Annotated in this window: 45 protein-coding genes (1 of these 45 only partly in view); 16 read left to right on the top strand and 29 right to left on the bottom strand. The window is 40.0% G+C overall.

The genetic code is table 11. The annotated features are described in order from the left end of the window. Positions 1-439 precede the first annotated feature (439 nt). On the top strand, positions 440-2,344 hold the full coding sequence (locus tag PL9631_RS10530) for an iron uptake porin (protein ID WP_083619971.1): 1,905 nt from the start codon (positions 440-442) through the stop codon (positions 2,342-2,344). 59 nt (positions 2,345-2,403) lie between these two features. Here PL9631_RS10530 and PL9631_RS10525 read toward each other — a convergent pair whose 3' ends face one another. Further along, positions 2,404-3,387, bottom strand: a complete 984-nt coding sequence (locus tag PL9631_RS10525) for a hypothetical protein (RefSeq protein WP_083619968.1) — start codon at positions 3,385-3,387, stop codon at positions 2,404-2,406. Positions 3,388-3,502: 115 nt separating this feature from the next. Between PL9631_RS10525 and pdxA the strand changes: the two genes are divergently transcribed. The 4 genes from pdxA (at position 3,503) to moeB (ending at position 7,517) form a co-directional block, all read left to right on the top strand. Next, positions 3,503-4,540, top strand: a complete 1,038-nt coding sequence (gene pdxA, locus PL9631_RS10520) for a 4-hydroxythreonine-4-phosphate dehydrogenase PdxA (RefSeq protein ID WP_083619965.1) — start codon at positions 3,503-3,505, stop codon at positions 4,538-4,540. A gap of 5 nt (positions 4,541-4,545) precedes the next feature. Next, entirely contained in the window at positions 4,546-5,745 is a 1,200-nt protein-coding gene (locus PL9631_RS10515) for a hypothetical protein (RefSeq protein WP_083619962.1), read from the top strand. A gap of 38 nt (positions 5,746-5,783) precedes the next feature. After that, positions 5,784-6,257 (top strand): Mov34/MPN/PAD-1 family protein, encoded by a 474-nt coding sequence (locus tag PL9631_RS10510; protein ID WP_083619959.1) that lies wholly within the window; start codon positions 5,784-5,786, stop codon positions 6,255-6,257. 87 nt (positions 6,258-6,344) lie between these two features. Further along, positions 6,345-7,517: a molybdopterin-synthase adenylyltransferase MoeB gene (gene moeB, locus PL9631_RS10505; RefSeq protein ID WP_083619956.1), complete on the top strand. Its 1,173-nt coding sequence runs from the start codon at positions 6,345-6,347 to the stop codon at positions 7,515-7,517. A gap of 176 nt (positions 7,518-7,693) precedes the next feature. Here the strand turns inward: moeB and PL9631_RS10500 are convergent, their stop codons facing one another. The 4 genes from PL9631_RS10500 to PL9631_RS10485 all read right to left on the bottom strand — a co-directional run bounded on the left by PL9631_RS10500 (position 7,694) and on the right by PL9631_RS10485 (position 13,512). Further along, a complete protein-coding gene (locus tag PL9631_RS10500; protein WP_083619952.1) occupies positions 7,694-8,557 on the bottom strand; it encodes a PEP-CTERM sorting domain-containing protein in 864 nt (287 codons plus the stop codon). A 596-nt stretch (positions 8,558-9,153) separates the two neighbouring features. Continuing rightward, on the bottom strand, positions 9,154-11,835 hold the full coding sequence (locus PL9631_RS10495) for a PAS domain S-box protein (RefSeq protein WP_083619949.1): 2,682 nt from the start codon (positions 11,833-11,835) through the stop codon (positions 9,154-9,156). A 6-nt stretch (positions 11,836-11,841) separates the two neighbouring features. Next, the gene (locus PL9631_RS10490; protein WP_083619946.1) at positions 11,842-12,966 is read right to left on the bottom strand and encodes a response regulator; all 1,125 of its coding nucleotides are present in this window, start codon (positions 12,964-12,966) and stop codon (positions 11,842-11,844) included. 207 nt (positions 12,967-13,173) lie between these two features. Then, positions 13,174-13,512, bottom strand: coding sequence for a ribbon-helix-helix domain-containing protein (locus PL9631_RS10485; protein WP_083619943.1), 339 nt, complete (start codon positions 13,510-13,512; stop codon positions 13,174-13,176). 370 nt (positions 13,513-13,882) lie between these two features. Between PL9631_RS10485 and PL9631_RS10480 the strand changes: the two genes are divergently transcribed. Beyond that, positions 13,883-14,275 carry an alr0857 family protein gene (locus PL9631_RS10480; RefSeq protein WP_083619940.1) on the top strand — a complete coding sequence of 131 codons (393 nt, stop codon included), beginning with the start codon at positions 13,883-13,885 and terminating at the stop codon, positions 14,273-14,275. 114 nt (positions 14,276-14,389) lie between these two features. On the opposite strand, the gene gloA2 is transcribed toward PL9631_RS10480, so the two are convergent. Further along, on the bottom strand, positions 14,390-14,776 hold the full coding sequence (gene gloA2 / locus PL9631_RS10475; RefSeq protein ID WP_083619937.1) for an SMU1112c/YaeR family gloxylase I-like metalloprotein: 387 nt from the start codon (positions 14,774-14,776) through the stop codon (positions 14,390-14,392). Between the two features lie 281 nt (positions 14,777-15,057). Between gloA2 and PL9631_RS10470 the strand changes: the two genes are divergently transcribed. Both PL9631_RS10470 and PL9631_RS10465 read left to right on the top strand, forming a co-directional pair. Then, positions 15,058-15,669, top strand: coding sequence for a hypothetical protein (locus PL9631_RS10470; protein ID WP_083619934.1), 612 nt, complete (start codon positions 15,058-15,060; stop codon positions 15,667-15,669). A 252-nt stretch (positions 15,670-15,921) separates the two neighbouring features. Continuing rightward, positions 15,922-16,335 (top strand): DUF1824 family protein, encoded by a 414-nt coding sequence (locus PL9631_RS10465; RefSeq protein ID WP_083619931.1) that lies wholly within the window; start codon positions 15,922-15,924, stop codon positions 16,333-16,335. Between the two features lie 86 nt (positions 16,336-16,421). Here the strand turns inward: PL9631_RS10465 and glgA are convergent, their stop codons facing one another. Next, on the bottom strand, positions 16,422-17,882 hold the full coding sequence (gene glgA / locus PL9631_RS10460) for a glycogen synthase GlgA (protein WP_083619928.1): 1,461 nt from the start codon (positions 17,880-17,882) through the stop codon (positions 16,422-16,424). 247 nt (positions 17,883-18,129) lie between these two features. On the opposite strand from glgA, the gene PL9631_RS10455 reads away from it, so the two are divergent. Next, complete coding sequence (locus PL9631_RS10455; protein WP_083619925.1) at positions 18,130-18,684, top strand: hypothetical protein; 555 nt, start codon at positions 18,130-18,132, stop codon at positions 18,682-18,684. Positions 18,685-18,701: 17 nt separating this feature from the next. On the opposite strand, the gene PL9631_RS10450 is transcribed toward PL9631_RS10455, so the two are convergent. From PL9631_RS10450 to PL9631_RS10430, 5 genes are all read right to left on the bottom strand, one after another. Further along, positions 18,702-19,646, bottom strand: coding sequence for an XdhC family protein (locus tag PL9631_RS10450; RefSeq protein ID WP_083619922.1), 945 nt, complete (start codon positions 19,644-19,646; stop codon positions 18,702-18,704). Positions 19,647-19,703: 57 nt separating this feature from the next. After that, the gene (gene xdhB, locus PL9631_RS10445) at positions 19,704-22,013 is read right to left on the bottom strand and encodes a xanthine dehydrogenase molybdopterin binding subunit (RefSeq protein WP_083619919.1); all 2,310 of its coding nucleotides are present in this window, start codon (positions 22,011-22,013) and stop codon (positions 19,704-19,706) included. A 117-nt stretch (positions 22,014-22,130) separates the two neighbouring features. Further along, positions 22,131-23,531 (bottom strand): xanthine dehydrogenase small subunit, encoded by a 1,401-nt coding sequence (gene xdhA / locus PL9631_RS10440; protein ID WP_083619916.1) that lies wholly within the window; start codon positions 23,529-23,531, stop codon positions 22,131-22,133. 81 nt (positions 23,532-23,612) lie between these two features. Next, positions 23,613-24,713 carry a tetratricopeptide repeat protein gene (locus tag PL9631_RS10435; protein WP_083619913.1) on the bottom strand — a complete coding sequence of 367 codons (1,101 nt, stop codon included), beginning with the start codon at positions 24,711-24,713 and terminating at the stop codon, positions 23,613-23,615. Between the two features lie 106 nt (positions 24,714-24,819). Beyond that, complete coding sequence (locus PL9631_RS10430) at positions 24,820-25,338, bottom strand: hypothetical protein (protein WP_083619910.1); 519 nt, start codon at positions 25,336-25,338, stop codon at positions 24,820-24,822. Between the two features lie 283 nt (positions 25,339-25,621). On the opposite strand from PL9631_RS10430, the gene era reads away from it, so the two are divergent. Further along, positions 25,622-26,551 (top strand): GTPase Era, encoded by a 930-nt coding sequence (gene era / locus PL9631_RS10425; protein ID WP_083619907.1) that lies wholly within the window; start codon positions 25,622-25,624, stop codon positions 26,549-26,551. 99 nt (positions 26,552-26,650) lie between these two features. Here the strand turns inward: era and PL9631_RS10420 are convergent, their stop codons facing one another. Beyond that, the gene (locus PL9631_RS10420) at positions 26,651-26,986 is read right to left on the bottom strand and encodes a cupin domain-containing protein (protein WP_083619904.1); all 336 of its coding nucleotides are present in this window, start codon (positions 26,984-26,986) and stop codon (positions 26,651-26,653) included. 48 nt (positions 26,987-27,034) lie between these two features. After that, positions 27,035-27,535 carry an SLOG cluster 4 domain-containing protein gene (locus PL9631_RS10415; RefSeq protein WP_083619901.1) on the bottom strand — a complete coding sequence of 167 codons (501 nt, stop codon included), beginning with the start codon at positions 27,533-27,535 and terminating at the stop codon, positions 27,035-27,037. 88 nt (positions 27,536-27,623) lie between these two features. On the opposite strand from PL9631_RS10415, the gene PL9631_RS10410 reads away from it, so the two are divergent. Further along, positions 27,624-28,589, top strand: a complete 966-nt coding sequence (locus tag PL9631_RS10410) for a TIGR00341 family protein (RefSeq protein WP_083619898.1) — start codon at positions 27,624-27,626, stop codon at positions 28,587-28,589. Positions 28,590-28,637: 48 nt separating this feature from the next. On the opposite strand, the gene PL9631_RS10405 is transcribed toward PL9631_RS10410, so the two are convergent. The 4 genes from PL9631_RS10405 to PL9631_RS10390 form a co-directional block, all read right to left on the bottom strand. Further along, entirely contained in the window at positions 28,638-29,099 is a 462-nt protein-coding gene (locus PL9631_RS10405) for a YidH family protein (protein ID WP_331281260.1), read from the bottom strand. A gap of 98 nt (positions 29,100-29,197) precedes the next feature. Beyond that, on the bottom strand, positions 29,198-29,905 hold the full coding sequence (locus PL9631_RS10400) for a cadmium resistance transporter (RefSeq protein WP_083619895.1): 708 nt from the start codon (positions 29,903-29,905) through the stop codon (positions 29,198-29,200). Positions 29,906-29,926: 21 nt separating this feature from the next. Then, entirely contained in the window at positions 29,927-30,487 is a 561-nt protein-coding gene (locus PL9631_RS10395) for an MgtC/SapB family protein (RefSeq protein ID WP_331281259.1), read from the bottom strand. Between the two features lie 101 nt (positions 30,488-30,588). Next, complete coding sequence (locus tag PL9631_RS10390) at positions 30,589-31,176, bottom strand: Crp/Fnr family transcriptional regulator (RefSeq protein WP_083619889.1); 588 nt, start codon at positions 31,174-31,176, stop codon at positions 30,589-30,591. 138 nt (positions 31,177-31,314) lie between these two features. Here PL9631_RS10390 and PL9631_RS10385 point away from each other — a divergent pair, with 138 nt between their 5' ends. Beyond that, entirely contained in the window at positions 31,315-32,283 is a 969-nt protein-coding gene (locus PL9631_RS10385; protein ID WP_231516701.1) for a LysR substrate-binding domain-containing protein, read from the top strand. Between the two features lie 236 nt (positions 32,284-32,519). Here the strand turns inward: PL9631_RS10385 and PL9631_RS10380 are convergent, their stop codons facing one another. The 4 genes from PL9631_RS10380 to PL9631_RS10365 all read right to left on the bottom strand — a co-directional run bounded on the left by PL9631_RS10380 (position 32,520) and on the right by PL9631_RS10365 (position 36,543). Beyond that, entirely contained in the window at positions 32,520-33,320 is an 801-nt protein-coding gene (locus PL9631_RS10380) for a prohibitin family protein (protein WP_083619883.1), read from the bottom strand. Positions 33,321-33,334: 14 nt separating this feature from the next. After that, on the bottom strand, positions 33,335-34,054 hold the full coding sequence (locus tag PL9631_RS10375) for a phosphatase PAP2 family protein (protein WP_083619881.1): 720 nt from the start codon (positions 34,052-34,054) through the stop codon (positions 33,335-33,337). 24 nt (positions 34,055-34,078) lie between these two features. Then, positions 34,079-34,435, bottom strand: a complete 357-nt coding sequence (locus PL9631_RS10370; protein ID WP_083619878.1) for a hypothetical protein — start codon at positions 34,433-34,435, stop codon at positions 34,079-34,081. Between the two features lie 167 nt (positions 34,436-34,602). Then, the gene (locus PL9631_RS10365; RefSeq protein WP_156090508.1) at positions 34,603-36,543 is read right to left on the bottom strand and encodes a hypothetical protein; all 1,941 of its coding nucleotides are present in this window, start codon (positions 36,541-36,543) and stop codon (positions 34,603-34,605) included. Between the two features lie 109 nt (positions 36,544-36,652). On the opposite strand from PL9631_RS10365, the gene PL9631_RS10360 reads away from it, so the two are divergent. From PL9631_RS10360 to PL9631_RS10350, 3 genes are all read left to right on the top strand, one after another. Next, positions 36,653-37,471 (top strand): tetratricopeptide repeat protein, encoded by an 819-nt coding sequence (locus PL9631_RS10360; protein ID WP_083619875.1) that lies wholly within the window; start codon positions 36,653-36,655, stop codon positions 37,469-37,471. A 107-nt stretch (positions 37,472-37,578) separates the two neighbouring features. Then, a complete protein-coding gene (locus tag PL9631_RS10355; protein WP_083619872.1) occupies positions 37,579-38,097 on the top strand; it encodes a cyclic nucleotide-binding domain-containing protein in 519 nt (172 codons plus the stop codon). Positions 38,098-38,157: 60 nt separating this feature from the next. Continuing rightward, on the top strand, positions 38,158-39,048 hold the full coding sequence (locus PL9631_RS10350) for a type IV pilin-like G/H family protein (RefSeq protein ID WP_083619870.1): 891 nt from the start codon (positions 38,158-38,160) through the stop codon (positions 39,046-39,048). 239 nt (positions 39,049-39,287) lie between these two features. Here PL9631_RS10350 and PL9631_RS10345 read toward each other — a convergent pair whose 3' ends face one another. Beyond that, complete coding sequence (locus tag PL9631_RS10345) at positions 39,288-40,292, bottom strand: 2-hydroxyacid dehydrogenase (protein WP_083619868.1); 1,005 nt, start codon at positions 40,290-40,292, stop codon at positions 39,288-39,290. An 87-nt stretch (positions 40,293-40,379) separates the two neighbouring features. Continuing rightward, complete coding sequence (locus tag PL9631_RS10340) at positions 40,380-42,122, bottom strand: L-lactate permease (protein ID WP_231516700.1); 1,743 nt, start codon at positions 42,120-42,122, stop codon at positions 40,380-40,382. Positions 42,123-42,225: 103 nt separating this feature from the next. Here PL9631_RS10340 and dprA point away from each other — a divergent pair, with 103 nt between their 5' ends. Next, positions 42,226-43,359 (top strand): DNA-processing protein DprA, encoded by a 1,134-nt coding sequence (gene dprA / locus PL9631_RS10335; protein WP_083619866.1) that lies wholly within the window; start codon positions 42,226-42,228, stop codon positions 43,357-43,359. 44 nt (positions 43,360-43,403) lie between these two features. On the opposite strand, the gene PL9631_RS10330 is transcribed toward dprA, so the two are convergent. From PL9631_RS10330 to rpmE, 5 genes are all read right to left on the bottom strand, one after another. Further along, a complete protein-coding gene (locus tag PL9631_RS10330; RefSeq protein ID WP_083619864.1) occupies positions 43,404-44,051 on the bottom strand; it encodes a Uma2 family endonuclease in 648 nt (215 codons plus the stop codon). A gap of 81 nt (positions 44,052-44,132) precedes the next feature. Beyond that, positions 44,133-45,833, bottom strand: coding sequence for an ABC-F family ATP-binding cassette domain-containing protein (locus PL9631_RS10325; protein WP_083619861.1), 1,701 nt, complete (start codon positions 45,831-45,833; stop codon positions 44,133-44,135). 132 nt (positions 45,834-45,965) lie between these two features. Continuing rightward, a complete protein-coding gene (locus PL9631_RS10320; RefSeq protein WP_083619857.1) occupies positions 45,966-46,367 on the bottom strand; it encodes a response regulator in 402 nt (133 codons plus the stop codon). A gap of 237 nt (positions 46,368-46,604) precedes the next feature. Further along, a complete protein-coding gene (gene prfA / locus PL9631_RS10315; protein ID WP_083619854.1) occupies positions 46,605-47,714 on the bottom strand; it encodes a peptide chain release factor 1 in 1,110 nt (369 codons plus the stop codon). A 209-nt stretch (positions 47,715-47,923) separates the two neighbouring features. Further along, a protein-coding gene (rpmE, locus tag PL9631_RS10310) for a 50S ribosomal protein L31 (protein ID WP_026786878.1) crosses the window boundary here: on the bottom strand, positions 47,924-47,927 show its final stretch. 224 nt of this gene lie beyond the right edge of the window; only the last 4 of its 228 coding nucleotides appear in the window; the start codon falls outside the window, past its right edge — the gene reads right to left on this strand; its stop codon occupies positions 47,924-47,926.

Here is a 47,927-nt window from a genome sequence, read left to right as displayed (position 1 = left end):
CATTACCCATTACCCATTACCCATTACCCATTACCCATTACCCATTACCCATTACCCATTCCCCATTACCCATTACCCATTCCCCATTCCCCATTCCCTTAGATATTGTGCCCAAGCTCTAATCTGTTGAGCCATCTGGCATCAATTAGGGTAGAATAGGGATTTCCAAACAGATCAGCATAATCTGGTTAAATCAGATTCAGTCTGATAGAATCTGAAAAATTCAAGAACCACAGACAATCTCACGAAAATCAAGTGAGTGGATCATGTTCGGCGGCTTGTCCGTTTCAGCCTGTAGACTGGATAGTCCCGACACTTCCACCGGCCAACTAGGAACAAAACCAAGATCAAAAAAATCCTAGATTTTGATTGATTGTTGTAGGTTTCTAAAAGTGCTTGGTAGAATGTCAAAATTAGACCCGTGTGAGGAGCAAATAGAGTGTCGAAAATACTACTGAAAGCATGGCTACTCAGTCCTGCCGTCTTAGGAGCTAGTTTATTAGCCCCGACCACAGCATTCGCAGAGTTACCCGTGACTGAGGCTCAATCCACTGCAATTGCAGCGGCAACCGAAGTATCTGCCTTGGCAGAAACCCCTTTGGAGCCCATCCAAACTGAGTTAAAAATCAGTGAGCAAGTCTCTGTAAGTCCTCTGGACACCTTGACCCTCACCCCACCGCAACAATTAGCTCAAGTTCCCGTGAACCCCCATGCTGGAGTTGGGCCGAGTAGAGGCATCGAAACTCCCGCTAATAATGAGATTCCCTTAGCGGATCTCGACGCAGCACCTCAAAGCGATGCGGTTAATAACGCCGAGGTGATGCAACAGCTTAATGAATATGGTCGTGAAGGTCGGGGCAACAAGCGCCAAGCTCAAGTTACCTCCGTCTCCCAACTATCCGACGTTCAACCGACGGACTGGGCGTTCCAAGCTCTACAATCCCTGGTAGAACGCTATGGGTGTATTGCAGGATATCCCGATGGAACTTTCAAAGGGAATCGTGCTTTAACCCGTTTTGAGTTCGCTGCTGGGGTGAACGCCTGTTTAGAGCGGATTAATGAACTGATTGCTGCCTCAACCAAAGATTTAGTCACCCGTGAGGATTTGGCGCAACTGCAACGCCTCATGGAAGAATTTGCAGCCGAATTGGCCAGTCTGCGCGGAAGAATTACGGTATTAGAAGCCCGCGCTGGGGAACTCGAAGCCAATCAATTCTCTACCACCACTAAACTGCGGGGAGAAGCGGTGTTCTGGGTTGGAGATGCCCTTGGGGATCGGGCTACAAATAACGTCGTTGGTCAGTTTGCCCATAAGAGTGATGACCCCGCCGAAGCCTATTTTGGCTACCGCGCTCGTTTAAACTTTGATACCAGTTTCACCGGCCAAGATTTACTCAGAACTCGTTTACAAGCCAACTCCATACCGGATTTGAGTGCTTTTGATGTCTCCAATACCTTAATGTCTCGGACGGGTATTGATGGTGAGAGTGACGGCGTGATTCTGGATACTCTGGCCTACCGTTACCCTATCTCGGGTGGAAAAGGTATTGTTTGGGTCGGCGCGAAAGGGTTAGTCTTGGATGATATTCAAGAGGTTGTCACTCCCTTTAGTGATGATGGAAGCGGTTCAATTTCTCGGTTTGGACGGTTTAACCCCACCACATTCCAAGGCCCTTCGGGTGCCGGTTTAGGGCTGAAATATGCCTTTAGTCATAACTTCAGAGCCAATATCGGTTATTTGGCGGATGATGTTTTCGCTTCTGATGCAAGTCAGGGTAACGGGATGTTCAATGGCAGTTACAGTGCCATGGCCCAATTGGTGTTTGCACCCAAGGACAACCTAACTTTTGCCGTGGATTATAACCACCGTTACTTCAGCAACGATAACATTTACGTTTCTGGCGGTACGGGCAGTTGGGGTGCTAATAAACCCTTCGGTGAAAACGCCACAACTTCTGATAACCTAGGGGTACAAATGAACTGGAGAGTGGCTCGCAGCTTCTCCATTGGCGGTTGGTTTGGGAGTACCTGGGCTGACCAAAAACGGGGAGGAAACGACACTGCTAACATTATCAACTGGGCTGCGGTGTTAGGGTTCCCCGATATTCTCCGCGAAGGGGATGCTGGCGGTTTAATTGTCGGGATGCCTCCGAAAGTCGTCAGTCATGATATTAGCGGCTTGGAAGACAAAGACACGGCTATTCATATTGAAGGCTTCTATCGCTTCCCCTTCAGTGAGTACATCTCTGTGACACCGGGTTTCTACGTTGTGACCAATCCTGATCACAATAGTAACAACGACACAATTTTTGTGGGAACACTGCGGACTCAATTCCGCTTCTAATTTCTTTTAATTCTATGATAAACCCAGTTTCCTTGAGAGGCTGGGTTTTTTTGTGACTTTTAAGATTGGGGTTTTGATCCGGTGTTCCGAACATTAATTAATTTGTTGAGAAGATCAAACCAAAAGGAAGAACCCATGGAAATTGCGATCGCAGTTAATCCCCATCCTAGTATAACTTTAAATAGTTGAATCCCCAGATTTCCGCTTAAATTAAACTGTTGATTTAAGTTAGATTGACCCCATCCTAAAGGCAAGGAAGAAAAATCTAATAAATAAGAATAAAGAAAATTTTCTGTTAAGTCTTGACAATCTTTTGTAGAGTTAACCTCGGAGTTTAAACAGTTATTTAGGGGAGAATCAGGATTTTTAGTTAATACAATATTAATGGTTTGACTCAGATTTTCTTGTAATACAGGTTCTTGAAAAAGACGATTAGCAATATTTAAGGTATCTGCATTTAATCCCATGGCTACGATAAACCCAATGGCCAGTGTAATCAATTTAACTTGACGTTTATAGACTCCCGATGCCCTGGTCATGGATTGTTCAAACCAATCACTGATAGCTGTTTCTAAGGATTCAAAATTAGCAGTATCTCCGGCTTTGTTTTTGGTTTTTATGGCTAAAATTTTAAATAGTTTAATTTGATCAGGATCAAAAAACTGTTTGATAGCTTCTGAGTTAATCGCTCGAATAAAATCATCAATAGTTAAACTATCTATTTCTGGTTGAACTCCAGATTTTTCTATAATGACACTAATTAATGCTAAAGCAAAAGTTGTACTCGGAATATAAGATGGCCCAACGGAATTTTTATTGCTGCGTTGTTTATAATCTTTCCAAGATTTAATTAAAGGGTATTGGTATAGAAGTTCTGTGGCTGAATCTCCTAGAATAAATTGGATAGAACGATATAAATTTTTAGCCCTCCAATCAAAAATTGAACTGGCTAAAAACTCTTGTATTTCTGATATTAATAAGCTCAGAAGTAAATAGATAAAAAATAAGCCGATCGCAACATTAAGCGTTGAGGGAATATTCATATTTGGTTAAAAGTGGGGAGAAATAAGAGGAAAAAAGCCCGGTCGGGCTTACTACAATTTTGGGATCATTGTATGATATCAATTAAAATTAACATAGTTTTAAGGATGTTGAATTATGCTTCAATCTAAAAAAATACCTCGTTTAGCGATAACATTAGGTGATCCATCGGGAATAGGGCCAGAGGTAATATTAAAAGCCTTAGCTGCTCCCGCACTACATCAACAGTGTGATCTAACTATAGTGGGAAGCGATCGGATTTTACACAAAACCTATCAGCAATTACAAACCCAGGGATTTCAGGCGGCAAAACCCGAGCAGTTACAGGTGATTAATTTAGATCCTGATCCGCGTTTACCGCCATTAGAAATTGGGGTCGGAAATCAAACCAGTGGGGCGCTCAGTTTCCAATATTTGGATACAGCTATTACCCGAACTTTACAAGGAGAATTTGATGGAATTATCACTGGGCCAATTGCCAAAAATCTCTGGAATTTAGCGGGTTATGATTACCCCGGACAAACGGAATTTTTAGCAGAAAAAGCCCAGGTTAAAAAGTTTGGAATGTTATTTGTAGCGCGATCGCCCTATACTGGCTGGACATTAAGAACCTTATTAGCGACAACCCATATTCCCTTATCCCAAATTTCCCAAACCTTAAACCCGGAATTAATGAGTTTAAAATTAGAGTTATTTGTTAAGTGTTTACGCCATGAATTTGGATTAGAAAATCCTAGAATTGCTGTGGCGGGATTAAATCCCCATAGTGGGGAAAATGGACAGTTAGGAACAGAGGAAAAAGACTGGTTAATTCCCTGGTTAAATCAACAACGCGATCGCTATCCTTATATTCAATTAGATGGCCCCATTCCCCCTGATACAATGTGGGTTAAGCCCGGTCAGGCTTGGTTTAATTTAGGGAAAAATGCCCATGATGCGTATATTGCATTATATCATGATCAAGGGTTAATTCCTGTCAAATTAATGGCATTTGATCGAGCGGTAAATACTACAATTGGTTTACCGTTTATTAGAACATCTCCTGATCATGGTACCGCCTTTGATATTGCCGGAAAAGGCATAGCTGATGGGTCTAGTATGAAAGCAGCTATAGAATTAGGCATAGAATTAGTCAATAATCGTATTAACCCTTAATTCAGATGGCAACCTCAAATTCTAAACCGTCTATTCTCTGGTTTCAGTTAATCGGATTATCCTTAATTCAAGGAGCAATTAGCTTAACTTGGTTACTGTATAGATTATATGTTCCTCAACTTTTAGCTTCCTTGGGATTTCCGGGTTTATTCCCAACTATTTTAGTAATTGAAAATGCGTTAGGAGTAATTATTGAACCCATAGCAGGAAATTTTTCTGACCGTCAACGGCGATGGCTAGGAACTCGTTTTCCCTTAATTAGTTTAGGGGTAATTTTAGCTTCCGGTTTATTTATAGGAATTCCCGTCTTTTATATTTTTGGTCAATCTTTCAATTCCATACATTGGATATTCCCAATTTTATTAATTTTATGGGCCGTTGCTATGGCGGTTTTTAGAAGTCCGGTTACGGCTTTATTAGGTCAATATGCAATAGAAACAAAACTTCCCCAAGCCATGAGTCTTTTGATTTTTATGGGAGGTATTATCGGGGCAATTCGTCCTATTTCTAGTAAGTTTATTCTAGGTTTAGGATCGGGAATTACTTTTACGATTGGGTCTTTGGTATTGTTGGGTTCCGTGGGAGTTTTAAGGTATTTTAATCCTGATTTAAGCGTTATTCCTCAGTCAGAAGAACCTGCTCAAAAATTATACCTGAGAAACTTAGTTTTTATTGCGTTCTTAGGGTTATTTGTAGCCTGGGAAACTCGATTAATTTTAGGAGAAGTTTTTCCTCAAGTAATTAAAAATTCCGGTGGCAATGTTCAATGGATCATGTTTACTGGATTAATTTTATTAGCATTTGCTTCCATCCCTGCGGGATTATTTGCTGTTAAAATTGGTAATAATAAAGCAACCTTAATCGGATTAATAACAACAACTATTTTATTATTATTATCGTCTTTTATTGTGAATAAATCTATCATTATTCTGATTAGTTTATTACTGATTGCCAGCTATAGTTTAGTTGCTAATGGGATTATCCCCATTGCCTTTTCTTTGATTCCATCCCAGAAAGGAGGTTTAGGAATAGGAGTATATTTTGGGGCCTTTTCTTTGGCGATGAGTGGATATGATTTAATGGTTAAACAACTGGGAAGTGTTAATCTAATTATCGGTTATCGTTTAGGAATCATGGCATTTTTAATCACAACTTTTTTAGTATTATTTTTGCCTAAATTAACATTTTCCAAAATAGTAGAATAAAGACAATTCCTGATCTATTTTAAAATCAACCTTAACCAATGTCTAAATTAATAATATCCTCAGAACAAATTCAAGCTATTTGTAGCCACGCTGAACAAACCTATCCCCAGGAATGTTGTGGCTTATTAATGGGTAAAATTAACCAAAATTATGATAAAATAATTGTAGATATTATTCTAACTGAAAACGCTTGGAATCCCGCAACTGCCAAAACCTTTGAGGAAGTAGAAACTACTAATAAACCCCTTACCTCAGAACATCGGTTTACGATTTCTCCTCAACAAATGATTCAAGCTCAAAAACAAGGACGCGATCGCAATTTAATCATAATAGGTATTTATCATTCCCATCCCGATCATCCCGCCATTCCCTCTGAATTTGATCGAATTTATGCTTGGTCAGACTATTCTTATATTATTATTTCTGTAGAAAAAGGAAAAGCTACCGACTTACAAAATTGGAGTTTAGATCAGAATCATCAATTTCAAGCTGAACCTTTAATCAGAGATTAACCCATCTTCCCCATCATCAGGTATAATATATAGTTTTGATGACCTAAACCCCTAAAAGGGACGGTTATATTTTTTGTCAAAATTGCTATGCTAAATCCGAATCTGGATGAAATCCAGTTAACGAAAGACGACTACGAACGGTACTCCCGCCACTTGATTTTACCAGAAGTCGGTCTGGAAGGTCAGAAACGCTTAAAAGCGGCGAGTGTGCTTTGCATTGGAACCGGGGGATTAGGTTCGCCCTTGCTGCTGTATTTGGCGGCGGCGGGCATTGGACGCATCGGAATTGTTGATTTTGATGTGGTCGATACCTCCAATCTGCAACGCCAAATTATTCACGGGACTGCTTGGGTGGGCAAACCCAAAATTGAATCGGCAAAAAACCGGATTTTGGAAATTAACCCCGCTTGTCAAGTTGACCTCTACAATACCCGCATCAGTTCAGAAAATGCCCTCGACCTGCTGCGACCCTATGATGTGATTGTAGACGGAACCGACAATTTCCCGACCCGATATTTGGTGAATGACGCCTGCGTGTTGCTGAACAAACCCAACGTCTACGGGTCAATTTTCCGGTTTGAAGGACAGGCAACGGTCTTTAACTACCAAGATGGGCCCAACTACCGAGATTTATACCCCGAACCCCCACCCCCCGGAATGGTTCCCTCCTGTGCAGAAGGCGGGGTTTTAGGAATTTTACCCGGTATGATTGGCGTCATTCAAGCCACAGAAACCGTTAAAATTATTCTGGGTCAAGGACGAACTTTAAGCGGACGTTTGTTATTATATAACGCTTTAGAAATGACGTTCCGGGAGTTAAAATTACGTCCCAATCCTGTCCGTCCGGTGATTGAAAAATTAATTGATTATGAGCAATTCTGCGGAATTCCTCAAGCACAAGAACAGGAGGCTAAACAGAAAATGGATATTCCTGAAATGACGGTTCAGGAACTGGAAAAATTACTCGGCAGTGGGGCGAAGGATTTTGTATTAATTGATGTGCGTAATCCCCATGAGTATGAAATTGCTAAAATTCCAGGTTCGGTGTTAATTCCTTTACCCGATATTGAACAGGGCAAAGGTATTGAACAGGTGAAAGAACTGTTAAATGGTCATCATTTAATTGCCCATTGTAAATCGGGAATGCGTTCTGGAAAAGCCCTAGGAATTCTGAAAGAAGCCGGAATTTCCGGGACTAATCTTAAAGGCGGAATTCTGGCTTGGAGTCGAGAAATTGATGATTCTGTTCCCGAGTATTAATTAAGGTTGTTTGGAACGAAACGAGTCTCACGAAAAGACGAGAAATGCTGGATTTGAGTTACAGACTCGTCTTTTTTATTGAGGTAAACTAGACCCAAGCAATCCTAAAAGATTTAGGGTAGGGGAAACTCATGAATTGCCCCTACCCTAATAGTTTTAGTCATAAAATTGATGAATTAATCTTGACGTTTGCGAAGGCGGCTACCGATTGCAGTCAGACCGACCAAAGCTAAACCTGCAAGACTACCGGGTTCGGGAACAGAAACGCCACCCGCTAGAGCAACACCGTCATTTCCACATTCTATGAAAAGGTTGGCCATATAGTTATAGTTGCCGTCGGCGAGTCCCAAATCCGCTTTATTCAGGCTAAAACCAAGGGTTTGAGATCCTTTAGCGTTGAAGAACCCAAAATCAAGTCCTTGACCCGTTAAGACAGCCGCAGATAGACTTTGAATCCCACCCAATTTGTTAGCACCGGAGTCAATCACATTCAGGATTGTTCCTTGACCGAAATAATTGTAAGCCGCAGCTTTGGTAGCCAGGTCAGTGCCTTGGGTGTTAGCTTTATCCCATCCATAATCGTAATATTGTTTTAAACTGCTATAGCCCGCATTGACACCTGTAACGCTGACACCTTTGACATTTCCATATAAACCTGTGGTAGCCACTTGGGAGTCATTGGTTCCCGCAAAACGAACTCCAAATAAGCTTCGTTGATTACTAGCGGTTGTGAAGTTTTTGTTCGTAAAGTTTAAGAATAAATCTCCCCAACCAATATTTTTATCGGCTGCTGAATTATTAGTTACACCTGTTAAAGGAGTTCCACCGGTGAGGGCGACAAAAATATTCTCGCTGGTTTCTTTAATCGCAATTCCTCTAATATTATAGCCTTCACCACCAGAGCCATCAGCGAAGGAATCAATTCCGTAGTTCCATTGATTATGTAATTGTCCAGCCATCGCCGGAAGACCGTTTACAGAGACTAAACAAAGACTAGCTACTGTGGTTCCAATTAATTTTTTTAGGGTTAAAGTTTTCATAAGTTGACTCCTGGGTGCTTCGGGTTGGGGCTTTCTTCCTTTCGATAAATACACTATAGTCGATGGCTGTTAAAGGAATGATATTGAAAATGCCTTAATTTGTAAAGTATTGATAAAAGGATTTAAACCCTGATTCTATAGTTTTTTTACTTTTTGTAACCCACTTAAACTATCTAAAACCGAGTAAAAATGCTGATCATTTTTATTAAAATTAAAAATCTCAATAATAGAGATTAATTTTCTCAGTGTTATTACGCAGATGAGAATTATAGCACTAAGCATGAGATCGCTTTAACAGGACAACCTCTTAAAGTCCCCCAATTTTGGGGGATTTAGGGGGCAAATATTGCTGCTTGAGAAATCTGTCTAAACACTATACATTTCAAGCCATCTAGCCCCCAACATTGGGGAGAAAATAAATAATTAGCTATTATCATTGGTATGCGATCGCCTACTTTTGACACGCTATATATAGCCTGCTTGCGTAAGTCCTGATTAAGCAAACTCATTCCCTATTCCCTTGTTACTGAGCGAAGTCGAAGTATTCCCTGTTCTCTAGCACCACGCGCTATATCAACAAAGATTAAGGAATGTTCTTATTGACTTTCAGCGATCGCTTGGGTTAAATCCATAATCAGATCATATCGAAAATTATCGGCTAATTGGATTAACAATTGACTAATGGGTTGATGAGAAACCGGAATTTTTTTAATCGCTTGATTGACTAACTTAGAATTAAGTTTCTGGGAAGCCTGATATAATTCTTGAACAATTGATTTTGGCAACAATGCTAATACTTCCGGGGTTAATTCAGCCAGATTATTTAATTGTGGTGGAGAACTATTTACCTCCGGTGCATCTTCCTCATAGATAAAACTAACTCCCAAATACTCAGAAATTTTTTTAAATAACAGATCTACTCGAAAGGGTTTTCTGATAAAATCATCACATCCTGCTGATAAAAACACGGATTGATCCTGTTGTAATGCACTGGCTGTTAAAGCAATAATAACAGTTGATTGACCTTGGGGCGAATGCTGTTTAATTCTTCGGGTTGTTTCATAACCATCCATAATTGGCATTCGCATATCCATAAAAATCAAATTCGGTTGCCAATTTTCCCAAATGGTAATGGCTTCTTGACCATTTTCTGCTTCTCTTAATTGAAATCCTAAAGGTTTTAAAACCTTAATTACTAACTGTCGATTTGTCCAATTATCATCAACTACTAAAATCCGATAGCTGGGTTGATTGGGGGCTAAACCGATGACTCTTTGGGGTATTTCTTGACAACTAACATCGGAAAAAATAGCTAATTTAGCTTGAATATAAAAGCGAAAAATTGTGCCTTTTCCTACTTGACTACTGACGGTAATTTCTCCTCCCATTAATTCTACAAACTGTTTGCTAATGGATAATCCTAATCCTGTTCCCTGTTGAGATTTACGTCCGGTTTCCGTTTGGATAAAGGGTTGAAAGAGTAACTCTAATTCCTCTGCGGAAATCCCTGACCCCGTATCTTCAATTTCAAAGCTGAGTAAAACTTGATTTGAAGAAATCCTATTATTTAAAGGTTTAACTTTTAAATTAATAGATCCCTTATTAGTAAATTTAATTGAATTTCCCAATAAATTAATTAATACCTGTCGCAATTTACTTTGATCGGTTTCAATATATTCAGCAAAACCCAAGTCAGAAATAATATTAAACTCTAAACCTTTAGATTTTGCTTTAAACGCTAACATATCTTGAATTGAATTGAGGAGAGAGGGTAAATCAAATTTAGAGGGATTTAATATAATTTGTCCGGCTTCAATTTTAGACATTTCCAAAACATCATTAATTAAATTCAATAGATGTTCACCACTGCGACCAATAATGTCTAAATGCTCTTGATGTTCTGCCAATAAAACCTGGGGATTTCGCTTTAAATCCCGTTCCATTAGTTGCGTAAATCCCAAGATAGCATTCATCGGGGTTCGTAATTCATGACTCATGCGGGCGAGAAATTCACTCTTAGCTCGATTAGCGGTTTCTGCGGCTTCTTTGGCTTGTTGTAAGGCAATTTCAGCTTGTTTGCGATCGCAAATATCCCGGACAATTGCACAACCATATTCTTTATTATTATATTCTAAATAACTCAAAGTAATTTCTACACTAATTTCTTGACCAGTTTTGGTTAAATGAACCGATTCAAAAGTAAAAGAACCCTCTTGTTTTAACTCCTCCCAAGAAATCGGCCATGCGTCTTCTAATGCTTGGGGATCAATATCTTTAACCCGCATTTTCAATAATGCTTCGCGGGAATATCCCAAAGTATTACAAGCTGCTTCATTAATATCAAAAAATTGTGCGTTACTATCTGTAAATAAAAAATAATCTCTGGATTTTTCAATAGAAAATTGCGTTAATCTTAACTTTTCATCAATTTCTTTTCGTTCCGTAATATCTTCAATTACCCCCAAAATTCCAATCACATTTCCCTCAGAATCCTGCATGGGAATGCGACTAATATCTAACCATAATTTTCGCCCATCAGCAGAAGGTTTTTGTTTAGGTGCAATTAAGTGCATTTCCGCTTGTTTGGAAGCCATCACCCGCCGATCCTGAGTCCGAAAAAAGTCCCCAATTTTAGGATCAGAAAATAGATCATGGTCAGTTTTTCCGATCACATATTCAGGACTTTCTAACTGTGCCGCTTCCGCCCAATTTGTATTACACCCCCTAAATACTAAATTCGTATCTTTCCAAAAGACTTGCTGGGGAATATTATTTAAAATTAAACGTAAATATTCTTCCCGCTCCTTAATATTTTCCTCGGCCAATTTGCGCTGGGTAATATTCTGGATTTGACCCATAACAGAACGGGGTTTGCCCTGAGCATCTAAACGTAAATAACCATTGACAATCGCATAAACCCAGTGTCCTTGTTTATGTTTATAACGGTTTTCAATTTGAAATTGTGATATTTTTTGAGTAATTAACTGATTGAAAGATTCAAAACTAATACTTTGATCATCAGGATGGGTAATCTGATTAAATTGAAATTCGATCAATTCAGCTTGAGAATATCCCACAAACTTACAAAAAGAAGAATTAACTTCTAAAAACTTCCCCTCCAAGGAAATTTCTACCATGCCAATTGGTGATAAATGGAACAGGTCTCGCCAATGGGATTGACTTTCTTGCAGTGCCATTTCCAGTTGCTGACGTGCTTTAATTTCCGTCGTAAGTTGTTCTTGTAAGACTTGTATTTGTGATCCTTGAGAACGTTTCATATCACCCTAATCCAATTTTGGTAATGTAAAATGGAATGTGGTTCCGATTCCCCATTCTGATTCTAACCAAATTTTTCCTTGATGACGTTCAACTATTTTTTTACAAATCGCTAACCCTACCCCACTGCCGGGATAGTCTTGATAGGTATGAAGACGCTGAAAGACTTGAAAAATCCGATCAAAGTTTTCGGGTTTAATTCCGATGCCATTATCTTCCACCCTAAATAGCCATTCTTCGGGTTTTTCCTGAACAGAAATTACAATTTTAGGCTGAATATTAGGACGTTGATATTTAATCCCATTGCCAATTAAATTCTGAAATAATTGTCCCAGTTGAATCCGATCTGCCCTGAGAGTGGGTAGGGTTTCGTGAGTAATGATAGCACAACTTTCTTCAATGGCACTATGTAAATGACCTAAAGATTTTCTCAAAATTTCTTGACAGTTGGTAATTTCAAAATGACGTTTTTTGGTTCCGACTCGACTATATTCAAGTAAGTTTTGGATCAGTTCTTGCATCCTAATCCCTTCTTCTAAAATCGGGGTGACATATTCCTCAGCTTCTTCTTCTAAATTGATTTCGGATTTTAATGCTAATAATAATTCTGCAAATCCGGTAATCGTTTGTAAAGGTTGCTGTAAATCGTGAGAAACGATATAGGCAAATTCTTCTAATTCTCGATTGGAACGCTGTAACTCTTGGTTTAACTGTTCTAGTTTAATATTTTTAGTTTGTAATTGTTGTTGTAAACGGCAAATAGTCAGTTGATTTTCAATCCGGGCAAAAACTTCTTCCACCTGAAACGGTTTAGTAATATAATCCGCTCCTCCCACATTAAAGGCTTTAACCTTATCGAAAACATCATCTAAGGCACTTAAAAAAATCACGGGGATTTCTGCCGTTTCTGCTTGATTTTTCAACCGTTTACAAACTTCATACCCATCCATTTCCGGCATTTTAATATCTAATAAAATTAAATCCGGTGGTTCATGCTTGACCGCCATTAATGCTAAATTTCCATTAATAGCACATTGAACCTCGTAGCCCTGTTCGCTGAGGGTTTTTGATAACAGCCTTAAATTATCGGGGGTGTCATCAACAATTAAAATATGACCTTGACAATCTGACATAAATTTTTTACCAAAAATCTGGGTTTAAAGTCTCGCTTTTTTAGAGGGACTTTTCCAGAATAATCTACTAAAATCCAGTTGGGGAAAAAAATTATTCCAAAGGAATAGGGGGCTAGGACGTAGATAGGGGAATCAAATTAAGCCAAAAACCCCTGAATCCCCCTGTTTTATCAAGGGGGATTGGAAAATCTTCACCTCGGATGGCTTTTACTGGCCTTCTAAACTGTCCAAACTGAGGGGAACCATATCGCCTTGAAACGTGAGTCCTAGAAACATTGCTTCTTTGGGTCGGATAATATTGCCTGTTAAAACGCAGCGTTCCTCCTGTTCTGCAATGGCGGAAATGTGGGCGCGGATATCTTCTCGGGTCAGGGATGGCCGATAATCTCCCGATTTTTGTTGGACATAATTCCAGAGGATGTCTCGAATCAATGCTTGATAGCCTTTGTTCTTGGCTAGTCCTTTTAATCTCTCTTTGAGATCCCGTTCTAGGCGAATGCTGGTGACTTCCATATCGGTGGTTGAAGTTTTGGGAAGGGTATACATAATTTTTCTCCTTGAAAAAGTAGACGTTTGTGTAATATTAGTGTAGTATAAATAACGTCAGATTAAAACTATCTAAAATTAAGGTTTAGCTTTCCGGTGATCAACCTATCCACACTTCGACAAAACTCCAATCGTTTCAAGGATTCTGGCTCCTACAGTGGAGTCATCCACTAATCGTTAACCATCAATCACTAACTATCACAGGACTTACGCACCCAACCAAAGAAACCGGGTTTTTTTACGAAAATACTGCGTTGTTACCCACTTATGTTCTAAAAAACCCGGTTTCTCGGGCCCCATGCGTAAGTCCTATATCAACTATCAACCCCTCACAAACCTTTGCTTTTTGCGAAAAGGGATCGATTAATCCATGCTGAAGTTAACTTATACCGAAACAACTTTTCATCTCGAGCGCCTGAGTCAATCTCCAGAGCAATTGGTGGCGCTGCGGGTGAAGTTGGCAATGCGAATGGGCCAAACTATGGTCGTGCAACCCAGTTCCGCCTCGTTTCTATTACCAGTGGGTTTACCCGCCCTCTCAATGTTGGAGGTGGCAGTGCGTCAACAGCAGTCAGAAGCGATCGCCTTATGTCTGGCGGATGCAGAGACCATCGAAGTTAGTTTAACCGGAACTTGGATCACGGTTGATCCAGAGGGTGAAACTGGAATTTTTCTGAGTGTTTTAGGCGATCGCACGGAATCTTTACTCTATCATCTCTGGCAAAAAGCCTATGGTAGTGCTTCCGTGGTTCGAGATTATTAATTAGGGCAGGGAACAACAGAAGGAATGTACCCGATAGATTTGGGCATTAGTCTATATTCCGGTGTTCCTTCCCTATTCCCTATTCCCTGTTCCCTGTTCCCTGTTCCCTATTTCCTATTTTTGATAAATTTCCAATGGCAAATGATCCGGATCTTGAAAAAATGTATATCGTTTTCCTGTAATTTCATCTAAACGAATCGGTTCTACTGCAATCCCCTTTCCCGATAAATCCCTAACGCTTTGGTCGATATCATCTACTTCAAAAGCTAAATGTCTTAAACCACAGGATTCCGGTTTATTCGGCCGTTGGGGAGGATCAAGAAAGGAAAATAACTCAATCTGATCCTGGGTTCCCACTCGCAGATCTAATTTATAAGAATTTCGTTCTTTTCTAAAGGTTTCTTGAATAATTTCAAACCCTAAAACATTCACATAAAAATCCTTAGATTTTTGATAATTAGAACAAATAATTGCAATATGATGAATTTTATTAATTTTCATACTTTTGAATACAATCCCTAATCATTGACGTCCAAAATTTGGGCCTTTGCCAACGGTGTTAACTTCTGCTATTCTATTAAAGTGTATACTCAAAAACGCTTCAACCCAACTTGCTGTATTCGTCGCTACAATCTTGGCCCCGTCTAGCCATTGGCTGCAATTTTTCTTCCTCAAGACCTAGACTAAATTCCAAATATAGAGTATAATTATTGACAATTCCCAATCAAGACGCTATATCTAGTGTTTGGGAAAATCATCGTGCAGAATCTAGGTGTTTGCCCATGTCTCATAATTTAATTCAGGCTGGAGTGATTGTTCCGAGTCAATGGCCCCTGGCCCGTGTCTGGTTGGAAGTTGCTACCTTACTGAGTATCGCACCTCGAAACATTGAGCGCCTAGAATTCTGGCAACACCAAATTTGGGTAAAAATTGAACAGAAAAAAGCCATTTTTGTCAGTTATCGTCGCCTCCCCCTCTGGAAAGAAACGGGGTTAGATGCCATTAAAAATTGTAGCGATCGCCCCTACTTAGATCAACTGGGGGAAATGCTCAGTTTAGAAGTGAAACAATACCCAACCCAGTATGAATCCTCCATCCTAGAAGCATGGCGGTCTGCCTGGGCGCAGAAATCCCAACAATTAAAACTGGAAGCCCAACGCCAAGCTCAAGAAGAAGAACGTCTCAGACCCCTGCGGGAGCGTCAACAAGCGGCTCAACAATGGCATGACGGCTGGAAAACCATTTTGCGTTACTGCAATAGCTTTGATGGCTTAGAACGTTTAGCCCCGGAACTTAAACAACAAAGCCAAGAATTTGCTGATCTGCCCCAAGGGGAAACGGCCATGGAACTTTGGCATCAACGATGGCAAGAATTGACCCACGCCACGGCTTAGTCTATAGGGCTAGGGAATAGGGAACAGGTAATGGGTAATGGGTAATGGGTAATGGGTAATGGGTAATGGGTAATACTTCGACTTCGCTCAGTAACAGGGTAATGGGTAATACTTCGACTTCGCTCAGTAACAGGGTAATGGGTAATGGGTAATGATTTTCAGGATTTAGAAGTGTCCTAACTGTAATGCTTAGTGCTATAGTGCATCGGGTGTTCTTTTATTTCTAACCCAAACTTCAAATCCTGATTAATTATGATATCCCCATTAACCATTCCCGATGCTCAATCTATTTTAAAGGGCTTTCTTTGTACAGATGCAATTCCCCCTATTTCCGATTCAGAAAAGGCTAAGATTCAAGCAGCTTTATTATTACTTAACCGGGAATCTGAATATCAAATGATTGGCATTTGTGCTGATTCCATGGCCGAGGCTTTAAGCGCATTAACAGATTATTTAAAAGCCTTTGAATATTCAATTAATGTAGAAGATCATGCCTTAGAACCTGTCTCGGAATCGGTCTATTTAAAATTCAATGGTCGCAGTCAAAATTTCTATATTAGTCCCTATTTAGAAAAATATCGTGGGGTGCTAATTTCTTTTCAATCCACCGATGAAAATGGAATTAATGGAGTATACGGACATTTTCCTTTAGATTTATTTGCCTAAATTAATAGTTTATAAAGTTCAAAATTCAAAATTTAAACCGTTTTAAACTTTGAACTTTGAACTTTAATTCTAGTAGACATCAACCCTTAAACCACTGCACCAGCAGAGGGTTGAGGGGGTTGAGGGGGTTGGGGAGGTGCGGGTGCGGGTGCGGGTTCATTAGAAACGCCGCCATAACCATCCATTACATTGTTGTAAAGTTGGATATACTCTCTAGCGGAATTTTCCCAACTAAAGTTTTCACTCATCGCCCGACGTTGCAGTTCTCGCCATTGATCTTTAAACCGGAAAGCTTCAGAAGCCCGAACCATTGAGGTATAAAAATCTAGGGGTTCATAGCGATCGAAACAGTATCCTGTACCCTGATAATTAATCGGATCATTATAGGATACCGTATCAACTAAACCGCCCGTCCGTCGAACAATCGGAATACAACCATAACGCATCGCCAACATCTGACTAATGCCGCAGGGTTCAAACCGACTCGGCATCACAAAGGCATCACAACCCGCATAAATCCGCCTTGAGAGGGCATCATTAAACAATAATTGCGTCGTCATCCGACCCGGATAACGGGAAGCCATGTGCCATAATTGGGTTTCATAATAGCGATCGCCCGTTCCTAAAACAATCAATTGACAATCGCTATAGGATAGGAATTGATCCATAATTTGAATTACCAGATCAATCCCTTTTTGTTCCACCAATCGCGTGACCATCCCCATTAAAAAAGTATTAGAATTAACTTCTAATCCCACTTCTTCTTGAATGGCAACTTTATTGGCGCGGCGATTTTCCAAACTATCAGCCGTAAACCTTTCGGGAATATAAGGGTCAGTCGCTGGGTTATAGGAATTCGTATCAATTCCATTTAAAATTCCCGTCATTTTGCCACTGACAAAGGAAAGTAACCCTTCTAAATTTTCCCCATAAGCTGCGGTTTGAATTTGTTCAGCATAAGTCGGTGAAACCGTTGTTACTCGGTCAGCCGCTTGTACTGCCGCCGCCATGGTATTGTGACCTTGCATATACCAAGGACACCAAGTAATTCGTTCCAAATACCAACGCCAAGGCCCTTGATATGCTAAATTATGAATAGTGAAGATTGTGGCAATATCTGGTGTTTCTTGCATCCAGACGGGGATCATTCCAGTATGCCAGTCGTGGCAATGAATGATATGGGGTTTCCAATAATTCCACGCAAATTCCGCCGCGCCACTAGAAAATAAAGTGAACCGCCACTCCTCATCCTCTCCGTAATAAACGCGACGAGGCATAAAAGAGGGATGCCCAAATAAATATAATGGCACGTCCGTTTTGGGAAATACCGTTTCAAAGACAGCAAAACGCTGATACATGGCATTTCCCCACCAGATCGGGTCTTTTGGGACTTTGATCTTATCGGCGAGAAAGCCATAATAGGGCATAAAGATCCGCACATCGTGTCCCATTGCCCGCAACACCTGCGGCAATGCACCGACCACATCTCCCATCCCACCTACTTTTGCTAAAGGTGCCGCTTCTGCGGCGACAAATAGAATTCGCATTTTAATTTTGCGTTCCCTTAGTTGCTCCGTAACGTCATCATACCTCTGGTGGGCGTACTATTGAAACGCTTTAATCTAGTTTACTGAATTAGCGATCTAGGTTAATCGAAAAGGTAATGCTCACTTCAAAAGAATTTCAAAATAGTATTGTATGTTGCAGTTAGCAGTAAATTTTACCGAAATCAACTGAATTGATGCTGTAGCTAGAGATTCGGTTATCAATGCCTTTTCGCAGGAGATTCAAAAAATGCTTGATCAACTGCTTAATTCTATTTCATCTTGGAGTGGGTTTTGCCGGGTATTTACCCGACTTTCCCTCCTGAGTACGACTTTAGCCTTAACTATGGTGGGAGGAGTCGCCTCGGCGAACACCGTCTTAGTTTCACAAAATCCTCATAATCCTGATTCGGAAACCGCCGTTGTCCAACGTAATTTCCTTAAGGATGGGGTTTACCTCTATGGTGAATCTCCCCAACCGGAACAAATTGGACAGTCTTACATGGTGTTTGAAGTTAAACAAGGTCAAGTAATTGGGGCGTTTTATATGCCGCGCTCATCTTTTGACTGTTTCACGGGAGTTCCCCAAGGAAATCATCTGAGTTTAAATATTATTGATAGTTATACTCAAGAGACTCATTCCTATCAAATTGGGTTAAATAATACGGCGGTTGTCGCTACCGTCGGAGGTCAGGTGAGCGAAAATAATCTAGTTTTAGAAGGATTTCATCGTCTTCCTAATCCTAGCGAAAATGATACTCGGATTTTGAATCAATGTAAAGCCCATCTGAATTCAAGGCTTTAGCTGAAACAGCCTCAAACTTAAGGTTTCTGTTTTTCTCGATAAACTCGAATTAATTCTGCACCAATACTAACGGCAATTTCTTCGGGAGTTAGTGCGCCAATTTCTAATCCGATGGGAGCATGAATTTTTTCGAGTTGATGGGGAGAAATTCCAGATTCTTGTAAATCTTGGTAAACCCAGTTAATCCGTTTTTGACTCCCTATCATTCCAATATATTGATAGGATAGATCCCAATTTAAAATTACCTTTAAGGCTTCAATATCATAAATATATCCTCGGCTTACCAAGGCAATATAGAGATGATCATGGGATGGTAGTTGTTCTAAAACATGGCTGACACTTTGATTAAAAATTTGAGCATGGGGAGGAAATCTTTGTGGATGGGTTAACTCAGTCCGAGAGTCTTGGATTATAATTTTAAAGCCAATAAAATCAGCTATTTTAGATAACTTTTCTCCGACATGACCCGCGCCTATAATTAATAAAGTCGGCGAGGGTTTCAAGGTTTCTATAAAGGTTTGATCAGAGATTATAATTGGGTTATTTTCGGGCAGTAAATACGGAAAAGTTTGATCAAAAGAAGTTACAATAATTGCAGATTTACCTATTTCTAAACTCTGTAAAATTTTTTCCGTTAATGCGATCGCTTTTTTCCCTGCCCATCTTTCCAATAAAACCTGCATTAATCCCCCACAAACCCCCTGGGTTTCACGGTCAGGAGCACCGGATAAATCAATTTCAACTAATTGCTTTTTTCCGGTTTTTAAAACTTCCCCAGCTTGCTGAATAACTTTAAATTCTCCCGCGCCTCCTCCAATAGTCTCAAAGGTTCGACCATCGGCACAAATTAACATTTTAGCCCCCATTTCTCGCGGGACTGAACCTTTAACCCGGGTGACAGTTGCCACCACCACATCCCCTTGATTTAAAACTTGAATCAGTTGTTGATAGAATTGAATCATTATAACACAAGAAAGTCAAGTAATCAATAGAAAACTGGATGAATAACTGCAATTATTTTAAGAATAAACTGAGTTTAATTGTACCTGTTCAATAGCATTTAAAATGGCTTCTGGCGTAGCAGGAGAAGCTAAAAAAACCGAATCCGTTTTACCAAAAGCTGCAATAGCTTCTTTAATTGCTTCTCTGACAGAAATGGCTAACATAAAAGGAGGTTCTCCCACCGCTTTACTACCATAAATTACCCCATCCTGGGCTGCCCGTTTTAATAAGTCAACTTTGAAATTTTTAGGGACTTCTTTAATGGTGGGAATTTTATAGGTACTTGGAGCAAATGTTTTTAATCTTCCTGAGTCATCCCAAATCAATTCTTCCATCGTTAACCACCCCATTCCCTGGACAAAACCTCCTTCTATTTGTCCCCTATCAATTAAAGGATTTAATGATTCTCCCACATCATGAACAATATCCACTTGGCGCAGTTTAAATGTCCCCGTAAATCCATCGATTTCGACTTCACTTACCGCTGCTCCATAGGCATAATAATAGAAGGGTCTACCCTTACCTATTTTCGGATCATAGTAAATATTAGGAGTGCGATAATAGCCCGTGGTAGACAAACTTACTCGTTGATTATAGGCTTGTTTAACTACTTCATTAAAAGCTATTCTTTGACTAGGATAACTTTGACAATAAATCCAATCTTGCTCAAAAACTAATTCTTGAGGTTCATCCAAATTTAACAACTTTGCAGCGACTTTTGCTAGTCGTTTTTTCAGGATTTCACAAGCATTTTTAATCGCTTGACCATTTAAGTCTGAACCACTAGAAGCAGCCGTAGCCGAGGTATTAGGTACTTTATCCGTACTCGTGGGCATGATTCTAAATCGTTCAATATTCACCCCTAAAGATTGGCAAGCAACCTGTAACATTTTAGTTTGTAAACCCTGACCCATTTCCGTCCCCCCATGATTAAGTTGAATACTCCCATCTAGGTAAATTAAAATTAAAGCACCTCCTTGATTATATTCGGTTTTGGTAAAGGAAATTCCAAATTTAACCGGAGTAATTGCTAACCCGCGTTTTTGATAATTATTATTTTGATTAAATTGCGCTATTTCTATTTTTCGCTCGGCAAAATTAGAGTTTAATTTAACTTCTTCCCAAACTCGCAAAATCCGATTATCAAAAATTTCTTGACCATAATGGGTAGTATTCGTTTCTGCTTCTCCGTGATAAAAATTACGTTCTCTGACTAATTCAGGGGGTAAACCTAATTTACGCGCTATTCTCCCTATTATTTCTTCAATAATAGCCATTCCTTGCGGCCCACCAAATCCCCTAAAAGCCGTATTAGAAACCTTATTAGTTTTCAGGACTTGACCTCGAATTTCTAAGTTTGGAATATAATAACAATTATCCAAATGAAACATCGCCCGTTGTAAAATAGGGAAGGATAAATCCGCACTCCAACCCCCATCGGAATATAAATCAATATCTAAGGCTAAAAGTTGACCTTTTGAGTTAAATCCCACTTGATATTGACATAAAAAAGGATGTCGTTTTCCGGTGGTAATCATATCTTGATCTCGTTTGAGTCGAACTCGCGCCGGACATCCGGTTTTTTGGGCGGCTAAAGCGGCTATAGCTGCGGTAGGATTAGCTTGGGTTTCTTTGCCTCCAAACCCTCCTCCCATGCGTAAACAAGTGACAACTATTTGATTTCTGGGAATTCCTAAAACCTCGGAAATAATCGCTTGAGTTTCACTAGGATGTTGAGTAGAAGCATAGACTTGATAATTGTCTTCAACATTGGGAATAACCCAACTAACTTGAGTTTCTAAATAAAAATGATCTTGACCTGGAATTTCAATCTCTCCGGTTAAAATAAACTCAGATTCCTGTAAAGCAGAGGTAATATTTCCCCGACGCATAATATTTTTATCGGCGTGAACACTATTATTTTTAATTGCGTCTTTAATTGTTAAAATCGGGGTTAATACTTCATAGTCAATTTTTATAGTTTCGGCTGCTTTTTGGGCTGTATTTTCCGTTTCTGCAACCACCCAAACTACAGGTTGACCCCAATAGTTAATTTCATCAGTAGGTAATAGAACTTCATCGTGTTTAATGGTTCCTGTGTTATTATTGCCTTTGATATCATTAGCTGTTAAAATAGTAATAAGACCTGGAATATTATCTAAGTTTGAGCTATCAATTTTTAATATTTTTGCCTTAGCATAAGGGGATAATACAGGCCATAAATATAACATTCCATTGGGTAATCTTTGGTCATCGGTATAAATCGCTTTTCCCGTAACATGACCAACAGCACTTTCATGGGGTTTAGATTTATTATTATCTTCCATATTTTTATCCTTAAATTCGTTGTTGCGCGTTGTTGCGCTTCAGCGCAATCTTTACAAAGCCACTCATTTGTTGTTGCGCTTCAGCGCTCCCAATAAGGGCTAAAGCCCAACAACGTTTTATGGGGGAGAAAACTCTAGGAAGAACTTTTCAAACAAATTAGCAACTAATCGTTTTCTATAACTAGCACTTCCTCGTAAATCCGTCAAGGGATTAAAAACATTTTTTAACCTCATTTTAGCTTGTTGAATTGTTGCCAAATTCCAAGGTTTTCCGATTAACATTTCTTCAATCTCAATCGCTCTTAAGGGAATTGCTGCGACTCCACCATAGGCGAGTCTAGCATAAATAATTGTATTATTTGTATCCAAATCAATTGTAAAGGCTGCGGACACAATACTAATATCATCGGTTCCCCGTTTTCCGACTTTATAAGATTGACTCAAACGCCTCACCGCATTTTTAGTAATCGTTTTAGGAATAATAATTGAAACAATCACTTCTTGGGGTTGTAATTGGGTTTGACGATAACCCTTAAAAAATTCATTGATAGAAATTATTCGTTCTCCGGTTAAACTTTCTAACCGAATTTGAGCATCTAAAGATAATAAAACCGGGGCTAAATCTCCAATAGGAGAAGCTGTAGCAATATTGCCTCCAATAGTAGCACGGTTACGAATTTGTTTACCCGCAAACCAGGTTAACATTTCATCTAAACTCGGGAATATTCCCCTTAATTGTTCTTGAATATAACTCAAAGGAATAGCAGCGCCGATTTCTATAGTCTCTGAATTTTGTTGAATTTGTTGGAGTTCTGCAACGGATTCTAAAGAAATTAGAGTGGGAAATTCTTGGCGATGATGACTTATTTCTAAGCCTAAATCTGTTCCTCCTGCAATTAATTGAGCTTGGGGATACTGTTGTAAAAGATCTAAAACCTCCGAGAGTTGAATCGGACGGAAAAACTGTTGACAAGAAGTAATATATTTGATAGAATTAAGTTGTAAATTAATCTCTTGTAAACGTTGGCTAAACTGATCGCAAACATGGGAGTTATTAACGGCTTCTGCGGCTTTCATAATCGGTAAATAACCCGTGCATCGACATAAATTCCCTTCTAAAGATTCATCATCAACTTTACCGTTATAGTACGCAGAAAATAAACTCATAATAAAGCCCGGGGTACAATAGCCACATTGGGAACCCCCCAAACTAACCATCGCTTCCTGTACCGGATGCAGACCGTCTTTCCCAACACCTTCAACGGTAATTATTTCCCGCCCCACCATCGTTGCTAAGGGAATTAAACAACTATTGATTGCTAGATATTGGGGCCGTCCGTCCGCCCCCTGACCGATAACCGCAACGGTACAAGCACCACAGTCCCCATCCCCACAACCTTCCTTTGTTCCAACCCTTCCACTACTTCGCAAATATTCTAATAAAGTCAGGGTGGGAGAAAGGTCTTGGATATCGACTTTTTGACTATTAATTATTAGGCTAAAAGTGTTATTTTGCATAAGGTATAGTCTTTAGAAAAGTGTTTGTTGTTGCGCTTCAGCGCTCTTTGTAGGGGCACTCATCTCAACAACTTACTTAGATTATTTCAAAAATATCAAACCACTATATAAATGAAAGGCATTATCCCAAAGACTTTCTGATTTTCGAGATAAATCAATATGGGGTTTAATCCGACCGAGAAATTGAGTATAATCTAATGTGGTTTCGGCAAAAGGTGTAAACTCAGACCAGAGTTGAGCATGAGTTAAGAATAAATTTAACTGTTCTTTTAACAGATTCCAATGAATTCTATTGGTATTTTGGGAAGCGGGTAAGGTTTCTGGGGAAAATTGAGTAAAATCAATCCCTTGGTGAAAATCATAATTTTGGTCACAAATTCTTAAAATACAACCCCGTTTAGGCAAGTGTAAATCATAGATTTGAGCATAATCTTGGGTGGTTTCTTTATGACGAAATCGTTCGGATTTGGGGCGCCGGGGATCATAATCTAAGGATTCTACAAATATAGGTAATAATCCCTCAACCCGTTGGGTAACTTCTTGCCAATTAAAAGTCATAGACCCTAATTGCTCTTGTTCATTTTGACAAATAATAGTCGGTTGAGGTGATAAACTTTGAATCGATTTGATCCGAAAAACCTGGAGTTTTTGAATCTCTGTTAAAGCCACCCAAAATACCGGAATTCCGGCTTCTAACATTTCTTGACCATAAACCTTTAATTCTCCCATTTCCCCAGTTTTATACAGTCGCCAACCCCGACTTTGTAGCTGCATTCGGGCGGTATAGGGATCGGTTTTTAACATTCGGGCTAGGGTTTGGGCGGCAATTTGTTTTTTTTCTGGGGCCAAAGGTTCTAAAATTAAAATCCCTAATTCTTGATTTTTCGGGTCAGCTTTAGCTTGAATAATTGCTTCTTGACGTCGATTTTGTTCAATATCTTCAATCCGTTGTAACCCCTGACGCGCCTGGGAGACAATTTTAGGGTTTGTCGCATCTTTAAGTAATTTCCGATAAACCTTTTCGGCGGTTTCTAATTTATCTGTCCCTTCATACCAACGCCCAGCATACAACTGTACCCAAAAATTCTGGGGTTCTTGTTTTTGCAGTTGCTTGAGGAGTTTTGCGGCTTGGCGGTAGTCCTGACGGTCTAGGGCTTCCGCGACTTCTTCAAGTTCTTTCATGGTTTTACCTCTTGCCCTAATATTATTGTGCCATTTATTTTCTAATAAAATCACCTCCCCGTAATTAACAGGAAGGTGAAAATAAAATAAGGATAGTTAAATCAACTTATTTGGGGCAAACGGAAATATTATTAGCATTCAGAACAACTGTTCCAGCGCTTTGCTGTTGGATTAACACGGGGTTGCCTGTATCAGTTTTGATGATTAAAGGACTTAAAGCCAGACATCCTTGAACCAATTCGCCCCATTCTTCCACTTTGCGAGTATATTCAGCCCGAATCCGGGGAACATCATCCAAGGTAATACCATTGGGGATTGGAGGTAAGTTAGGGATAAACACCGTATCGGTAATCACCGCATCACTGGTGATGCTGCTATCAGCCCCTAAGTCATACATAATCGGAAACTTGAAGGCTGCGGGCAGGGTTCTATCGGGGAAACCCAGGTCGGGTAAACTGTAATAAATCGGGGGGTCAACCCGTCCAAGATCTGGATCTTTGGGTTGATATTTATAGTCGAAGTCAGAGGGAACTACAGGTACCCCAATAGGATTTTGAGCGACAGCAGGTAACTGTGAAGCTACTGCGATTAGGGCGCATAGGCCACCAACCAGTTTAGAATTCATTGTTTTCATCTCCTCAATCTCACCAACGTAAAAATTAACGGACTCTGGATGTAAGGTTGATTCTGGTGTGATCAACATTACTGCCACTCGGCTTTACAGAACTATAACCTATCTTAACCCAGATTCAGAAAGGGTTTCTGCGATCGCCTTGAGTTCGAGTAGGTTTCTATCTTAGATTTGGATAGAGCTACCTGGCAACTCTATCAAATTTTACTCTGTATATCAAGGGAAAGGGGCTTGGGTTAGAATAGCAGGAGATTATCACAACTGGAACAGAACTTGAATGGATGGGTCTGAAGGTGTAACAATTCCCTTACCGCCAGAGGGATATAAATCGGGGTTTGTCGGAATTATTGGTCGCCCGAATGTGGGGAAATCGACATTAATGAATCAGATGGTGGGCCAGAAAATCGCCATTACTTCCCCCGTAGCTCAAACGACGCGCAACCGTCTGCGGGGGATTCTGACGACGGATGAGGCTCAAATTATTTTTGTCGATACCCCCGGAATTCATAAACCCCATCATCAACTGGGTAAGGTTTTGGTACAAAATGCCAAGTCGGCGATTTCCTCCGTTGATGTTCTGTTGTTGGTGGTCGATGGGTCTGTGGAGGCTGGCGGCGGCGATCGCTATATTATTGAGTTACTAGAACAAGTCAAAATTCCGGTAATTCTGGGCATGAATAAATTGGATCAACAGCCAGAAGATACGGTGATTATTGACCGGAGTTATGGTCAACTGGCTCAACCCCATGAATGGCCCGTGGTCAAATTTTCTGCATTAACTGGGGATGGTGTCAATGATTTGCAACAATTATTAATAGATCGTTTAGATCCTGGCCCTTACTATTATCCCCCGGATTTGGTAACGGATCAGCCCGAACGCTTCATTATGGGGGAACTAATTCGAGAACAGATTTTACTCCATACCCGGGAGGAGGTACCCCATTCCGTGGCGATTTCCGTTGACCGGGTGGAGGAAGACCCGAAAATTACTCGGATTTTATCTACTATTCATGTTGAGCGTCCTTCCCAAAAGGGAATTTTAATTGGCCATCAAGGCAGTATGTTGAAAACCATTGGTAGTGATGCCCGACAACAGATTCAAAAGTTGATTGATGGTAAGGTCTATTTGGAGTTGTTTGTGAAGGTGCAACCGAAATGGCGTCAGTCCCGCAGTCAGTTGGCGGATTTGGGGTATCAGGTCGAATAGTGGTTTCTAGGGGATGGGTTACATCAGCTTTTAATCTTTTGAAATCCTGAAACTTTTGGGTGCTTGCGTCCTCGCTCGAAGCGAACATTTTACGACGGGTTAGGCGCGCAAACCGAAATAAGTTAGAATTAAATCCCTATTTCCGGTATTACTAACTTCGTGAATTTCCCCGGGTTTCACCGCAATACAAACCCCAGGTTTTAAGTCATAATCTTTACCGTCAATACAAATATTTCCTAAACCCGATTCCACAAAAAATACCTCACACATATCAGTATGGGAATGACCACCCGCCACCTGTCCCGGGGCAAAATACGCTTGGGAAAAATTAGTTAAGTGGGGTAAATCCCCTAAACTTAACATGACCTTTTTTTTAATTGCTGGGTTATGGGAAACTTCCTGTTCTGGAATTAGGTTTAAATCTCTTATTTTCATAAAAATTAACGATAAAATCTAGTTTAATTCTAACAACTTTATATCAATTTAGTCAATAGATTGAGCCAAACAATCTTTGACTTTTTCAATAGCTGCTTTGGGAGAATCCACAATAAAAACTTGTTTGGGAGCCAGAGATTTAAAAAACTGTTGACTTTCCAAAGTTTGATTTAATAAAATAATAGGCTTATTTTGTTTAATTGCTAAGGCAATTTCTGAAGCAGTTCCGGCTCCGATTCCACAAGCAATAATAACATCGCCAGATAAGACATTAATCACATTTCTAGCTTGACCTAAATTTGTAAAAATGGCAATATCAACCGCTTCAGACATTCCTTGAGCATCGGCATTCGGTAAAATTCCCAGGGTCAAACCATTGGCTGCTTTTGCCCCTTGGTTTGCCGCTTCCATCACCCCATTATTACTTCCCCCGGTTAATAATACCCATCCTGATGCAGCAATCAATTGACCTAGTTGATAAGCATTTTCTACATCATGGGAAGTTGCTGTTTTTCCTGGCCCCATAATGCCAATGATAATTTTTTTCATAAGAATATGATAATATGCCCTACATCCATTAATCTATAGTGATAGGTAATTGCTGATTGTTTAACTTTGATAAATCTTAATATTTGTTATGAAAAGTAAACTCAAACTCAAACCAGTATCCGAGGATGCCTTAATTGAGATGCGGCAGAATTTGATCGCTGAATCTACACTGTGTTTTAATTATATTATCCTGGTGATTACGGCTTGTTTAATTGCTACCTTTGGATTACTGAGTAATAGTACCGCCGTGATTATTGGGGCGATGTTAGTAGCTCCGATTATGTTACCCCTGCGGGGATTAGCCTTTGGTCTTTTAAAAAGTGATGAAGAATTATCTCGCCGTGGTATTATTTCGATTATCGTGGGAACGGTGGTGGCACTAATATTATCAATGACATTGGGAAAAATAACGGGAATTCAAGATTTTGGCTCAGAAGTTTTAGCCCGAACTGAACCGACATTAATTGACTTGGGAATTGCGGTTGTTGCGGGGGGATTAAGCGGTTTTACCAAGGTAGAAAAGGGGATTAGTGACGCGGTAGCGGGAACCGCAATTGCTGTGGCTTTAATGCCGCCTTTATGTGTGGTTGGTTTAACCTTATCCCAGGGTTATTTTGATTTAAGTTATGGCGCAACCTTGCTTTATTTAACTAATTTAATTGGGATTGCCTTAGCTTGTATGATCGTTTTTATTGTAGCCGGTTATTCCCGACTGCGAAAACAATTTGCTTTAACTTTATTTATTGCTGCTGCTTTAGCTATTCCTTTAGGAATTAGTTTTTTACAGTTCGTAACTCAACTGCAACTACAAACTGATTTAAGAAATATTTTTGAACAGCAAACCTTAACGGGACAACGGGTAGATTTACAGGAAACTTATATTAATTGGAAACAAAATCCTCCTAAAGCCTATTTAAAAGTTCGCTCAACCGACCCTGTAACTCCCAGACAAGTCCGTTTAGTTGAAGATTTTATTAATCAAAAAATGAGACATAATTTCTCCTTAGTTTTCTTAGTGGAGGAGGTCGAAAGAGTAGAAGCCGAAAAGGAATAGATATTAACCCTTAATTCTTATTCCTTTTTGCCCTATTACCACCTGTTATTAAAATCCACCAAAATCAAGGGGACTGGATACAGGACTGGTGAAAACAAAATAAATAATTCCCGACCCTAATAATGTAATTGCTAAACTAAAAAGAATCACCCAACGATCAGGAGGTTCATAAGAATCTTCTTCGATATCTCGACGGACAATAAAATATTGAAACGTCGATAATAATACAGTTAATAACCCGACCCCGGAAAATAATAATCCTAATTTCCAGCCATAGCCGGGGCCAGGAACAGCAACGGGTTGAAACGCGCGCAGACGTAAAATTACCACCCCAAATCCCATTAAACCAACCGCAGTTCGCATCCAGGCTAGATAGGTGCGTTCATTGGCTAAATGATCTCGAACCCGGGAGGGATTGAGTTTTTTTCGCTTTTGATTAGTTTCAGGTTTAGAGTCTGATGATTCCATCACCTTAGAGGTGTTAGTTTCGGTATAATCTTCAGTTTTCATAGTTTAGAATTAGAAAAAAATAGAGAGAATTATCGTAACTTATATTGTTGAAATTGCCAGTAGTCAATTTATTGTTGAAGGGTTTTAGTAATAACCTCTTAATTTTTGATTTCAAGTTTGGCTTTTTTGTCACGGCTGGAAAACAAAACCCAAGCATAACTAATGAACAGAGCTAGAAGTGCTAATAAAAGGTTTTCTTTGACGATAAAAACTCCTAAACCAATTAACACACAGGGAACAAAAGTATGACCATACCCGGTTAAAATTCGGGAAATAGCGGGAAAATGGGTTAACTGATAAGCCAGATAACACCAAACTCCGACCAGGAATAAAAATGTACCGATTATGGTTAATAAACTGTCTAAACTACTACTGGCAAATAGGGTAAAATAAATCGCAATATTATCACTCCCATTAGCAACTGTTACCGCCGCAACTCCATAGATTTGAGGCGATAAAAAATTTCGAGAGAAGAAAGAATTATCGGATATTTTTGGAATCTTGACAGTCTTAGGGGTTTCCGTCTGATCTGTTTGGGATTTTAATAGATAAGAAATTCCAAAAATTACCGGAACTACACCTAACCAGCGAATTGCATCAGCAGGAATCCATAAACTGCCAAAAAAACCGGGCAAACTCACAAGTAATATCAGAATAAATCCTAAATATTGACCGATGATAATGTGCCGGTGGCGGAAGTTAGTATTAACTTTGGAAAAAAATAGGATGAGAATGAGAAGATCATCGACATTTGTGGCGGTAAAGGTGGCAATTCCGGTAAAAATATCAGCAATTAATGGGTTCATTTTTTCTGTGTTTTTTTATTCTTATTCTTCCGAATTTGTACCCTCGGTATGTGTGGGAGTTTTAGGACGGGAGATTCGTTGCTGTTTATAAAAGGGTCGATAAACTCGCAGCCGATAAATTGAAGTCCCTTTAACTTTTTTGAACCCCCTTAAAATTAGTAAAGTCATTAAGGTTCCGATTAAACTCATCTGCCATAATCCACATCCGGTGGCAGTGCCTAAACCGGCGGTTAACCATAAAGCTGCTGCTGAAGTTAGCCCTTTAACTTTGGGTTTAAGATTGGGTTTTGACTGTTGAAAAATAATGCCTGCCCCGATAAATCCCACCCCCGTTGCAATTCCTTGAATTGTACGACTCAGGGCATTAGTTGAGTTAATATCAAATCCTGCTTGTAGAGGAATCATCACAAAAATTGCTGCACCCAAACTAACAATCATATAGGTTCTAAGTCCGGCTGGTCTACTGGGTTGCTCCCGATCTAATCCAATCACACCTCCAATTAACAACGCTATTCCTAAGCGAAAGATAATGGTTAACCAGTCATCAGACGGAAAAAACATGGGGTTAGCATTGGCACTCATTGATTCTATAATCCCTACTAATTATCTAATTAAAGTTCTGGATTATTCTCCACAACCTGATCATCAAGTTTATCAAGTTAGTCGTCAAAAATCCTAACCTGTTAAATTTCATAGTGCCAAAAAGGTTGATGTCCTGGAAGAATAATAAATTGCCGATTCAACCGTTCAATAATCCCTTGCTGTTCAAATTCTTTTAAAAGTCGGGTGACAGTGACTCTTGTAGTCCCAATACTTTCAGCAATTTCTTGATGGGTTAAATGAAATTCAATCAGTTGACCATGGGGAACATCGCTACCAAATTTGTTGGCTAATAATAGGAATAGTTTATGCAAAGCTTCATCAACGGGACGAGAATGGACAATTTCTAAGAAGGTTTGGAGTTGATGAATATGTTGAATTAATAGGGGATTTAAGTCATCAAATTCGCCGATGGCAACGGAGGTTGCCTGAACTGGGGTGACGCATTCCATATAGTAAGGGTCAGATTTCGATAAAACCCGCGATACCACATCCCCGACGCCCCATAAACCCAGGGTGACAACGGTTCCGTTTTCCAGGTAGGTGAAGGTACGCACAACACCAGACTCAATTTTCCACAGGTGATCCCGTCTTGCCGGAAGTTGGTCACGGCGTTGGAAGTAACGCTGTTGCTGACTAAATTCGGGTGCAATCCTTTGGGCTAAAGTCATCTAAGATAGGGGCTAAGTGAAATTAAACTAAAATTGTAAAGCATATTACCTGAATTTGCATTAGAATACAATTTTGATTGTATTAAATTGTCGTTAGTCCCCATTCAGACTAATCTCAATTCCCTGATCATGCGAGAGGTGAGTGATTTTACAATGGCTGGAATGACCCTAGAACAACTGCGAATTTTTTTGGCGGTGGCGGAACATCTGCACTTTACCCGGGCGGCGGAAGGACTTTATATTACCCAGCCTGCGGTCAGTGCCGCGATTCATAGCCTAGAAACGGAATATCGAATTAAGTTATTTCATCGAATTGGTCGCCATGTTGAAATTACAGAAGCTGGACAATTACTGCAAATTGAAGCCCAAAAAATTTTGGAACAAGTGGGTTTAACGGAACGGGGATTAAAAGAGTTAAATAATCTCCAACGGGGGGAACTTAAATTGGGCAGTAGTTTAACGATTGGTAACTATTGGCTACCGGAAAAAATTAGTCAATTTCAACGGCAATATTCAGGAATTATAGTTAATTGCACCTTGGCAAATACGGAGGAAATTTGTTTAGGGACTGCCAATGGACAGTTTGATTTAGGGTTAATTGAAGGGGAGGTTAAACCGATTTTGCAAAAATCATTAGATCAGGAAGAAATAGGGAGCGATCGCCTATTAATTGTGGTTGGACAATCCCATCCTTGGTTTAAGCGAGAACAGGTTGATTTAGCAGAACTCAAAAATACAGATTGGGTAATGCGAGAGACGGGTTCGGGAACTCAGCAACGCTTAGAAGAAGCCCTAAAAAATTGGGGAATTAATCTGAATGAATTACAGGTTATTTTAGTTCTCAATACCGGGGAAATGGTGAAAGCCGTTGTTGAGGAAGGTCATGTCGCGGCGGGAATTTCTGAACTGATGGTCAAAAAAGAATTAAAACTAGGAATATTAAAGGCAGTCAGAATTATTGATCATCGTAAAAGTTTAACTCAAGAATTAGAGTTAATTCGACCTTTTGTTAAAATCAAACACTGCCAAAGGTTTCAAACTAAAATTGCTCAAACCTTTGAAAAAATGTTATTATTAAATGATATCAGTTTGCAAAAATCAGCCTAACTTTAACAGGACAACCTCTTAAAGTCCCCCAATTTTGGGGGATTTAGGGGGCAAATATTGCTGCTTGAGAAATCATTCTAAACCCTATACATTTCAAGCCATCTAGCCCCCTAGCCCCCAACATTGGGGGGAAAATAAATAATTAGGACTTTTTAGGGCGATTGCTATGATCATTGGTATGCGATCGCCTACTTTTGACACGCTATATCTAGCCTGCTTGCGTAAGTCCTGTTTAATTAATGATTAACTAAGGTATCTAAATTGAATCGATGAATTGATTTATCATCCCAAACTAAGGGCAATTTCCCATTCCATTGATCAACCATTTGTCTTTTTAAGATCTGTGGAGTTAAGGTTTTTTGCAACACGGCGTTAGCTTCCGCTTCTCCTTTGGCTAAATTCACCTTAACTTCAGCTTCTTTAATGGCTTTTAACACTAAAAATCCGGCTTTTTTAGCATCCTGTTCCGCAATTTGTTTGGCTTCCACCGCATCCATAAACCGTTGGGAAAAATGAACATGAACCAGGGAAATATTATCGACTTGAATATGATAATTAATCAGTTGACCTGTTAATAAATTATCCACCTCGGATTTGACATTTTCTCGACGGGTAATAATTTCTTCGGCGGTATATTTTGCCATCACAGCTTTGAGAATTTCTTCAATCACTGGATTAATAATTGCCTCGATAATCGTTTGTTCGTCCCCAATTTGTTGAAAGGCTAAATTAGCTTCTTCAGGAATAATATGCCAATTCAAAGCAACATCGGTAAAAACTTCCTGTAAATCCTTTGAGGAGGCTTCGGCGGATATTTCCTGTTTTTGAATTCGGACATTTATCTTTTGTACGGTTTGCGCCACCGGAATAATAAAATGTAATCCTTCTCCCAAAACTTGGGTCTGAACTTTTCCAAAAACCATCAAAATCCCCCGTTCTCCAGCTTTAACAACCACCAGGGGATTAAAAAATATCAGGAATAATAGTAACAAAAAAATCAGATTAACGGGTTTGAATAACCCTGAATAGCTTGGCATTATCGGATCACAATTCAGTGCTTAGATATCTTAGAAGATTGATCACTAACCAGGATATCAAACTGATGCAGATTTAACAATAAACTTGCCAGAACCGCCCAAGTAATTGCTAAAAGCCAACCGCCTAAAATATCACTAGGAAAATGCACCCCTAAATACAATCTTGTCCAAGCAATGGTGAGGACAAACAATCCCCCCAAACCAATAACTAACCCTCGCCATTTTGTCTTCCAAGTTAGAATAACTAAAGCAATAGTAAACGCCATACTTAATAGGGCGTGACCACTGGGGAACGAAAAATCTGTGGGTAAGGGATGGGTAGATATCCCAAAATCAGGCCGCATCCGATGGAAGAAAATTTTAGTGGATATACTAATTAGTCCACTTCCCAAAAGAGTTAAAAAGAAATATAAGAGCGATCGCCATTTTTTTTGATATCCTAAAGTTGAAATAACTGGAGTTGCCAGCCAGAATATTCCAGGGAACATACCCGCACGGGTGAGGATAAACACCAGTTTTTCAAGTTGTGTTTGCCTCGGAGAATAAACAGAAAATAAAATCGATACATCCCAAGATAAACCACTGGCATTTTCACCGATTTTCAAAGCTAAAATAATAAACAGGAGCAGGGGTAAAGAAATTCCTAATACCAAAAATTGCCAATGAACAATTAACCAATTTTTAACAGAATTTAATTTAAAAAATGATGATAGGCTGGCATTGAAATTAGACATTATCAATTTTCTCCAAATTAACGATTAATGAGGTAATAGGGAAATATCAATAACATTCGACTGAACTAATGCAACCATAACCACAGTAAAGGCGGTGGAAGAAACAACACCCAGCGCTAAATCTTTTTTAATATTTCGCTCCGGGGCAGAAGATTTAACCACATTCATGGCTCCATATTGCATGAGTAAAATTCCGACTAAATTAGAGAGCCAATACCCCAAAACAGAGCCCGGAAAAAATAAGTCCTGGGATAATTTACCCAACACAAATCCAAACCCATAAGCAATGGGTAAGTTAAAAATTAAATCATTCCACCAGCACAACGGAGACATCATAAAACCCAGAAAAACTAAGATTCCACCAATCATTTTTTTAGACATAAATACCTCTCTTGTTTACAGGTTTAACTCAGTTGCTCTGAAATTTTATCAACCATAATCGGAAAAAGCCGAAAAATGGCGCTTTTGGCCATGATCTGGGGATTAGATCGAGCTTTGCAAAGATTGTATATGAATCTTGTCTGAATTTCAATACATTTAGAATTAAATTATTTTCCTGAGTCCCAAGTTGGGCCGATTAAAGTCCCTCGCAGTTGCCAGGGGGGATGGGGCGGAGCCTTAATCTCCAGTTGGCCACTATAGAGCTTTTGTTGAATATAGGGACTTTCCAAAACGGGCCAATTTTCCAAAACCCGCTTTTCTCCATTAATCAGGGCGTCCCCAATCGCCCCATTTTTTTGATAGGTTAGAGTTAAGCGATCGCCCGCCAAACTTTTATAACTTAATTTCCCTTGATTTTTCCAATCTTGATCGACAATTTCGGTTTGATCTAATGCCTTTTTCAACTGTTGTAAATTCGGATAGTCAGACACCGCCCCAACATCGGTGATCCAAGCCGTTTGATTTCCCATTGCTGCTAGGGCTTGTAAATTAGGTTCTTTGTCAGAAATTGAGGATTTTAACTCGATTTTATCCCCCCAAGGTCGAGCTATTAACCAAGCATTATGAATTTTCCAAATATACCAATTATTATAGCGTTGGGGCTGACCGAATTGTTGAGGTAAAACTAGATGGGATGCGGTCGGAACTCCGGCTTTTAAATCCGTTTCATTTAAAATTAATTGTAGGATAACTGCACCCCGTTTCTGAACTAATTGATCCCCAGGACTGCGACCGGTGGCTTGGGGGCCATGATAGGTTCCTGCTAAACTAATCACTGCATTTTGTTCACCCTTGGGATCACGCACCACTAATTTATAAGTAGCATATTGGGCGCGAATTGTGCCTTGAACTTGATAGACTCTACCAGGTTCTAATAGGGTTCCTAAACTATAGTTTTTTGTGATATAAAAATCTTCCCAAAGGCGGTTACTTTCATGATAACTATAATAGGCTGGATGGCTGGCTCTAGCTTCAAAAGGGAGGGCAATTTCTTTCCGGGCGATCGCTGTTAAAATTTCAGGAGGACGATAGGAACTCAGGGCCGCAGGTAAGGCTAACCAAGCATATTGATCATCCATTTGTTCAGCAAATTTAAGTTTTTCTCCCCACCATAACCAAGCCACAGCAGTTAATCCATTATTCCAAGTATTGCGGTCAAATCCTCGACTTTCTGCCCCGCCTGCGGTTCCCCAACTCAAGCGTAATGCCATATTTGTCGCATACCAATCTAACAATCCTTTAGCTAATTCTCGTAGTTTTTGATCTTGAGCAAAATCATATAAATTTAACAATCCACTAATACTATATCCATAATAAATAGAGGAATGAAATTCTCCCTGACCAATAGTTAAAAACTTATTTAATTCTGACCGTAACCAGGCTTCATTTGTGGCAGCACTGGCGGGACTTCCCACGGGAAAACCACTAGCATTCATCAGAGCTAAACCCGATGCCCGTTGCATAAAAGCATGGTTTTCTGTTCCGCCTTCTGTCCATTCTAAAACCCCAGGAGATTCTAATTGACGGCGATAGGCAAGTTTAACCTCTAAAGGCATTGTATCTTTAAATAAAAAGAAAATTCGCACATCTAAAGGGGCGCGAAAATGATAAAGATCCTGTTTATCTTGATCCATTTTTAATAAAATATCCCAACTCTGTTGCGGGTCATATTTTTTTCCTTCGGCTTGATTTTGCAGACTTAATTGAGATAAAATAATCGGTAATAAATATTTATGGGGATCACCTAGTTTGATTCGTCGCCACCAAGCATCCTTTTCTTCTAAATTAATGGCGGCTAGTTTTTTTCTAATGGCTAAACTTCTAGCTTGAAAGGCAATTTCTGCGGCTGATTTTTTATCGTTTGGTTGGGGAATAATAAAATTTGATGGTTGAGTGGAATAAAAAATAGAATCTTCTAGGAATGGGTTAAAAACCTCAGTCTCTAAAGAGGAATTTTGCGGTTGATACTCAGAGGAATAGAAGCGACAACCAAGAGTAACGATAAAGATAGTCGTTAACCCAATAATTATTTTAAGGTTTGTGTTCATGAAATTTTCAAGGTTTAAGATAGGAAATCATTTTTTTCAGAGATGCTGAGTTATAAGTTTGAACATTTAGGATAAAATAGAAAACGAAATCAATCAGAGGATGTGTCAGATGGGATATGCGATCGATGTTGATCAATCTAACTTTGAACAAGAGGTTGTCAAGGTTTCCTATAAAAAACCTGTATTGGTTGACTTTTATGCCACTTGGTGTGGCCCTTGCCAAATTTTAAAACCGATTTTAGAAAAGTTGGTCAAAGAATATGATTTTATTTTAGCAAAAATTGATATTGATCAAAATCCTGAATTAGCTAGTCAATATCAGGTCGAAGGTGTACCCGATGTCAGAATTGTTGAGCAAGGAGAAGTGCGTCCAGGTTTTGTCGGTGCATTAACAGAAATTAAAATCAGAGAAACCCTAATTCAAATGAATTTACAATCTGATTTTGAACGAAGTTTAGAAACCTTAAAAAATGCGATCGCGGATCGAAAATTTCCCCAGGCTAAACAATTACTAGATCAGTTATTTTCTGAATATCCAGATAGCCCGGAAGTGGTGTTAGAAGCGGGTAATTTTTTAATTGTGATTAATCAATTGGAAAATGCCGAAAAGATGTTAAATACAATTCCAGAAGATCAGGGAGAATTTTTCCTCAAAGCTCAAGCATTGAAACAATTAATTCAATTCAAAAAAGATGCGGTTTCCTCTGGAGAGAGTGAGCTAGAACAGAATTATGCTAAAGCCTGTCAATTGACTTTAGATCAAGCCTATTCCGAGGCTTTATCTTTGTTTTTAGAGATTGTATCAACCCATCGTAAATTCAAAGAAGATGCTGCTAAAAAAGCGATGTTAGCTATTTTTAATTTACTCGGCAATGAACATCCTCTAACCCAAGAATATCGCAAAAAATTAATGCTAGAATTATATTAGATAGCAGGAAATAGGGAGAGGAAATTTAACGTTTCGTTATAACTTAAAATGGAATCGGCAATTTCCGTGCTTTTCCATTAATTGTTTTTCTCTAAAAATAATACATTATGACCAATGCTTCACTGATTTTAGGGGAATTAAATGATCGGGATATAGACTGGATGGTGACAGAAGGTAAACGAGAAACCATTCAAGCTGGTGCCATTTTGATCGAAGAAAATCAACCCCTGGATGCTCTATATATTGTATTGAGTGGAAGCCTAAATGTTTCTGTGGCTTCATTAGGAAATCAAATTGTCGGAAAAATTGGCGAGGGTGAGGTATTAGGAGAAATGTCTTTTGTTGATGGACGTTTACCTTCTGCTACGGTACAAGCCGCGCAAGATTGTTATGTATTATCGATTTCTCGACCTTTATTATCTCAAAAATTAGAAGAAGATGTTTTATTTTCTTTGAGATTTTATCGCGCCATTACTAAGTTTTTATCCTCTCGTTTACGGGCAACGGTTAACAATCTTGGCTGTGATGAAAATACTAATTTATTGCCTAATAAACTCCCTCAAAATACTGTCAAAACCGAGCAGGATAATCGTTTAGATTGGATTATGCAGCGTTTAAGTGGATAATGGGACTGGGTATTTTAGATAAATATTAATATGTATTGATGTTTAAAAAAGGAGAAAACTATGATTTTATCTCAAACAAAAGGTCTAATTTTTTTATCAATGGCGTTAAATTTATTCGGTTTTGGTGCAGTCAATTTAGGACTCAATTCTGTCCTTTCTCCTGTTATCTTAGCGGCTCAACCTCCAAATAACCTGGCTAAACAATTAGTAGGAAAATGGCAAGTTCCCACTAATCTTTCTTCGGGTATTATTTTTACTGAGGATGGCAAGATTTATATATTTGTAACACCTATTGAAGCGATCCAATTACAATACACGATTGATCCAACTTTTAAACCCGGATTTCTGCTGTTTCGTGATGCTCAAGGAAAAATTGTCGGGACGGCTATTTTTGAATTACAAGAAGATGGACAACTTCAGTTAGACTTAAATATTACTGGAGATGAACAACCCGCTATTACTACTTTTAAATCTCAACCTTTACTATTTAAAAAAACCTCTGAAGACCCGAGAATTGCTACTTCAGTTAGGATCAAAACGCCGACAGCATTAGAATTAAAAGAACAAGCTGATCGAGATACCCAATTAGAAGCAAGACAATATATTGAAATTATGAATCGAGGTAATGAAGCGAATTATACTAAGTATAATGTTTTTAGTAATAACTTAGAAGAATTTATTAAAGGTCTGCCTGAAGAAACTCGAAATTATCGCTATAATATTAGAGTTATTGACGAAAAAAATATGGTTCAATCGGTTGCTGTCGCTAAACGGGATGGATTAAAAAGCTATATTGGAGTGGTTTATATTGAATCTTCACCGATTAGCACTATCAACACAAAATCAATTATCTGTGAGAGTGATCAACCAACTCAAAAAGTTCCTAATCAACCCGTATTATTCAGCACTCAATCGGCTAATTGTCCGGCGGGATATTCGAGAGTAAAATAGGCATTATTTTTCTCGGGTTTAGATGAAATGCTGAAATATTGACTATACAATATAGCGCTACGCAGTTGAAATATATACAGGACTTACGCACAAGACCAAAGAAACCGGGTTTCTGGCCCTGATTTTGCGGATGAAATCGAGATTTCTCGTTCAGAAACCCGGTTTCTGCGTAAGTCCTATCTAAATACAGTAGGGGCGAACGGCCGTTCGCCCCTACTCGTACCAGAAGTGTGGGTAGTTCACGACGCAGTGACTTCATTGGTCAACGGATTTCCCTGCTCAAAATCAGAAAAATTAGCAATAGTTGTCCGAGCAATATCATCTAAAGCATTCTCCGTAAAAAAGCCTTGATGGGCAGTAATCACAACGTTAGGAAAAGATTGCAGTAATTGAAAAGTATCATCTTGAATAATTGTGGTAGAAAGATCCTCAAAGAATAGTTTGTCTTCTTCTTCATAAACATCAATCCCAACATAACCGATTTTCTCGGATTTAATCCCTTCAATTACGGCTTTAGTATCAACTAATTTCCCGCGACTGGTATTAATTAACATTACCCCAGATTTCATTTTAGCAAGGGTTTCTTGATTAATCAGATGGTGAGTCTCAGGAAACAAAGGACAGTGGAGAGAAATAATATCCGAACGTTGCCAGAGTTCTTCTAAAGAAACATATTCAGAATTTTCTAATTTCTCAAAATTGGGATTAGGATAAACGTCGTACCCTAAAAGATGACAGCCAAATCCTGCCATAATTTGAGCAAAGATCTGCCCAATTTTTCCCGTACCTACCACCCCAACGGTGCGATTATGCAGGTCAAATCCTAACAATCCATCTAAGGCAAAATTATCATCTCGAACCCGATTATAAGCCCGATATAATTTGCGATTCAGCATCATAATTAATCCCACGGCGTGTTCAGCTACAGCATAGGGAGAATACTCGGTGACTCGTACTACTTTAATTCCTAACTGAGCGGCAGTTTTGAGATTAACATTATTAAAGCCGGTGCAACGCAGGGCAATTAACTTGGTGCCTTGAGATGCCAAAATTTCCAGGGTTTCTGTTCCTAAATCATCATTCACAAAAATACAAACCGCCGGAAATCCCGCCGCTAGTGATGCGGTTTGAGGTTGCAAACGAGCCTCAAAGAAAACAAACTCGTGACCGCCTTGGGAGACTTGATTCTCTAACTCAAGAAATTGACGGTCATAAGACTTGGTACTAAAAACAGCAACTTTCATGGATTAATTGTTAAACGTTACAACATCTTGATAGAATAACAGAAGAATTTTAAGAAATATCATTGCCCCTAGGATGAATTTTTATAATTAAAACCCCAGAATGAACACAGCAACTAAACCTATCAATCCTGCAAATATTAAATAAAAAGTTACGGGTAGGAGTAACTGACGTAGTAAAATCCCCTCGCGCCCAATCAATCCTACCGTAGCCACCGCAGCCACGATATTAGAGACCGCCAGCATATTGCCCGCCGCCGCACCGACGCATTGTAGGGCCAGAATCACCGATGTCGAGAGGCCACTCTGTTCTGCCACCCCAAACTGAAACAAAGAAAACATCATGTTGCTGACGGTGGTACTTCCGGCGACAAAAGAACCGATCATCCCAATCACCGGGGCAAAGAAGGGCCAGACTTGACCCACTAGCTGGGAAATCCCATCGGCTAAAGTTAGGGGCATACTGGCTAGTCCCGAACTATTCACACCGGAGTTAATAAATACTTTGGCCATCGGTACGGAAGTTCCAATCGCTAAAGCGGTTCCCAGTAACTTTTGTAGGGCTTGGGCGATCGCTCTTTGCATCTGCTCCCCCTTCATTTGATGCAGGAAGTAGGTGATAATTACCACCACAATAAATAGAGTGGCCGGGAGAAACAGGGGTTGAACCGAAATACTAATCTCCGTCCCCAAAATATTGGAAAAGGGGATTTGGACAGATTGCAACCACCGACGCAAGGGCAGAACTCGCAACCGGGACATTACCAGCAAAATCCCTAAAAGCAGGTATGGTGTCCAGGCTTGCAGGGCTTTCATCGCCACCGGGGTCTGGGAAATTTCTGGCGTGGATGTTCCTAGCCAAGCCGGTGACCACCGATCGCGATCGGGAAAATCCCAGAGGGTTTTCGGGGTGAGAAATTCTCTCTTAGCAGCAGGAATCACGATCAACATTCCCACCAAACCTCCCATCAGAGAGGGAAATTCTGGCCCGATGAAGATGGCGGTCAGGGCATAGGGAATGGCAAAGGCGAGTCCGGCAAATAGGGCGAACCCAGCCGCAGGTAAGGCATCTTTCCACGATTTGGCATCCCCAAAATAGGCCGTCACCAACCCAATTAACAGCAGGGGCATGAAAACCCCAATTACTCCTTGAATCAGTCCGATCTGGGCTGCAATAACGCCGATATAATCGGGGAAATCTAACCCTAAACGGGCAATTTCCTGTTCTACGGCGGTGCTCCCTTCTAATCCATTACCAATTCCGATTAAAACGGGTGTTCCGATGGCACCAAAGGCTGACGGCGTGCTTTGAATGATCAGTGCAGCCATAACCGCGGCCATCGCTGGAAACCCAATCGCCACCAACAGGGGTACACAAATCACGGCGGGTGTTCCAAAACCGGAAGCCCCCTCGATAAAACTACCAAATAACCAGGCAATCAGAATCACTTGAATTCGACGATCGCGGGAAATCCCTAACAACCCTTGGCGGATTTTGCTAATCGCCCCGGACTCTTGCAGGGTATTAAGTAACAGAATTGCACCAAATACAATGTAGAGAATTTCCAGGGTGACGATTAATCCTTCCACGGTTGATGCTGCAATATGAACAAAGGGGACTTTCCAGATCACCATGGCCAGGGCTGCTGTTACTAAATAAGCCACGGGCATCGCTTGGGTGGCGGGACGATTGGCAACAACCAATAGAAAAAAAGCGGTTAAAATTGGGGCAAAGGCGAGTAATGAGTAGAGGAATAATTGCATAGAATGAGTAATATTTGTTTGACCGACTTGGGTTAAATATCTTGTAGCATTATTGGGTAAGGGAATCAATCTATTGATCGAGGATAGGCTGTTTTAAAATATAATTTATAAAACTTTATTCAAGATAAATTATCGGGTTATACAGATTTAAGAATAGAGGAGTATATTTTTTGTGGAAGAACGAACATATTGGTTAGCATGGTCACAGATTAATGGGGTGGGTTCCATTTCCATTCAGCGTCTCAAACAGCATTTTCAAGAATTAGAAATTGCCTGGAAAGCAACGGTTAATGAGTTAATAGAAGTTGAAGGTTTTGGCAAGCCAACAGCCGAGAAAATTGTCCAACAGCGATCGCAAATTAATCCCCAAGAATTATTAGAACAACATACCGCTAAAAACCCCTGTTTTTGGACTCCTGCCGATGCCGAATATCCCCGATTATTATTAGAAATTCCCACCTTTCCTCCGGTTCTCTATTATCGGGGAAGGGTTGAAACCCTTGAAAATCAAGGTGTTACTCCGACGGTTGCAATTGTGGGAACCCGTACGCCAACGGAATACGGGTGTCGCTGGACTCGTCAAATTAGTACAACCCTAACCCGTCGAGGATTTACGATTGTTTCGGGGATGGCGGCGGGAATTGATACCCAAGCTCACCGCAGTTGTTTGGAGGCCGGAGGACGAACCATTGCAGCGTTAGGAACTGGGGTAGATATTGCCTATCCCAAGGAAAATCGTCAACTTTGTGAAGCAGTGATTAATCAAGGATTATTAGTTAGTGAATATCCGTCGGGAACTAAACCTAATCCCCGTCATTTTCCCCAACGAAATCGGATTATTGCGGGGTTAAGTCGGGCTGTTTTTGTGATGGAAGCACCCCAAAAATCCGGGGCATTAATTACGGCCCATGTTGCTAATGAATTCTGTCGAGATGTTTATGTTTTACCCGGTCGTTTGGATGATCAAAATTCTCAGGGGTGTTTGAAATTAATTAATGGCGGGGCAAGTCTAATTCCGGTTAATTTAGATGAATTACTTGAACAATTGGGGGCAATGCCACCTTTAGATGAACCTCAACAATTATCTTTATTTGAAATTCCGGTTCAACCCGCAAAATTTATACCCGATTTAGATCCCGAATTATCTAAAGTATTACAAGCTCTTTCATCAGAACCTATGGGTTTTGATCAAATTATTCTTGATCTAAATTTAGATGCTGGTAACGTATCGGCAGCATTATTACAATTAGAATTATTAGAATTAGTGGAACAATTGCCAGGGATGCAATATCGAAGATTAACTTAAAAAAGTAGGGGTAATTCATGAATTATCCCTACTTTGTCATTTTTTTACAACTGATGACTGATGACTGTTTCTGTTCTCAATTCTCGTAACATTTTGCTAGTTCCTGCATCAATTGCTTTTTGAACTAATTGGGGAATCAGTTCCGTTAGGGATAACTCAGGAAAGGTAGGACTATTAACAGTTTCAGTGTAACCTTGAGCAGAAAGTAAGTAAATTTTTAACTGTTGATTTCGATAAATCCAAACTTCAGGAACTCCGATGGCTTCGTAGACATCTAAAGTCGTTTTAGAGGTAACATCCGCTTCTATTGCTAAGTCGGGCGGTGGGTACTGTTTTAAATCTAAGTTGGTACAACCTTGCACCCGTTGGGCATTTTCGATATAAAAGCAGGTATCGGGTTCTATTCCGCCAATGGGTGGACGTTTGAGGGTCGTTGAACCAAAATCCTCCCAGTCCCGCCCTTGAATTTCAAGAATCGTGGTTAGAATATAAGCGATAATCCGATGGGGACGTTCATGCAGTGCCAAAGGGGACATAATTTCTAGGGTTCCTCGGTAGTAGGTAACGCGGCTGTTGCGTTTTTCTCCCAAGTCGATCAGAATTTGTTCAAAATCCTGCCAGGACAGGTTAGAAATAGTAATCTGGCTACCCGGAGTGAGTTTAATAGCTTGAATAGGAAAAGTTACACTCATGTTTTTGCCTTGTGTGTTAATTCCTGGGCTGTTTGGTTAATATTAATCCTCGAAACCTGTCCCACATCTTAGGTGAGGATATTATTTTTGTTTGGTATTAGCTTTTTTCTTGGCATCCTTAGCTGCCTTTTTAGCTGCTTTCTCCGCTTCTAATTTGGCTAACTGTGCTTGTTCTTTCTCCTCCGCCAGTTTATCGAGATAATAGTGATAATCCCCTAAATAAACCTGAAACTCTCCATCCCGAATTTCGACAATTTTATTGGCAACTTTAGAAATAAAATACCGATCATGGGAAACAATTAAAACCGTCCCATCATAATGTTGAATTGCTTCCTCTAACATTTCTTTGGCAGGAATATCTAAATGGTTTGTGGGTTCATCTAAAATTAAACAGTTCACCGGTTGCAGTAATAATTTTGCTAAGGCTAACCGGGCTTTTTCCCCTCCACTCAAGGCATTAACCTGTTTTAAAACCGTATCGCCACTAAATAAAAACCGTCCCAACAAAGTCCGAACTTCTTCATTTTTCCAGTCTGGAACTTCATCATGGATGGTATCCATAACGGTTTTTTCTAAATCTAAGGCTTCCGCTTGATTCTGTTCAAAATACCCCGGAATCACGTTATGTTCTCCTAAACCAACCTTGCCTTCGGTGGCCTCTTCTAAACCCATAATTAAACGCAGTAGGGTAGATTTTCCGCAACCATTCGGCCCTAAAAAGGCAATGCGATCGCCCCTTTCTACTAATAAATCCGTCCCTAAAAACAAGACTTTGCTATCATAAAAATGGGTCAAATCTTGAATATTGACGACTTCTCGGCCACTTCTCACCGCAGCCGGAAATCTAAATTTCAGAGTCCGAGAAGAAGAAGTGGGGGCTTCAATTCGTTCTATTTTATCCAGTTGTTTTTCTCGGCTTTTAGCTTGGGTACTGCGAGTGGCACTAGCCCGGAATCGTTCTACAAAAGCCTGTTGTTTTTCTAACTCTTTTTGCTGGCGATCATAAGCACTGAGTTGAGCTAATTCGGCTTCTTCTTTTTGTTGTAAATAAGCGGAATAATTTCCTAAATAGGTTTTAGAAACCCCATGTTCTGTTTCCACAATTTGGGTACAGAGACGATCTAAAAATTCTCGGTCATGGGAAACAATTACCATCGGTGTTGTTAACCCTTTGAGATAAATTTCTAACCATTCAATGGTTTCTAAATCTAAATGGTTAGTCGGTTCATCTAATAATAATAAATCCGGTTCTTGCAGTAAAATTTTACCTAAACTCATACGCATTTGCCAACCGCCACTAAAGGCACTGACTAAGCGATCGCCATCTTCCGACTCAAACCCCATTTCCGGTAAGATTTTCTCAATTTGAGACTCTAAGGTATATCCCCCAATGGCGTCAAAATCTCGATGTAAACGATCTAATTTTTTGATTAATTGATCTAACTCCTCTGGACTGGCGGTTTGCATTTCATGTTGTACCTCGGTCAAGGATTCTTGAATTTGATTGGCGGCTTCAAATACCGTCCAAAATTCCTCCCGCACCGTATGGGTCGGGTTGACTTCAAATTCCTGGGTTAAATAGGCAATTTTCAAACTAGACGGACGAATAATTTCCCCCGAAGTCGGTTCCATTTCTCCGGCAATAATTTTTAATTGCGTTGATTTTCCTGCCCCATTTACCCCCACTAAACCCACGCGATCGCCCGGTTTAACTTCCCAATTCACATCTTTAAGAACTAAACCCGTAGAATAAATTTTACTGATATGCTCAAGCCGTAACATTGCTAATCTCCTTAACTATAATAAGATGAATATTTTCTTAATAAATTGAAGTAAACCTAAACATTTTTAACCTGATTCAGGCTAAATTTCAAGTCAAAAATTTTTTAACCCCCTAAGTATTAGCTTTGATTTTTACCTCCCCTTATTGCTTTTATAGGTTTCCACCGCCTTCTGAATAATTTGTTTGAAATCGACCGTATCCCAAGGCTTGGTAATACACTTGAAAATATCAGCCGCCGCTAGGGTTGCAGAATCAACATCCAAAGCATCTTCAGAATAACCCGTTAGTAGAATTCTAATGGTATCTGGGAAAAGCTGGGTAACTCGGCTGAAAAACTCAATTCCGGTCATTTCCGGCATACTTTGATCAGAAATAATTACCGCCATTTCCCCTTCTGTATCGAGAATGCTCAGTGCTCTGGTTGGACTATCGGCTCTAAATACCTGAAATTCTCGACGAAATGTCCGATAGAGCAGATCAAGATTATCTTGCTCATCATCAACTACCATGAGTTTCAGTTTACTTTCAGGCATATTTTTATCTTTATTAAAAAAAACATAAAACTAGATAAAATCCTGGGTTCACTCATCGCAGTTTGGGAAAATCACAAAATCAACTGCTACCCTAATTGTACAAAATCGGGCGAACCTTCATCTGTAAAAATTTACAAAAAAGGCGAGACTCTGAGCAGTTCTCGCACTTTCCGCATCCCGGGCTGACTTCAATGGCGCTCTCGGTGATCACACTCGTCAAAGCCAAAACCCTTTAAATTACACTGAAACTGGACTGGATGTGGAATTTGCTAATTCAGCTAATCTTTCCTCTTGATCCTTAACAATACAGGCACTGAGTACACTTTCCAAACTTCCCTCCAAAATCGTAGCTAGAGTGAAGTTTTCACCTAAGCGGTGATCGGTAACTCGACTATCTTTATAGTTATAAGTCCGAATTTTTTCAGAACGTGACCCGGTTCCCACCTGGGAACGTCGCATAGAAGTTACGGCTTCCTGTTGTTCCCGCAGTTTTGCTTCGTACAACTTGGCCCGTAAAATTTGCATCGCCCGTTCTCGGTTTTTTAGTTGACTCCGTTCTTCGGTACAGAAAATCCGAATCCCCGAAGGTTTATGGAACAGGTCAACGGCCGTTTCCACCTTGTTGACATTTTGACCCCCCGCCCCGCCGGAACGAGCCGTGGTCATCTCAATATCCTTGGGGTCAATCGCGATTTCCACTTCATCGACTTCAGGCATAATGGCTACCGTTGCCGTAGAAGTATGAACCCGACCACCCGCCTCCGTTACCGGAACACGCTGAACCCGATGAACTCCCGCCTCAAACTTGAGTTTACTGTAAACGCTGTCCCCTTGGATTTCTAAAATTGCCTCCTTAAAGCCGCCCATATCAGCGACGGACTCACTGACCATACTGACCCGCCAGCCTTGAGTTTCGGCATACCGGGTGTACATTCGGACTAAATCCCCGGCCCAAATACTGGCTTCTTCCCCTCCGGTTCCGGCCCGAATTTCCAACATGATGTTTTTATCATCGTTGGGGTCACGGGGCAGTAACAGAACTTTCAGGCGAATTTCAAGCTGAGTAATTTTCGCTTCTAACTCCGCCACCTCTAAGGAAGCCATTTCCCGCATTTCCAGGTCATCTCCGGCTTCCTTCATCACTTGACGAGAGCCAAGCAGTTCTTCTTGAGCCGTTTTCCAGTCCTGATACGCTAAAACAATTTCTTCCATGGAAGAACGCGCCCTAGCCACCCGTTGAAATTCATCCGGGTCAGTGGCCACATCAGGGTCAGCTAAACGCAGGGTTAACTCATTGAAGGTTTGTTCAATCGATTTAAGTTTATCGACAAGATAAGCATCAGCCATAATCTCAGTTGTCCTTTGTCAGTTCGGTAAAGACGCGCTGCTGGCACGTCTCTACTCAGAAATTCAAGATTTAGGGAACCTAAATCTGATTCACCGGCCGCACAGGGCGAATTCGACATCAAATCAACCCTATTAGCCCTGGATTTAAAACAGTCAGTTGTCTGGCGTGAACGCTATGGACAACTAACGACAGACAAATGACAACCTTGCTAT

Origin of the sequence: Planktothrix paucivesiculata PCC 9631, assembly GCF_900009265.2 — a bacterium.
Taxonomy (GTDB): Bacteria; Cyanobacteriota; Cyanobacteriia; order Cyanobacteriales; family Microcoleaceae; genus Planktothrix; species Planktothrix paucivesiculata.
Note: the sequence above shows the minus strand (reverse complement) of the source record. Positions and strands in the feature narration are given on the sequence as shown.

Bases quoted from the DNA above. Each gene is read 5' to 3' on its own strand.
- PL9631_RS10525 (WP_083619968.1), bottom strand. From the start codon at position 3,387: ATGAATATTCCCTCAACGCTTAATGTTGCGATCGGCTTATTTTTTATC.
- pdxA (WP_083619965.1), top strand. From the start codon at position 3,503: ATGCTTCAATCTAAAAAAATACCTCGTTTAGCGATAACATTAGGTGAT.
- PL9631_RS10515 (WP_083619962.1), top strand. From the start codon at position 4,546: ATGGCAACCTCAAATTCTAAACCGTCTATTCTCTGGTTTCAGTTAATC.
- PL9631_RS10510 (WP_083619959.1), top strand. From the start codon at position 5,784: ATGTCTAAATTAATAATATCCTCAGAACAAATTCAAGCTATTTGTAGC.
- moeB (WP_083619956.1), top strand. From the start codon at position 6,345: ATGCTAAATCCGAATCTGGATGAAATCCAGTTAACGAAAGACGACTAC.
- PL9631_RS10500 (WP_083619952.1), bottom strand. From the start codon at position 8,557: ATGAAAACTTTAACCCTAAAAAAATTAATTGGAACCACAGTAGCTAGT.
- PL9631_RS10495 (WP_083619949.1), bottom strand. From the start codon at position 11,835: ATGAAACGTTCTCAAGGATCACAAATACAAGTCTTACAAGAACAACTT.
- PL9631_RS10490 (WP_083619946.1), bottom strand. From the start codon at position 12,966: ATGTCAGATTGTCAAGGTCATATTTTAATTGTTGATGACACCCCCGAT.
- PL9631_RS10485 (WP_083619943.1), bottom strand. From the start codon at position 13,512: ATGTATACCCTTCCCAAAACTTCAACCACCGATATGGAAGTCACCAGC.
- PL9631_RS10480 (WP_083619940.1), top strand. From the start codon at position 13,883: ATGCTGAAGTTAACTTATACCGAAACAACTTTTCATCTCGAGCGCCTG.
- gloA2 (WP_083619937.1), bottom strand. From the start codon at position 14,776: ATGAAAATTAATAAAATTCATCATATTGCAATTATTTGTTCTAATTAT.
- PL9631_RS10470 (WP_083619934.1), top strand. From the start codon at position 15,058: ATGTCTCATAATTTAATTCAGGCTGGAGTGATTGTTCCGAGTCAATGG.
- PL9631_RS10465 (WP_083619931.1), top strand. From the start codon at position 15,922: ATGATATCCCCATTAACCATTCCCGATGCTCAATCTATTTTAAAGGGC.
- glgA (WP_083619928.1), bottom strand. From the start codon at position 17,882: ATGCGAATTCTATTTGTCGCCGCAGAAGCGGCACCTTTAGCAAAAGTA.
- PL9631_RS10455 (WP_083619925.1), top strand. From the start codon at position 18,130: ATGCTTGATCAACTGCTTAATTCTATTTCATCTTGGAGTGGGTTTTGC.
- PL9631_RS10450 (WP_083619922.1), bottom strand. From the start codon at position 19,646: ATGATTCAATTCTATCAACAACTGATTCAAGTTTTAAATCAAGGGGAT.
- xdhB (WP_083619919.1), bottom strand. From the start codon at position 22,013: ATGGAAGATAATAATAAATCTAAACCCCATGAAAGTGCTGTTGGTCAT.
- xdhA (WP_083619916.1), bottom strand. From the start codon at position 23,531: ATGCAAAATAACACTTTTAGCCTAATAATTAATAGTCAAAAAGTCGAT.
- PL9631_RS10435 (WP_083619913.1), bottom strand. From the start codon at position 24,713: ATGAAAGAACTTGAAGAAGTCGCGGAAGCCCTAGACCGTCAGGACTAC.
- PL9631_RS10430 (WP_083619910.1), bottom strand. From the start codon at position 25,338: ATGAATTCTAAACTGGTTGGTGGCCTATGCGCCCTAATCGCAGTAGCT.
- era (WP_083619907.1), top strand. From the start codon at position 25,622: ATGGATGGGTCTGAAGGTGTAACAATTCCCTTACCGCCAGAGGGATAT.
- PL9631_RS10420 (WP_083619904.1), bottom strand. From the start codon at position 26,986: ATGAAAATAAGAGATTTAAACCTAATTCCAGAACAGGAAGTTTCCCAT.
- PL9631_RS10415 (WP_083619901.1), bottom strand. From the start codon at position 27,535: ATGAAAAAAATTATCATTGGCATTATGGGGCCAGGAAAAACAGCAACT.
- PL9631_RS10410 (WP_083619898.1), top strand. From the start codon at position 27,624: ATGAAAAGTAAACTCAAACTCAAACCAGTATCCGAGGATGCCTTAATT.
- PL9631_RS10405 (WP_331281260.1), bottom strand. From the start codon at position 29,099: ATGAAAACTGAAGATTATACCGAAACTAACACCTCTAAGGTGATGGAA.
- PL9631_RS10400 (WP_083619895.1), bottom strand. From the start codon at position 29,905: ATGAACCCATTAATTGCTGATATTTTTACCGGAATTGCCACCTTTACC.
- PL9631_RS10395 (WP_331281259.1), bottom strand. From the start codon at position 30,487: ATGAGTGCCAATGCTAACCCCATGTTTTTTCCGTCTGATGACTGGTTA.
- PL9631_RS10390 (WP_083619889.1), bottom strand. From the start codon at position 31,176: ATGACTTTAGCCCAAAGGATTGCACCCGAATTTAGTCAGCAACAGCGT.
- PL9631_RS10380 (WP_083619883.1), bottom strand. From the start codon at position 33,320: ATGCCAAGCTATTCAGGGTTATTCAAACCCGTTAATCTGATTTTTTTG.
- PL9631_RS10375 (WP_083619881.1), bottom strand. From the start codon at position 34,054: ATGTCTAATTTCAATGCCAGCCTATCATCATTTTTTAAATTAAATTCT.
- PL9631_RS10370 (WP_083619878.1), bottom strand. From the start codon at position 34,435: ATGTCTAAAAAAATGATTGGTGGAATCTTAGTTTTTCTGGGTTTTATG.
- PL9631_RS10365 (WP_156090508.1), bottom strand. From the start codon at position 36,543: ATGAACACAAACCTTAAAATAATTATTGGGTTAACGACTATCTTTATC.
- PL9631_RS10360 (WP_083619875.1), top strand. From the start codon at position 36,653: ATGGGATATGCGATCGATGTTGATCAATCTAACTTTGAACAAGAGGTT.
- PL9631_RS10355 (WP_083619872.1), top strand. From the start codon at position 37,579: ATGACCAATGCTTCACTGATTTTAGGGGAATTAAATGATCGGGATATA.
- PL9631_RS10350 (WP_083619870.1), top strand. From the start codon at position 38,158: ATGATTTTATCTCAAACAAAAGGTCTAATTTTTTTATCAATGGCGTTA.
- PL9631_RS10345 (WP_083619868.1), bottom strand. From the start codon at position 40,292: ATGAAAGTTGCTGTTTTTAGTACCAAGTCTTATGACCGTCAATTTCTT.
- PL9631_RS10330 (WP_083619864.1), bottom strand. From the start codon at position 44,051: ATGAGTGTAACTTTTCCTATTCAAGCTATTAAACTCACTCCGGGTAGC.
- PL9631_RS10325 (WP_083619861.1), bottom strand. From the start codon at position 45,833: ATGTTACGGCTTGAGCATATCAGTAAAATTTATTCTACGGGTTTAGTT.
- PL9631_RS10320 (WP_083619857.1), bottom strand. From the start codon at position 46,367: ATGCCTGAAAGTAAACTGAAACTCATGGTAGTTGATGATGAGCAAGAT.
- prfA (WP_083619854.1), bottom strand. From the start codon at position 47,714: ATGGCTGATGCTTATCTTGTCGATAAACTTAAATCGATTGAACAAACC.